This is a genomic window from Streptomyces sp. NPDC029152, from assembly GCF_055564355.1.
This window is the reverse complement of the sequence record NZ_JBVHWR010000021.1, coordinates 47386-103665: the sequence shown is the minus strand read 5'-3', so window position 1 is coordinate 103665 and position 56280 is coordinate 47386. Positions and strand designations below refer to the sequence as shown.

General features: G+C 72.5%; 51 protein-coding genes and 1 pseudogene (1 of these 52 only partly in view). 10 read left to right on the top strand and 42 right to left on the bottom strand.

Annotated elements, in window-relative coordinates:
• The 11 genes from cimA to ACZ4V6_RS31385 form a co-directional block, all read right to left on the bottom strand.
• On the bottom strand, positions 1-943 hold the 5' portion of the coding sequence (gene cimA, locus ACZ4V6_RS31435; RefSeq protein WP_467833969.1) for a citramalate synthase. Its footprint begins 662 nt before the window's first position; the window shows 943 of its 1605 coding nt (coding positions 1-943); the start codon lies at positions 941-943; its stop codon lies beyond the left edge, outside the window.
• Positions 944-1252: 309 nt separating this feature from the next.
• Positions 1253-1861, bottom strand: coding sequence for a TetR/AcrR family transcriptional regulator (locus ACZ4V6_RS31430; RefSeq protein ID WP_467833968.1), 609 nt, complete (start codon positions 1859-1861; stop codon positions 1253-1255).
• 11 nt (positions 1862-1872) lie between these two features.
• Positions 1873-2892: an agmatine deiminase family protein gene (locus ACZ4V6_RS31425; RefSeq protein ID WP_467833966.1), complete on the bottom strand. Its 1020-nt coding sequence runs from the start codon at positions 2890-2892 to the stop codon at positions 1873-1875.
• 35 nt (positions 2893-2927) lie between these two features.
• Positions 2928-4640 carry an urease subunit alpha gene (locus ACZ4V6_RS31420; protein WP_467833964.1) on the bottom strand — a complete coding sequence of 571 codons (1713 nt, stop codon included), beginning with the start codon at positions 4638-4640 and terminating at the stop codon, positions 2928-2930.
• Positions 4637-5341, bottom strand: a complete 705-nt coding sequence (gene ureA, locus ACZ4V6_RS31415) for an urease subunit gamma (RefSeq protein WP_467833963.1) — start codon at positions 5339-5341, stop codon at positions 4637-4639. The genes ACZ4V6_RS31420 and ureA overlap by 4 nt, the downstream gene beginning before the upstream one ends.
• Positions 5342-5604: 263 nt before the next feature.
• Positions 5605-6693 (bottom strand): branched-chain amino acid aminotransferase, encoded by a 1089-nt coding sequence (locus ACZ4V6_RS31410; protein WP_467833961.1) that lies wholly within the window; start codon positions 6691-6693, stop codon positions 5605-5607.
• 261 nt (positions 6694-6954) lie between these two features.
• Complete coding sequence (locus tag ACZ4V6_RS31405; RefSeq protein WP_467833960.1) at positions 6955-8007, bottom strand: 3-isopropylmalate dehydrogenase; 1053 nt, start codon at positions 8005-8007, stop codon at positions 6955-6957.
• 88 nt (positions 8008-8095) lie between these two features.
• Complete coding sequence (locus ACZ4V6_RS31400; RefSeq protein ID WP_077799388.1) at positions 8096-8227, bottom strand: hypothetical protein; 132 nt, start codon at positions 8225-8227, stop codon at positions 8096-8098.
• 264 nt (positions 8228-8491) lie between these two features.
• Positions 8492-9028: a GNAT family N-acetyltransferase gene (locus tag ACZ4V6_RS31395; RefSeq protein WP_467833958.1), complete on the bottom strand. Its 537-nt coding sequence runs from the start codon at positions 9026-9028 to the stop codon at positions 8492-8494.
• 82 nt (positions 9029-9110) lie between these two features.
• On the bottom strand, positions 9111-10742 hold the full coding sequence (pruA, locus tag ACZ4V6_RS31390; protein ID WP_467833957.1) for an L-glutamate gamma-semialdehyde dehydrogenase: 1632 nt from the start codon (positions 10740-10742) through the stop codon (positions 9111-9113).
• 62 nt (positions 10743-10804) lie between these two features.
• The gene (locus ACZ4V6_RS31385; RefSeq protein ID WP_467833955.1) at positions 10805-11731 is read right to left on the bottom strand and encodes a proline dehydrogenase family protein; all 927 of its coding nucleotides are present in this window, start codon (positions 11729-11731) and stop codon (positions 10805-10807) included.
• Between the two features lie 164 nt (positions 11732-11895).
• Between ACZ4V6_RS31385 and ACZ4V6_RS31380 the strand changes: the two genes are divergently transcribed.
• The gene (locus tag ACZ4V6_RS31380) at positions 11896-13158 is read left to right on the top strand and encodes a PucR family transcriptional regulator (RefSeq protein ID WP_467833953.1); all 1263 of its coding nucleotides are present in this window, start codon (positions 11896-11898) and stop codon (positions 13156-13158) included.
• Here the strand turns inward: ACZ4V6_RS31380 and ACZ4V6_RS31375 are convergent.
• Entirely contained in the window at positions 13139-13729 is a 591-nt protein-coding gene (locus tag ACZ4V6_RS31375; RefSeq protein WP_239763125.1) for a TetR/AcrR family transcriptional regulator, read from the bottom strand. The two genes, ACZ4V6_RS31380 and ACZ4V6_RS31375, sit on opposite strands and share 20 nt — an antisense overlap.
• Before the next feature lie 83 nt (positions 13730-13812).
• Here ACZ4V6_RS31375 and ACZ4V6_RS31370 point away from each other — a divergent pair, with 83 nt between their 5' ends.
• A complete protein-coding gene (locus ACZ4V6_RS31370) occupies positions 13813-15360 on the top strand; it encodes an MFS transporter (RefSeq protein ID WP_467833951.1) in 1548 nt (515 codons plus the stop codon).
• Positions 15361-15368: 8 nt separating this feature from the next.
• Here the strand turns inward: ACZ4V6_RS31370 and serA are convergent, their stop codons facing one another.
• From serA to ACZ4V6_RS31340, 6 genes are all read right to left on the bottom strand, one after another.
• Positions 15369-16958 (bottom strand): phosphoglycerate dehydrogenase, encoded by a 1590-nt coding sequence (gene serA / locus ACZ4V6_RS31365; protein ID WP_467833950.1) that lies wholly within the window; start codon positions 16956-16958, stop codon positions 15369-15371.
• 268 nt (positions 16959-17226) lie between these two features.
• Positions 17227-18225: a ketol-acid reductoisomerase gene (ilvC, locus tag ACZ4V6_RS31360; RefSeq protein WP_467833948.1), complete on the bottom strand. Its 999-nt coding sequence runs from the start codon at positions 18223-18225 to the stop codon at positions 17227-17229.
• Positions 18226-18343: 118 nt separating this feature from the next.
• Positions 18344-18868 carry an acetolactate synthase small subunit gene (gene ilvN / locus ACZ4V6_RS31355; protein WP_467833947.1) on the bottom strand — a complete coding sequence of 175 codons (525 nt, stop codon included), beginning with the start codon at positions 18866-18868 and terminating at the stop codon, positions 18344-18346.
• A gap of 32 nt (positions 18869-18900) precedes the next feature.
• A complete protein-coding gene (locus ACZ4V6_RS31350) occupies positions 18901-20745 on the bottom strand; it encodes an acetolactate synthase large subunit (protein ID WP_467833945.1) in 1845 nt (614 codons plus the stop codon).
• 242 nt (positions 20746-20987) lie between these two features.
• Entirely contained in the window at positions 20988-24065 is a 3078-nt protein-coding gene (locus ACZ4V6_RS31345) for a putative bifunctional diguanylate cyclase/phosphodiesterase (protein WP_467833943.1), read from the bottom strand.
• Positions 24066-24442: 377 nt separating this feature from the next.
• On the bottom strand, positions 24443-25384 hold the full coding sequence (locus ACZ4V6_RS31340; protein ID WP_467833942.1) for a 2-hydroxyacid dehydrogenase: 942 nt from the start codon (positions 25382-25384) through the stop codon (positions 24443-24445).
• Between the two features lie 75 nt (positions 25385-25459).
• Here ACZ4V6_RS31340 and ACZ4V6_RS31335 point away from each other — a divergent pair, with 75 nt between their 5' ends.
• Together ACZ4V6_RS31335 and ACZ4V6_RS31330 are read left to right on the top strand one after the other, a co-directional pair.
• A complete protein-coding gene (locus tag ACZ4V6_RS31335) occupies positions 25460-26458 on the top strand; it encodes an aldo/keto reductase (protein WP_467833941.1) in 999 nt (332 codons plus the stop codon).
• A gap of 57 nt (positions 26459-26515) precedes the next feature.
• Entirely contained in the window at positions 26516-27715 is a 1200-nt protein-coding gene (locus ACZ4V6_RS31330) for a PQQ-dependent sugar dehydrogenase (RefSeq protein WP_467833940.1), read from the top strand.
• Positions 27716-27725: 10 nt separating this feature from the next.
• Here ACZ4V6_RS31330 and ACZ4V6_RS31325 read toward each other — a convergent pair whose 3' ends face one another.
• From ACZ4V6_RS31325 to ACZ4V6_RS31300, 6 genes are all read right to left on the bottom strand, one after another.
• Positions 27726-27932, bottom strand: coding sequence for a DUF6191 domain-containing protein (locus ACZ4V6_RS31325; RefSeq protein ID WP_467833938.1), 207 nt, complete (start codon positions 27930-27932; stop codon positions 27726-27728).
• Between the two features lie 37 nt (positions 27933-27969).
• Positions 27970-31089, bottom strand: a complete 3120-nt coding sequence (locus tag ACZ4V6_RS31320) for a helix-turn-helix transcriptional regulator (protein ID WP_467833937.1) — start codon at positions 31087-31089, stop codon at positions 27970-27972.
• Positions 31090-31193: 104 nt separating this feature from the next.
• Entirely contained in the window at positions 31194-31379 is a 186-nt protein-coding gene (locus ACZ4V6_RS31315) for a hypothetical protein (RefSeq protein WP_467833935.1), read from the bottom strand.
• A gap of 194 nt (positions 31380-31573) precedes the next feature.
• Complete coding sequence (locus ACZ4V6_RS31310; RefSeq protein WP_467833934.1) at positions 31574-32161, bottom strand: hypothetical protein; 588 nt, start codon at positions 32159-32161, stop codon at positions 31574-31576.
• Between the two features lie 35 nt (positions 32162-32196).
• Positions 32197-32772: a GNAT family N-acetyltransferase gene (locus ACZ4V6_RS31305; protein ID WP_467833932.1), complete on the bottom strand. Its 576-nt coding sequence runs from the start codon at positions 32770-32772 to the stop codon at positions 32197-32199.
• Complete coding sequence (locus ACZ4V6_RS31300; RefSeq protein ID WP_467833930.1) at positions 32750-34996, bottom strand: MMPL family transporter; 2247 nt, start codon at positions 34994-34996, stop codon at positions 32750-32752. Before ACZ4V6_RS31300 ends, ACZ4V6_RS31305 begins: the two co-directional genes overlap by 23 nt.
• A gap of 250 nt (positions 34997-35246) precedes the next feature.
• On the opposite strand from ACZ4V6_RS31300, the gene ACZ4V6_RS31295 reads away from it, so the two are divergent.
• Positions 35247-36014 carry an SAM-dependent methyltransferase gene (locus ACZ4V6_RS31295; protein WP_467833929.1) on the top strand — a complete coding sequence of 256 codons (768 nt, stop codon included), beginning with the start codon at positions 35247-35249 and terminating at the stop codon, positions 36012-36014.
• Positions 36015-36107: 93 nt separating this feature from the next.
• Here ACZ4V6_RS31295 and gatB read toward each other — a convergent pair whose 3' ends face one another.
• The 6 genes from gatB to ACZ4V6_RS31265 all read right to left on the bottom strand — a co-directional run bounded on the left by gatB (position 36108) and on the right by ACZ4V6_RS31265 (position 40669).
• Positions 36108-37619 (bottom strand): Asp-tRNA(Asn)/Glu-tRNA(Gln) amidotransferase subunit GatB, encoded by a 1512-nt coding sequence (gatB, locus tag ACZ4V6_RS31290; protein ID WP_467833927.1) that lies wholly within the window; start codon positions 37617-37619, stop codon positions 36108-36110.
• 15 nt (positions 37620-37634) lie between these two features.
• Positions 37635-37874: a hypothetical protein gene (locus tag ACZ4V6_RS31285; RefSeq protein ID WP_043504295.1), complete on the bottom strand. Its 240-nt coding sequence runs from the start codon at positions 37872-37874 to the stop codon at positions 37635-37637.
• Entirely contained in the window at positions 37871-39364 is a 1494-nt protein-coding gene (gatA, locus tag ACZ4V6_RS31280; RefSeq protein ID WP_467833925.1) for an Asp-tRNA(Asn)/Glu-tRNA(Gln) amidotransferase subunit GatA, read from the bottom strand. The genes ACZ4V6_RS31285 and gatA overlap by 4 nt, the downstream gene beginning before the upstream one ends.
• A 5-nt stretch (positions 39365-39369) precedes the next feature.
• Positions 39370-39666 (bottom strand): Asp-tRNA(Asn)/Glu-tRNA(Gln) amidotransferase subunit GatC, encoded by a 297-nt coding sequence (gene gatC / locus ACZ4V6_RS31275; RefSeq protein ID WP_003973500.1) that lies wholly within the window; start codon positions 39664-39666, stop codon positions 39370-39372.
• Between the two features lie 81 nt (positions 39667-39747).
• A complete protein-coding gene (locus ACZ4V6_RS31270; RefSeq protein WP_467833924.1) occupies positions 39748-40266 on the bottom strand; it encodes a cupin domain-containing protein in 519 nt (172 codons plus the stop codon).
• Positions 40267-40297: 31 nt separating this feature from the next.
• Entirely contained in the window at positions 40298-40669 is a 372-nt protein-coding gene (locus tag ACZ4V6_RS31265) for a DUF4267 domain-containing protein (protein ID WP_467833922.1), read from the bottom strand.
• 85 nt (positions 40670-40754) lie between these two features.
• Between ACZ4V6_RS31265 and ACZ4V6_RS31260 the strand changes: the two genes are divergently transcribed.
• Positions 40755-41345 carry a TetR/AcrR family transcriptional regulator gene (locus ACZ4V6_RS31260; RefSeq protein WP_467833920.1) on the top strand — a complete coding sequence of 197 codons (591 nt, stop codon included), beginning with the start codon at positions 40755-40757 and terminating at the stop codon, positions 41343-41345.
• Positions 41346-41439: 94 nt separating this feature from the next.
• Here the strand turns inward: ACZ4V6_RS31260 and ACZ4V6_RS31255 are convergent, their stop codons facing one another.
• From ACZ4V6_RS31255 to ACZ4V6_RS31235, 5 genes are all read right to left on the bottom strand, one after another.
• Complete coding sequence (locus tag ACZ4V6_RS31255) at positions 41440-43659, bottom strand: putative bifunctional diguanylate cyclase/phosphodiesterase (protein WP_467833918.1); 2220 nt, start codon at positions 43657-43659, stop codon at positions 41440-41442.
• A 270-nt stretch (positions 43660-43929) separates the two neighbouring features.
• Positions 43930-46125, bottom strand: coding sequence for an NAD-dependent DNA ligase LigA (gene ligA / locus ACZ4V6_RS31250; protein ID WP_467833916.1), 2196 nt, complete (start codon positions 46123-46125; stop codon positions 43930-43932).
• Between the two features lie 15 nt (positions 46126-46140).
• The gene (locus ACZ4V6_RS31245) at positions 46141-47154 is read right to left on the bottom strand and encodes a methionine synthase (protein WP_467833914.1); all 1014 of its coding nucleotides are present in this window, start codon (positions 47152-47154) and stop codon (positions 46141-46143) included.
• A 20-nt stretch (positions 47155-47174) separates the two neighbouring features.
• Positions 47175-47864 (bottom strand): SDR family oxidoreductase, encoded by a 690-nt coding sequence (locus ACZ4V6_RS31240; RefSeq protein WP_467833913.1) that lies wholly within the window; start codon positions 47862-47864, stop codon positions 47175-47177.
• Between the two features lie 27 nt (positions 47865-47891).
• On the bottom strand, positions 47892-48431 hold the full coding sequence (locus ACZ4V6_RS31235) for an LOG family protein (protein ID WP_467833912.1): 540 nt from the start codon (positions 48429-48431) through the stop codon (positions 47892-47894).
• An 89-nt stretch (positions 48432-48520) separates the two neighbouring features.
• On the opposite strand from ACZ4V6_RS31235, the gene ACZ4V6_RS31230 reads away from it, so the two are divergent.
• Together ACZ4V6_RS31230 and ACZ4V6_RS31225 are read left to right on the top strand one after the other, a co-directional pair.
• Complete coding sequence (locus ACZ4V6_RS31230; RefSeq protein ID WP_467833910.1) at positions 48521-48844, top strand: DUF427 domain-containing protein; 324 nt, start codon at positions 48521-48523, stop codon at positions 48842-48844.
• Between the two features lie 37 nt (positions 48845-48881).
• A complete protein-coding gene (locus ACZ4V6_RS31225; protein ID WP_467833909.1) occupies positions 48882-49661 on the top strand; it encodes an alpha/beta fold hydrolase in 780 nt (259 codons plus the stop codon).
• A 7-nt stretch (positions 49662-49668) separates the two neighbouring features.
• On the opposite strand, the gene mnmA is transcribed toward ACZ4V6_RS31225, so the two are convergent.
• Entirely contained in the window at positions 49669-50799 is a 1131-nt protein-coding gene (gene mnmA, locus ACZ4V6_RS31220) for a tRNA 2-thiouridine(34) synthase MnmA (RefSeq protein WP_467833907.1), read from the bottom strand.
• Positions 50800-50859: 60 nt separating this feature from the next.
• Between mnmA and ACZ4V6_RS31215 the strand changes: the two genes are divergently transcribed.
• Positions 50860-51561 (top strand): N-acetylmuramoyl-L-alanine amidase, encoded by a 702-nt coding sequence (locus tag ACZ4V6_RS31215; protein WP_467833905.1) that lies wholly within the window; start codon positions 50860-50862, stop codon positions 51559-51561.
• A 28-nt stretch (positions 51562-51589) separates the two neighbouring features.
• Here ACZ4V6_RS31215 and ACZ4V6_RS31210 read toward each other — a convergent pair whose 3' ends face one another.
• The 3 genes from ACZ4V6_RS31210 to ACZ4V6_RS31200 all read right to left on the bottom strand — a co-directional run bounded on the left by ACZ4V6_RS31210 (position 51590) and on the right by ACZ4V6_RS31200 (position 53341).
• On the bottom strand, positions 51590-52753 hold the full coding sequence (locus tag ACZ4V6_RS31210; protein WP_467833903.1) for a cysteine desulfurase family protein: 1164 nt from the start codon (positions 52751-52753) through the stop codon (positions 51590-51592).
• Between the two features lie 95 nt (positions 52754-52848).
• Positions 52849-53115: a DUF4190 domain-containing protein gene (locus tag ACZ4V6_RS31205; protein ID WP_467833901.1), complete on the bottom strand. Its 267-nt coding sequence runs from the start codon at positions 53113-53115 to the stop codon at positions 52849-52851.
• Positions 53116-53173: 58 nt separating this feature from the next.
• Positions 53174-53341, bottom strand: a complete 168-nt coding sequence (locus tag ACZ4V6_RS31200; RefSeq protein ID WP_467833899.1) for a hypothetical protein — start codon at positions 53339-53341, stop codon at positions 53174-53176.
• A gap of 115 nt (positions 53342-53456) precedes the next feature.
• On the opposite strand from ACZ4V6_RS31200, the gene ACZ4V6_RS31195 reads away from it, so the two are divergent.
• On the top strand, positions 53457-54131 hold the full coding sequence (locus ACZ4V6_RS31195; protein WP_467833897.1) for a TetR family transcriptional regulator: 675 nt from the start codon (positions 53457-53459) through the stop codon (positions 54129-54131).
• A 55-nt stretch (positions 54132-54186) separates the two neighbouring features.
• On the opposite strand, the gene ACZ4V6_RS31190 is transcribed toward ACZ4V6_RS31195, so the two are convergent.
• The 3 genes and pseudogenes from ACZ4V6_RS31190 to ACZ4V6_RS31180 form a co-directional block, all read right to left on the bottom strand.
• Positions 54187-55047 carry a thioesterase family protein gene (locus tag ACZ4V6_RS31190; RefSeq protein WP_467833895.1) on the bottom strand — a complete coding sequence of 287 codons (861 nt, stop codon included), beginning with the start codon at positions 55045-55047 and terminating at the stop codon, positions 54187-54189.
• Positions 55048-55110: 63 nt separating this feature from the next.
• Positions 55111-55770 (bottom strand): trimeric intracellular cation channel family protein, encoded by a 660-nt coding sequence (locus ACZ4V6_RS31185; protein WP_467833894.1) that lies wholly within the window; start codon positions 55768-55770, stop codon positions 55111-55113.
• 70 nt (positions 55771-55840) lie between these two features.
• Positions 55841-56280: pseudogene (locus tag ACZ4V6_RS31180) on the bottom strand (hypothetical protein); the annotation flags it as partial.

The following is a 56280-nucleotide window of genomic DNA, read 5'->3' as shown; positions in this document are numbered from 1 at the left end:
TGATCGCGGAGGCGTGCAGGCCGGCCTTGTGCGCGAAGGCGGAGACGCCGACGTAGGGCTGGTGGGTGGAGGGGGTGAGGTTGACGACCTCGGCGATGGCGTGGGAGGTCCGCGTCATCTCGCGCAGCCGGCCCTCGGGCAGCACCTTCTTGCCGTACTTCAGCTCGAGGGCGGCCACGACCGGGAACAGGTTGGCGTTGCCGACGCGCTCGCCGTAGCCGTTGGCCGTGCACTGGACGTGGGTCGCGCCCGCGTCGACGGCCGCGAGGGTGTTGGCGACCGCGCACCCGGTGTCGTCCTGGGCGTGGATGCCGAGCCGGGCGCCGGTGTCGGCCAGCACCGTGGCGACCACGGCCTGGATCTGCGCCGGGAGCATGCCGCCGTTGGTGTCGCACAGGACGACGACGTCGGCGCCCGCCTCACGGGCGGCGCGGACGACGGCCTTCGCGTACGCGGGGTTGGCGCGGTAGCCGTCGAAGAAGTGCTCGCAGTCCACGAAGACCCGGCGGCCCTGGGCCTTCAGGTGCGAGACCGTGTCCGCGACCATGGCCAGGTTCTCGTCGAGCGTGGTGCGCAGCGCCAGTTCGACGTGCCGGTCGTGGGACTTGGCGACCAGCGTGATCACCTGGGCGCCGGACTCCAGCAGCGCCCTGACCTGCGGGTCCTCGGCGGCGGTCGTTCCGGCGCGGCGGGTGGAGCCGAAGGCGACCAGCTGGGCGTGCCGGAAGTCGATCTCCTGCTGGGCGCGGGCGAAGAACTCGGTGTCGCGCGGATTCGCTCCGGGCCAGCCGCCCTCGATGAAGCCCACACCGAAGTCGTCCAGGTGCCGTGCGATGGCCAGCTTGTCCGCGACCGTGAGGTTGATGCCCTCGCGCTGCGCGCCGTCGCGCAGGGTGGTGTCGAAGACGTGGAACGAATCGTCGAGTTCGCTGGGTGCGGTCATGATCTGAAGGCTCCTGTAGGGGATCTCGGTCAACCGGAATGACCGGCTCCACCGTCCACCTATGATCCCTCGCGCTCTCTTCCCGGCTTGAGGTGGGCCGGGAAAACGAAAAACCCCTCGCGGGTGCGAGAGGTCTGCGCGCGGGTCGAGGACGACGGTGTCCACCCGTACCTGGTCGTACGTGGTGGTCACTGCGGACCGGCGCGCCTGTTGCCAATAATCATGGCGAACGAGAGCACGGGGGAAGTCTGGCACAGTCCGTCCCCCTTCTCACCGTCCGTCTCAGGATGCGAGCGGAGCGCGTCCGCGTCAGGGCTCCGCGTAGAGGCCCTCGGTGAGGAACTCCCCCACGTGTCCGAGGACTCGCGCGCGGTCCGTCCCGCGCAGGCCGATCGCGACGTGGATGGCGAAGCCGTCGAGGAGGGCGCGCAGGCGGGTCGCGAAGCGGTCGGGATCGACACGGCGGAACTCGCCGCGCGAGACGCCCTCGGCGAGCAGGGCGACGAGGTCGCGGTGCCAGGCGCCCTCGATGGCGGCCTGCCGGTCGCGGGCGTCGCCGTCGGCGTTCTGCGAGTGGTTCCACACCTCCAGCCACAGCGTCCAGTGCGGGTCGCGGTGGCCGTCGGGCACGTACAGGTCGACGTAGGCGCCGAGGCGTTCGCGGGCCGTTCCGGGCCGCGTGAGCAGACGGGCGCGCTCCGCGCCGAGACGGCCCTCGCTCCACTCCAGGGTGCGCAGCAGCAGTTCGTCCTTGGAGCGGAAGTAGTACAGGAGATGACCGCTGCTCATGCCGACCTCGCGGCCGAGCGCCGCCATGGTGAGCTTCTCCAGACCGCGCTCGGCGATCATCTCCATGGCGGCGGCGAGGACCTCCTCGCGCGGCGGCGCGTTCTTGCGCGCCCTGGCCGCACCGGCCATCCCGGCTCCTCTCAGGTCCTCGGCTGCTGCTGCGTGATGCAGTGGATGCCTCCACCGTTCGCGAAGATCGTACGGGCGTCCACCGGCGTCACCGTGCGCTCGGGGAACAGCCGCCGGAAGATGCCCGCGGCGACCTCGTCGTTCGGGTCGTCGAAGGCGCACAGGACGACGCCGTCGTTGCACAGGTAGTGGTTGATGTACGAGTAGTCGACCCAGTCGCCCTCCTCGTCCTGCAGGACGGTCGGGGCGGGGACCTCGACGACCTCCAGGCGGCGGCCCTCGGCGTCGGTCTGGCCGCGCAGGATCTCCAGGTACGTCTGCGAGCGGGCGTGGTCCGGGTGGGCGGGGTCGCGCTGGCTGTGCACGACGACGGTGCCCGGCCGCGCGAAGGCCGCGACGATGTCGACGTGGCCCTGCGTGCCGTACGTGCCGTAGTCGCCGGTCAGGCCGTGCGGGAGCCAGATCGCCTTGCTGGTGCCGAGCTTGGCGTGGATCTCCGCCTCGACCTGCTCGCGGGTCCAGCCGGGGTTGCGGCCCGCGCCGAGCTGCACGGTGTCGGTCAGCAGGACCGTGCCCTCGCCGTCGACGTGGATCGCGCCGCCCTCGTTGACGAGCGTGCTGCTCAGCACGGGGACCCCGGCGAGGTCCGCGACGTGGCGGGCGATCTCGGAGTCGTGCTCCCAGCGGGCCCAGTCCTGGGCGCCCCAGCCGTTGAACACCCAGTCCACGGCGGCCAGCCGGCCCTCCTCGTCCTTCACGAAGGTCGGGCCGATGTCCCGCATCCACGCGTCGTCCAGCGCGCGTTCCACCAGGTCGACGTCCGGGCCGAGCAGTTCGCGCGCGGTGTCGCCCTGACCGGGGCCGTGCACCATCGTCACCGGTTCGAAGCGGCGCACGGCACGGGCGACGGACGCCCAGGCGGCGCGGGCGTCCGCCAGCCCGGTGTCGTCGCCGAACGTCGGGTTGGGGCCGGGCCAGGCCATCCAGGTGCGCTCGTGCGGGGCCCACTCGGGGGGCATGCGGAAGGTCATGGAGGTGTCCCAGGAGGTCGGAGGAGCCAGGGGGGTCAGAGGAAGTACAGGCGGTTGAGGGAGACGGACTCGGCCGGTCCGGAACGGACGGGGTCGCCGTCGAGGGTGACCAGGCCGGTGCGCTGGTCGACGTCGACCTGCCCGGTACGGGAGTTCAGGCGCAGGTCGGCGGGGCCGATGCCGCGGGTGCCGCGCACGGCGACCCTGCGCCGGCGGGTCGGCATGGTGTCGTGGCCCTGGTCGAGGGCGGCCCGGGCGACGAAGGCCACCGAGATGTCGGCCGGTGTGGCGCCGTGCGCTCCGAACTGCGGACCGAGCACGAGGGGTTCGCAGGTGTCGGTGGCCGCGTTCGGGTCGCCGGTCACGCCGTAGGCCGGGAAGCCGGACTTGAGGACCAGCTGCGGCTTGGCGCCGAAGTACTCCGGGCGCCACAGCACGATGTCGGCGAGCTTGCCGACCTCGATCGAGCCGACCTCGTGGGCGAGGCCGTGGGCGATGGCGGGGTTGATGGTCAGCTTGGCGATGTAGCGCAGGACGCGCTCGTTGTCGTTGTCGTCGTCGGGGGCGCCGAACTCGGCCTTCATCTTGCCGGCCATGGCGAAGGTGCGGCGGACCGTCTCACCGGCCCGGCCCATGCCCTGCGCGTCGGAGGAGGTGATGCCGATGGCGCCCAGGTCGTGCAGCACGTCCTCGGCGCCCATGGTCCCGGCGCGGATGCGGTCGCGGGCCATGGCGGCGTCGCCCGGCAGGTCGGTCTTCAGGTCGTGGACGGAGACGATCATGCCGTAATGCTCGGCGACCGCGTCCCGGCCGAAGGGCAGGGTGGGGTTGGTGGAGGAGCCGATGACGTTGGGGACGCCGGCCATCTTCAGCACGTTGGGGACGTGTCCGCCGCCGCAGCCCTCGATGTGGAAGGCGTGGATGGTGCGGCCCTCCAGGACGCGGAGGGTGTCCTCCACGGAGAGGCACTCGTTGAGGCCGTCGCTGTGCAGGGCGACCTGGACGTCGTGCTCCTCGGCGACGCGCAGTGCGGTGTCCAGGGCGCGGGTGTGGGCGCCCATGTCCTCGTGCACCTTGAAGCCGCTCGCCCCGCCCTCGGCCAGGGCCTCGACGAGCGGCGCCTCGTGGGAGGAGGACCCCCGGCCCAGGAAGCCGATGTTGACCGGCCAGGCGTCGAACGCGCCGAACGCGTGCCTCAGCGCCCAGGGCGAGTTGACGCCGACGCCCCAGACCGGGCCGAACTCCTGGCCGATGATCGTCGTCACGCCGGACGCGAGCGACGCCTCCATGATGCGCGGGGAGAGCAGGTGGACGTGGGTGTCGACGGCTCCGGCGGTGGCGATGAGCCCCTCGCCGGACACGATGGACGTGCCCGTGCCGACCACGACGTCGACGCCGTCGAGGGTGTCGGGGTTGCCGGCCCGGCCGATGGCGCAGATCCGGCCCTCGCGGATGCCGACGGAGACCTTGCGGATGCCCTGCACGGCGTCGATCACGACGACGTTGCTGATGACGACGTCGCAGGTCTCGCGGACGGCGGCGGCCTTGAGGTGCAGTCCGTCGCGGGCGGTCTTGCCGAAGCCGGCGAGGAACTCGTCGCCGTACTTCTGGGCGTCGGACTCGACGCGGACGGTCAGCCCCGAGTCCCCGAGGCGGACGCGGTCGCCGGCGCGGGGACCGTGGGTGGCGGCGTACTCGTACGGGGTGAGGCGGCGGGCCTCGGCGGGGTGGCCTCCTGGGCGGCTCATCGCTCGACCTCCTGATCAGGTGTTTCCGTGACGCCGAGGTAGCCGCAGGCGGCGGCCCGGCGCAGGGCCTCCTCCTTCGCGCCCGGCGCGTCCAGCGGACCGTCGACCAGACCGGCGAACCCGATCGCGACGCGTCGCCCGCCGATGGGCACCAGGCCGACCTCGGCGCTCTCCCCCGGTCCGAAGCGGACGGACGACCCGGCGGGCACGGCCAGGCGCATGCCGTAGGCCCGCTCGCGGTCGAACTCCAGGCGCGGGTTGGCCTCGAAGAAGTGGAAGTGGGAGGTGACGGAGACCGGGACGCCGGCGGTGTTGGTGACGGTCAGCCGCACCTCCGCCTCGGGGTCGGAGTGCGGCGGGCCGGGCAGCAGCGCGCCCGGACCGTCGTCCCCCGTGGTGCCGCCGATGGGGTCGGAGACGACCGCGAGCCGGGAGCCGTCGTCGAAGACCGCCTCCACGTGCACCTCGGTGACCACGTCGGCGACGCCGGGCAGCACGTCGTCGGGGCCGAGCACGGACCGGGCGCGCTCGACGGCCTCCGCGAGGCGCGCACCGTCGCGGGCGGCCTCGCAGACGGTGTCCGCGATCAGGGCCGTCGCCTCCGGGACGTTCAGCCGGAGCCCTCTGGCCCGGCGGGCACGGGCCAGTTCGGCGGCCCCGAAGAGCAGCAGCCGGTCACGTTCCGTGGGTGTCAGTCTCACGACGCGGCACCTCCTTGCCTTCCTTGCGTTAGAGCATCACTCTAAACAGTGAATGCGCGGAAGGGAAAGGTGAGCGGACGAACCGGACTGACACCGCATTGAACGCCGCTCTAACCTTCGGACGGACGCCGGGGAGGACCGGCCGCCGGCCCCCGGCCCGGGAACGGGCCGCCGGCCCCCGGCCCGGGAACGCGAAGGGCGGCCCCGGTGTCCGCGTCCGCGGATCCCGGGGCCGCCCTGTCGACGACCGGAGGGGGCGAGCCCTAGCCGAGCCGGTGCATCCAGCCGTGGGCGTCCTCGGTGACGCCGCGCTGGATGCCGAGCAGGGCCTCGCGCAGGCGCAGCGTGGCCGGGCCGGGGGTGCCGTCGCCGTGGGTCCAGGCGTCGCCCTTGGTCTTGACGTGGCCGATGGGCGTGACGACGGCGGCGGTGCCGCAGGCGAAGACCTCGGTCAGCGCGCCGGACTTGGCGTCCTCGCGCCACTGCTCCAGGGTCACGACGCCCTCCTCGGCGGTGTAGCCGAGGTCGCGGGCGACCTGGAGGAGGGAGTCGCGGGTGATGCCCTCCAGGATCGACCCGGTCAGCTCCGGGGTGACGATGCGGTCGCCGTAGACGAAGGCGATGTTCATGCTGCCGCTCTCCTCGACCTTGGTGCGGGTCACCGCGTCGAGGTAGACGACCTGGTCGCAGCCGTGCGCGGCGGCCTCGGCCTGGGGCAGCAGGGAGGCCGCGTAGTTGCCGCCGGTCTTGGCGTCGCCGGTGCCGCCGGGGACGGCTCGGACGTGGTCCTCGGAGACCCAGATGGTGACCGGCTTCACGCCGCCGGCGAAGTAGGCGCCGGAGGGGGAGGCGATCAGCATGAAGAGGTACTCGTTGGCCGGGTGCACGCCGAGCCCGGTCTCCGAGGCGAACATGAACGGGCGCAGGTAGAGGGACTCCTCGCCGCCGTGCGGCGGCACCCAGTCGGCGTCCTGGGTGAGCAGCGCGTCCAGCGCCGCGATGAACAGCTCCTCGGGCAGCTCGGCCATGGCCATGCGGCGGGCGGAGTTGCGGAAGCGGCGGGCGTTGGCCTCGGGGCGGAAGAGCGCGACCGAGCCGTCCGGCTGGCGGTAGGCCTTCAGTCCCTCGAAGATCTCCTGACCGTAGTGGAGGACGTGCGAGGACGGGTCGAGGGAGATCGGCCCGTACGGGACGAGCTGCGCATCGTGCCAGCCCCTGCCCTCCGTCCACTTGATCGTCACCATGTGATCGGTGAAGTGGCGGCCGAACCCCGGGTTGGCCAGGATCGCCTCGCGCTCGGTGGCGGAGAGCGGGCTGGCGGAGGGCTTGAGCTCGATCGTGGGCGTCGTCATGGGTTGATGTCCTTCACCGGTTGTCGTGACGGGCCGCGCTCACGCCCGCACGGCCGGTGGCCGGTGGTAGGACGTCCGAGCATTCCCTCATGCCGCGGCTCCGCGTCCGATTATCGCGCGCGGGTCCGCGTCGGCTGAAACGGGGTGAATGCGGCCCTGGGGTCGATGGTCGCACCCGGCGGGGACAGGTGAAAGCCGCCGGGCGCCTTGTTTTCCGGACCCGGCGGCTTCGAAAGGTTGTGTTTCGAGTGCGCGGCCCGGTCAGCCGGCTACTCGTACGGCGAGCGCGTCGCCGATCTCGGAGGTGCTGCGGGCGGGCTTGCCGACACGCTCGCCGAGATCGGCGGCGACGGCTTCCTCGATCCGCGTCGCCTCGGCCTCGTGGCCGAGGTGGCGCAGCAGCAGGGCGACGGACAGGACCGTGGCGGTCGGGTCGGCCTTGCCCTGGCCGGCGATGTCGGGCGCGGAACCGTGGACCGGCTCGAACATCGAGGGGAATTCGCCGGACGGGTTGATGTTCCCGCTCGCGGCGACGCCGATGCCGCCGGAGACGGCCGCGGCGAGGTCGGTGATGATGTCGCCGAACAGGTTGTCGGTGACGATCACGTCGAAGCGCTCGGGCTGCGTGACGAGGTAGATCGTCGCCGCGTCCACGTGCATGTACTCGGTGGTGACCTCGGGGAACTCCTCGGCCACCCTGTTGAAGACGTCGGTCCACAGGTGACCGGCGAAGGTCAGCACGTTGTTCTTGTGGATCAGCGCCAGCTTCTTGCGCGGACGGGCCTGGGCGCGGGCGAAGGCGTCGCGGACCACGCGCTCGACACCGAAGGCCGTGTTGACGGAGACCTCGGTGGCGACCTCGTGCTCGGTGCCCTTGCGGATGGTGCCGCCGTTGCCGGTGTACGGGCCCTCGGTGCCCTCGCGGACCACGACGAAGTCGATCTCCGGCTGGCCGGCGAGCGGGGTGGCCACACCGGGGAGGAGCTTCGACGGACGGAGGTTCACGTGGTGGTCGAAGGCGAAGCGGAGCTTGAGCAGGAAGCCGCGCTCCAGCACGCCGGACGGCACCGACGGGTCGCCGATCGCGCCGAGCAGGATGGCGTCGTGCTGCTTCAGGGCGTCGAGGTCGGCGTCGGTGAGGGTCTCACCGGTGGCGTGGTAGCGCCGGGCGCCGAAGTCGAACTCCTTGGTCTCCAGCTTCACATCCTGCGGGAGGACGGCGGAGAGGACCTTGAGACCTTCGGCCACGACCTCCTGGCCGATGCCGTCACCGGGGATCACTGCGAGCTTGAGGATGCGAGAGCTTGCCGACATGCACGGCACCCTACTCTCCGTCCCACGGGATGACATGCGGCGTCCGGCATGCGGACACCGTCGGTGCCACCCCGGGGCACGGCCGTCCTCAGTGGCCGGTGGATCCGCCGTTGTCCCGGCGGTCGAGGGCGCGCTGGAGGGCGGCGGCGGCGTTCTTGCGATCGGAGTCGCTGGTACGGGAGGTGTGGCGGACTCGGCGGCGGACGGTCGTCTCGGCCATGGGGAATCGACTCCTTCGACACGGATGCGGAGTGCGGAAAGGGGGTTGCGAGACGCCGGAAGGGGCGGGGAGCGGCGGGCCGCAGGGATTGCCTGCGCGGGGCCCGGCTCACGACCGCCGTTCGCTCGATGGAGCGGGACGTTCGGCTCCTACAAAGCTAAGGGAGCCCGGAGCATCTGTCTGCACAATTACTCGGACTTCCTACTATCTGAGACGGCGCCGTCGGCCACACACCGACGACACGTCCGTGACCTGGGCGAACGCCTACAGTACGTCGCCGTCCCGCCAGTCGAAGAGGAGTCCGGCGGCACCGGACCGCGCCGCGGTGGCGGGCCACACGTAGGTCGATCCCTCCTCCTCGGCGAGCCGGACCGCCCCCTCGGGGCCGAGCGCGTGGATCGGCCCGGGCCAGACCCGCCAGCCCCGGGCCGTGTAGAGAAGGGCGCCGTCGTCGCTCGCCGAGAGTGCGCCGAGGTCGTAGGCCCGGTCGACGACCTCCTCCAGGGCGCCCATGACCAGGCTCCCGAGGCCGGTGCGCCGCACGTCCCGGCGCACGGCCACCGCCTCGACGTAACCGGTGCGCAGCCAGCGGCCCCGCAGCCGTACCCGCCGCATGACGACCGATCCGTGTGCGGCGAGCCCCTGTGCGTCGTGGACCAGGGCGTGCACGCCGCCGAGCGCGTGGTCCCAGTCGTCGTCACCGAAGTCGCCGTCGAAGGCGTCGTGCAGCAGCTCGTGGACGGCGCGCAGCTCGTGCGGGGCGAGTTCGGCCGTGTGGGCGGTGCGGAGGCGGTCGGTCATGGGGGCCATTGTCACGGGCGGACGGGGCCGGGCACGCGGAACGGGCCAGGTCCGAAGACCTGGCCCGTTCCGTGGTGGGACGTCAGCCCATGTGCGGGTAGGTGTAGTCGGTCGGCGCGACCAGCGTCTCCTTGATGGCGCGGGTCAGCGTCCAGCGCATCAGGTTCTGCGGGGCGCCGGCCTTGTCGTTGGTGCCGGAGGCACGGCCGCCGCCGAAGGGCTGCTGGCCGACGACGGCGCCGGTCGACTTGTCGTTGATGTAGAAGTTGCCGGCCGCGTAGCGCAGCTTCTCCATCGTGTACGCCGCCGCCGCGCGGTCGTTGGCGATGACCGAACCGGTGAGGGCGTAGTCGGAGACGGACTCCATCTGGGTCAGCATCTCGTCGTACTTGTCGTCCTCGTAGACGTACACGGCGAGGATCGGGCCGAAGTACTCGGTGCGGAACACCTCGTTCTCCGGGTCGGTGCACTCGATGACGGTCGGGCGGACGAAGTAGCCGACCGAGTCGTCGTAGGAGCCGCCGGCGACGATCGTGCAGGCGTCGTCCTCCTTGGCGCGGTCGATGGCGGCCTTGTTCTTGGCGAAGGACCGCTCGTCGATGACGGCGCCGATGAAGTTCGACAGGTCGGTGACGTCACCCATGGTGAGGTAGTCGACCTCGGCGGCGAACTCCTCCTTGAACCCGTCGTTCCAGATGGACGCCGGGATGTACGCGCGGGAGGTGGCGCTGCACTTCTGACCCTGGTACTCGAAGGCACCGCGGGTCAGGGCGGTCTTCAGCACGGCGCGGTCGGCGCTCGGGTGGGCGACCAGGAAGTCCTTGCCGCCGGTCTCGCCGACCAGGCGCGGGTAGGTGCGGTACTTCTCGATGTTGTTGCCGACCGTCTTCCACAGGTGCTGGAAGGTCTTGGTCGAGCCGGTGAAGTGGATGCCGGCCAGGTCGCGGTGGTTCAGGGCGACCTCGGAGACCTCCAGGCCGTCGCCGGTGACCAGGTTGATGACGCCCTTGGGCAGTCCGGCCTCCTCCAGCAGCTCCATGAGCAGCACGGCGGCGTGGGTCTGCGTCGGGGACGGCTTCCAGACCACCACGTTGCCCATCAGGGCCGGGGCGGTGGGCAGGTTGGCCGCGATCGCGCTGAAGTTGAACGGCGTGATCGCGTAGACGAAGCCCTCCAGCGGGCGGTGGTCCAGGCGGTTCCACACGCCCGGCGAGTTGGCCGGGGGCTGCTCGGCGAGGATGTTGCGCGCGTAGTGGACGTTGAAGCGCCAGAAGTCGACCAGCTCGCAGGGGCTGTCGATCTCGGCCTGCTGGGCCGTCTTGGACTGGCCGAGCATGGTGGAGGCGGCGATGGTCTCGCGCCACGGGCCGGACAGCAGCTCGGCGGCGCGCAGGATGATCGCCGCGCGGTCGTCGAAGGCCATCGCGCGCCACGCCGGGGCGGCGGCCAGGGCGGCGTCGATCGCGTCCTGGGCGTCCTGCCGGGTGGCGTTCGCGTACGTGCCCAGGCGGGCCTTGTGGTTGTGCGGCTGCACGACGTCGAAGCGCTCGCCGCCGCCCATCCGCTTGACGCCGCCGATGGTGCAGGGCAGGTCGATCGGGTTGTCGGCCAGCTCCTTGAGCTTGGCCTCCAGGCGGGCGCGCTCGGGCGAGCCGGGGGCGTAGCCGTGCACCGGCTCGTTGACGGGGGTGGGGACCTGGGTCACAGCGTCCATGGGTTACGGGACTCCTTGACGTGAGCGGTTTCGAGCTGTGGTGCGGGCTCAGCCCTCGGTACTCAGCCCTTGCTGACCATCGAGCGGACGAAGAAGCGCAGGTTCGCCGGCTTCTCCGCCAGACGGCGCATGAAGTAGCCGTACCAGTCGGTGCCGTAGGCGGTGTAGACGCGCATGCGGTGGCCCTCGGCGGCCAGTCGCAGGTGCTCCTCGCTCCGGATGCCGTACAGCATCTGGAACTCGTACTCGTCGAGCTTGCGGCCGGCGGACCGGGCCAGCTCCTGCGCGATGGAGATCAGGCGGGGGTCGTGGGACCCGATCATCGGGTAGCCCTCGCCCTCCATCAGCGTGCGCAGGATCCGGACGTACGCCTTGTCGATCTCGTGCTTCTGCTGGTAGGCGACCTCTGCGGGCTCCTTGTAGGCGCCCTTCACCAACCGTACGCGACTGCCGCTGTCGGCGAGGCGGCGCGCGTCGGCCTCGGTGCGGAAGAGGTAGGCCTGGATGACGCAGCCGGTCTGCGGGACGTCCTTGCGGAGCTCCTCGTGGATGGCGAACATCGAGTCGAGGGTGGTGTGGTCCTCGGCGTCCAGGGTGACCGTGGTGCCGATCTCGGCGGCGGCCTCGACGACCGGGCGGACGTTCTTCAGGGCCAGCTCGTGGCCGCCGTCCAGCGCCTGGCCGAACATCGACAGCTTCACCGACATCTCGGCGCGGGTGCCGAGGTCCAGCGGCTTGAGCCGGTCGATCAGCTCCAGGTAGGCGTCGCGGGCGGCCTCGGCCTGGGCGGGGTTCGTGATGTCCTCGCCGACGACGTCCATCGTCAGCTCCAGGCCCTTGCCGGTGAGGTCCTGGATGATCGGCACGATCTCGTCGACCGTCTCGCCGGGGATGAACCGGTCGACGACCGGCTTGGTCACCGGCGCGGCCGAGACCAGACGTCGCATCTTGTCGCTGCGCGACGCGGCGAGAATCACGGGACCCAGCACGGGGCACCTCCACTTACCAAGCAACACAAGGCCGATACCCGATGTTTCGGGAACGGCACGGAGAACCACCGTGAAATTTAAGGACCTCCCCGATCGTCGGCCATCGACAGCTGTCACGCATCCGCGCCACGGTTCTCAGACAGATGTATGAAGCATCGGTGCGAATGCGGCAGAATGCCCGGGTGACGACGTCGGATTCCAGAGGTGCGGCAGGCTCCGGTCGCTCCCGGGGCGACTACCAGGAGCTGGTCGACGAGGTCTCCGAGCTGCTGGGCGCGCCGGCGACCCTGGAGAACCGCGACTTCGAGCTGATCGCCTTCGGCGCGTACGACAGCGAGGGGGAGCTGGACCCCTCCGCGCTGGATCCGGTGCGCACCCGCTCGATCCTCACCCGCCGTTCGACGGCGGCCGTCCGGGCGTGGTTCGAGGGCTTCGGCATCACCCGGGCGGCCGGCCCGGTCCGCATCCCGTCGGCCCCGGAGGCGGGGGTGTACCGGGGGCGGATCTGTCTGCCGGTGCGGCACCGGGGTGTCGTCCTCGGGTACGTCTGGCTCCTGGACACCGATCCGGGCCCGACGGAGCGGCAGCTCGCGGCGGCCATGGAGGTGACGGCCCGGATCGGCGCGCTGCTCGCGGACGAGGCACAGCACGGCGCCGACCTCAGCCGGGAGCTGCGGGCCGTCCTGACCGCCGAGCGCGACTGGCAGCGGGACATGGCCGTGGCCGAACTGCGCACCGCCCTCGGCTCCCGCGCGGACACCCCGCACACGGTGGTGTGCATGGCCCCCTGGCCGTCCGCCGACCCCGAGGACGCGCCCTCGGTGCGGACGGTGCCGGGGGCGACGGCACTGTGCACGGTGCCGTGGAGCGGGGCGGCCGCCCCCGGGTCCGGGACGGCCCTGTCACTGGCGCTGCTGGTCCGGCTGCGCTCGACGGACGTGCTGACCCCGGCGACGTCGGCGGCGGGGCGGCTGCTGGAGCGGGCCCGCGGGACGGCGGGGGCCGTTGCTGCGGCGGAGGTCGCGGCGGGCGTCGCCGCCCCGCGCACCGGGCTGGGTGACCTGGCGGACGCCTGGTGGGAGGCGTCGGCGGCGGCCCGCGCGGCGCTCGCCGAGACGCGGTTCGGTCCGGTCGCCGAGTGGGCGTCCATCGGCCCGTTCCGCCTGCTGGCCGCGCTGCCCCCGCGGGCCGCGCAGGACCCCGTCGTGCGGGCGCTGCTCTCCCCCGCCCACCACGAGCTGGCCCGCACCGCCGAGGTGTACCTCGACCGCGCGGGACAGGCCGGCCGCACCGCCGCCGAGCTGGGCATCCACCGGCAGACGCTGTACTACCGGCTCTCCCGCGTGGAGCAGCTCACGGGCCTGGACCTGGACGACGGCGAGGACCGGCTGCTGCTGCACATGGCGCTCAAGGCCTACCGGCTGTAGCGGCCTCGATCACCTGGCGGAGCCCCTCGGTGAGGCGTCCGGCCTCGGGCGCGCTCTTCGGATCGAAGGTCCACTGCGCGATGAGGCCGGTCATCAGGGTGACGTAGAACGCGCCCAGGGTGTCCGTCGTCTCGTCCGTCACGTCCTCCTCCCTGCCGCCCATGAGCAGGGGGATGATGCCGCGTCCGGCCTCGCGCTGGGCGCGGCCGAGGTGGTCGCGCAGCTCGGGCATCCGGTCGCCCATGACCAGCACTTCCATGCTGAGGCGCCAGACGGAGCCGGGCTCCCGCATGGTGCCGATGATGTTGGACCACACCTGCTGGAACCGCTCGACCGAGCCCGGTTCGGTGCCGTCCAGAGCCGGCCCCTCCCCTTCGAAGGCGCCCCCCATCCCCTCGATCAGCGCGATGTACGCCTGCGCGAGCAGGACGTCCTTCGACCCGTAGTGGTAGCCGATGGACGCCAGGTTGGTCCCCGACTCCTTGACGATGTCCCGCGCGGTCGTGCGCGCGAACCCCTTCTCCAGCAGGCAGCGCTTGGCGCCCTCGAGCAGATCCTCACGGTGTCCCATGGCGCCACCTTACCCGCCCTCCCATACGCACGTCTTAAACAATGTTCTAGACAGACGTATAAGACGTGCGTACAGTCACCGCCATGACAACGAACCCGCCCCGCGCCGGGCGCCGTGAGTGGACGGCGCTCGCCGTCCTGATGCTGCCGCTGCTCCTGGTCTCGATGGACGTCTCGGTCCTGTACTTCGCGATCCCCTCGATCAGCGCCGATCTGGAACCGAGCGGCACGCAGCAGCTGTGGATCTTCGACATCTACGGCTTCGTCCTGGCCGGCCTGCTGATGACGATGGGGTCGCTGGGCGACCGCATCGGGCGGCGCAGGCTGCTGCTGATCGGCGCGGCGGCCTTCGGCGCGGCCTCTCTGGTGGCCGCCTACGCACACAGCGCCGAGACCCTCATCGCGGCCCGCGCGGTCCTCGGCATCGGCGGCGCGACCCTGATGCCGTCGACGATGGCGCTGATCCGCACGATGTTCTCCGACTCCTCGCAGCGGGCGAAGGCGGTCGGGCTGTGGTCCGGGGTGATGACGGCGGGCATCGCGCTCGGCTCGGTGATGAGCGGCGTGCTGGTCGAGTACTTCTGGTGGGGCTCGGTCTTCCTGGTCAACCTGCCCGCGATGGCCCTGCTCCTGGTCCTCGGCCCGGTGCTGCTGCCGGAGTCGCGCAGCCCCCGCGCCGGCCGCTTCGACCTGCTGAGCGTGCCGCTGTCGATGGCCGCGGTCCTGCCCGTGATCTACGGCCTGAAGGAGATCCCGACCGAGGGCTGGAACGTGAAGTACGTGATGTCGGTGACCGTCGGCCTGCTCTTCGCGGCACTGTTCGTGCACCGCCAGCGCACCGCCGCGTCCCCGCTGATCTCACCGCACCTGTTCCGCACCCGCGGCTTCACCCCGGCCGTCGTCCTCAACCTGGTGTCGGCCTTCGGGATGATGGGCTCCTCCTACTACACCACCCAGTACCTCCAGTCGGTGCTGGACAAGAGCGCGCTGGAGGCCGCGCTGTGGGCCCTGCTGCCGTCGGTGCCGATCGGTCTCGCCGCGCCGCTCGCCATGCGGCTGGTCCAGCGGGGCGTGGATCGGGCGTATGTCGTCGCCGGCGGATTCGTGGTCGCTGCGGCCGGGTACGGCCTGCTGGCCCTCTCCGGCACCGACTCCCTGTGGCTGCTGCTGGGTGCGTGCGCGGTCATGGCGAGCGGCATCGTCGCGGTGATGTCCCAGCTCGCCGACCTGGCCCTCAGCTCCGCACCGGTCGAGAAGGCAGGCGCGGCGTCCTCCCTGATGGAGACCGGAACAGAGTTCGGCGGCGCCCTGAGCCTGGCCGTCCTCGGCTCGATCGGCACGGCCGTGTACCACCGCGAGATGCCGGCGGCGGCGCCGGACGCGGCCCGGGAGACTTTGGGCGGCGCGCTGGCCGTCGCGCGTGACCTTCCCGGGACCGCGGGAGAAGCGCTGGCGACGGCGGCGCGGGCGGCGTTCACCCACGGGATGCAGGGCGCGGCCGTCGCGGGCGCGGTACTGCTGCTGGTGGCGGCCGTCCCCGCCGCGCGAGCACTGCGCGGGATCCGGGTGCGCGAGGAGGCGGAGACGACGAACGCCGGACAGGCCGACTCGCTCAGCCCGTCCGGCGTTTGAGGAAGATGTCAGACCAGGTTCACCGACCGGGCCGAGGCCGCGCCGATCTCCGCCGCGACCTCGGTGAGCACCCCGGAGGGCACCGTGTCGTCGACGGTCAGCACCGCGAGGGCCTCGCCGCCGACGGTCGCACGGGCGACCTGCATGCCGGCGATGTTCAGGCCCGCCTCGCCGATGATCCGGCCGACGGTGCCGACGACGCCCGGACGGTCCTCGTAGCGCAGCACCACCATGTGGTCGGCGAGGGCGAGGTCGACGTCGTACTCGCCGATGGCGACGATCTTCTGCACGTGCTTCGGGCCGGCCAGCGTGCCGGAGACCGACACCTCCTGGCCGTCGGAGAGGGTGCCGCGCACGGTGACCACGTTGCGGTGGTCGGCCGACTCGGAGCTGGTGGTCAGGCGGACCTCGACGCCGCGCTCCTGGGCGAAGAGCGGGGCGTTGACGTAGGACACGGTCTCGTCGACGACGTCCTCGAAGACACCCTTGAGGGCGGAGAGCTCCAGCACCTTCACGTCGTGCTGGGTGATCTCGCCGTAGACCTCGACGTCGAGGCGGACGGCGACCTCGCCGGCGAGTGCGGTGAAGATGCGGCCGAGGCGCTCGGCGAGCGGCAGACCCGGCTTGACGTCCTCGGCGATGACACCGCCCTGGACGTTGACCGCGTCGGGGACCAGCTCACCGGCGAGGGCGAGGCGCACCGACTTGGCGACGGCGATGCCGGCCTTCTCCTGGGCCTCGTCGGTGGAGGCACCGAGGTGCGGGGTGCACACGACCTGGTCGAACTCGAACAGCGGCGAGTCGGTGCAGGGCTCCTTGGCGTACACGTCCAGGCCGGCGCCGGCGACGCGGCCCTCCTTGAGCGCGGAGTACAGCGCCTGCTCGTCCACGATGCCGCCGCGCGCGGCGTTGACGATGCGGACGCTCGGCTTGACCTTGCGCAGCGCCTCGTCGCCGATCAGGCCGAGGGTCTCGGGGGTCTTGGGCAGGTGGACGGTGATGAAGTCGGAGACCTCGAGGAGCTCGTCCAGCGACAGGACCTTGACGCCCATCTGCGCGGCCCGCGCGGGCTGCACGTAGGGGTCGTAGGCGACGACCTTCATGCCGAACGCCGACATGCGCTGCGCGACGAGGGCGCCGATGCGGCCGAGGCCGACGACGCCGAGGGTCTTCTCGGCCAGCTCGACGCCGGTGTACTTGCTGCGCTTCCACTCGCCGTTCTTCAGCGCGGCGTTGGCCTGCGGGATGTTGCGGGCGGTGGCGATGAGCAGACCGCAGGCCAGCTCGGCGGCGGTCACGATGTTGGAGGTCGGGGCGTTCACGACCATCACGCCGGCCTTGGTGGCGGCGGAGACGTCGACGTTGTCCAGGCCGACGCCGGCTCGTGCGACGACCTTGAGCTTCTTGGCGGCGGCGATGGCCTCGGCATCGACCTTGGTGGCGGAACGGACCAGGATCGCGTCCACGTCGGCGATGGCGGGGAGCAGTTCGGCCCGGTCCGCGCCGTTGCAGTGGCGGATCTCGAAGTCGGGGCCGAGCGCGTCCACGGTCGCGGGCGACAGCTCTTCAGCGATGAGTACGACGGGTTTCGAGCTCACGTGAGTCCTCACAGGTCCAATGCGGACGGCCGTCCCGACGGCCGCAGGCGGTGGAGGGTTGAGTGGCCGCGTGGAAGACGCACGACGCTGTGAGCCTGACGCGTATGTTGTGCAGCAGTCTAGTGGCGTGGCGGGGGTCGTCCTGCGCCTCCGCGGAAGGATCACCCGTCCGGGGCTGGACGGGATGGACAACGCCGTACGTACGACGTTACCGCGGGTTCGCCGAAGGGGCCGGAGCACAGTGCTCCGGCCCCTTCGGCCGTGAGGCCTACGCCTCCTCGTCGACCCAGCTCATGAGCTTGCGCAGCTCCTTGCCGGTGGTCTCCAGCAGGTGCTCGGAGTCCTGCTGCTTGTACTCGTTGTACTTCTTCAGACCGCCGTGGTACTCGTCCATCCAGTTCTTGGCGAACGTGCCGTCCTGGATCTCGGCGAGGACCTTCTTCATCTCGGCCTTGGTGGCGTCGGTGATGATGCGCGGGCCGGTGACGTAGTCGCCCCACTCGGCGGTCTCGGAGATCGACCAGCGCATCTTCTCCAGGCCGCCCTCGTACATGAGGTCCACGATCAGCTTCAGCTCGTGCAGGCACTCGAAGTAGGCGATCTCCGGCTGGTAGCCCGCCTCGGTCAGGGTCTCGAAGCCGGCCTTGACCAGGGCCGCGGTGCCACCGCAGAGGACGGCCTGCTCACCGAACAGGTCGGTCTCGGTCTCCTCGGTGAAGGTCGTCTTGATGACGCCGGCGCGGGTGCCGCCGATGCCCTTCGCGTACGACAGGGCCAGCGCGAAGGCGTTGCCGGTCGCGTCCTGCTCGACGGCGGCGATGCAGGGGACGCCGCGGCCCTCCTCGTACTGACGGCGCACCAGGTGGCCCGGGCCCTTCGGGGCGACCATGCAGACGTCCACGCCGGCCGGGGGCTTGATGAAGCCGTAGCGGATGTTCAGGCCGTGGCCGAAGAACAGGGCGTCGCCGTCCTTCAGGTTGTCCTTGATGTCCTTCTCGTAGACCTCGGCCTGGATCGGGTCCGGGACCAGGATCATGATGACGTCCGCCTCGGCGGCGGCCTCGGACGGGCTCACCACGCGCAGGCCCTGCTCCTCGGCCTTGGCCTTGGACTTGGAGCCCTCGTGCAGACCGACGCGCACGTCGACACCGGAGTCGCGCAGCGACAGGGCGTGGGCGTGGCCCTGGCTGCCGTACCCGATGACCGCGACCTTGCGGCCCTGGATGATGGACAGGTCGGCGTCGGCGTCGTAGAACAGCTCGGCCACTGGGTTCTCTCCTTGAGTGCAGGTGTTGCGTCCCACCGTATGCCGGTGGGGGGAAGGGAAGTCTCGGGATCTCGGAATGCGGGCGGCCGGACGTGGCGCCGACCGCCCGTTTCCGTCGTTATGCGGACCGGTCGAGTGCGCGCAGCGAGCGGTCGGTGATCGAACGGGCGCCGCGGCCGATGGCGATCGTGCCGGACTGGACGAGTTCCTTGATGCCGTACGGTTCCAGCATCTTGAGCATGGCGGACAGCTTGTCGCTGCTGCCGGTGGCCTCGATGGTGACGGCCTCCGGGGAGACGTCGACCGTCTTGGCGCGGAAGAGCTGGACGATCTCGACGATCTGGGAGCGCGTCTCGTTGTCGGAGCGCACCTTCACCAGAACGAGTTCACGCTGCACGGCCTGGGAGGGCTCCAGCTCGACGATCTTGAGCACGTTGACCAGCTTGTTGAGCTGCTTGGTGACCTGCTCCAGCGGGAACTCCTCGACGCTCACCACGATGGTGATGCGGGAGATGTCGGGGTGCTCGGTGACACCGACGGCGAGCGAGTCGATGTTGAAGCCGCGGCGGGAGAACAGGGCGGCGATCCGGGCGAGGATGCCGGGCGTGTTCTCCACCAGGACGGAGAGCGTGTGCTTGGACATGTTCTGCTTCCTCTGCTTGGTCCTGACGGCTCTCAGTCGTCTTCGCCGTCGCCGAAGTCGGGGCGGACGTCCCGGGCGGCCATGATCTCGTCGTTGGAGGTGCCGGCGGCGACCATCGGCCAGACCATCGCGTCCTCGTGGACGATGAAGTCGACGACGACGGGGCGGTCGTTGATGGAGTTGGCCTCCTCGATGACCTTGTCGAGGTCGGCGGGGTCCTCGCAGCGGATGGCGTAGCAGCCCATGGCCTCCGACAGCTTCACGAAGTCGGGGACGCGGGTGCCGCGGGCGTCCGGGTTGACGTCCTCGGGGCCGGAGTGCAGCACCGTGTTGGAGTACCGCTGGTTGTAGAACAGGGTCTGCCACTGGCGGACCATCCCGAGGGCGCCGTTGTTGATGACGGCGACCTTGATCGGGATGTTGTTCAGGGCGCAGGTGGTGAGCTCCTGGTTGGTCATCTGGAAGCAGCCGTCGCCGTCGATCGCCCACACGGTCCGGTCGGGCATGCCGGCCTTGGCTCCCATGGCGGCCGGGACGGCGTAGCCCATGGTCCCGGCGCCGCCGGAGTTCAGCCAGGTGGCGGGCTGCTCGTACTGGACGAAGTGCGCGGCCCACATCTGGTGCTGGCCGACACCGGCCGCGAAGATCGTGCCCTCGGGCGCGAGCTGCCCGATGCGCTCGATGACCGCCTGCGGGGAGAGCGAACCGTCCCCGGGCTGGTCGTAGCCCAGGGGGTAGGTCTCGCGCCAGCGGCTGAGGTCCTTCCACCAGGCGGTGTAGTCGCCGCGGTTGCCCTCGGCGTGCTCCTTCTGGACGGCCTGGACGAGGTCGGCGATGACCTCGCGGGCGTCACCGACGATCGGCACGTCGGCCTCGCGGTTCTTGCCGATCTCCGCCGGGTCGATGTCGGCGTGGACGATCTTGGCGTACGGGGCGAAGCTGTCCAGCTTGCCGGTGACGCGGTCGTCGAAGCGGGCTCCGAGGGCGACGATCAGGTCGGCCTTCTGCAGCGCGGTGACGGCGGTGACCGCACCGTGCATGCCCGGCATCCCCACGTGCAGCGGGTGGCTGTCGGGGAACGCGCCGAGCGCCATCAGGGTGGTGGTGACGGGCGCTCCGGTGAGTTCGGCGAGCACCTTCAGCTCGGCGGTGGCCCGGGCCTTGAGGACGCCGCCGCCGACGTAGAGCACCGGGCGCTTCGCGGCGGTGATCAGCTTGGCCGCCTCGCGGATCTGCTTGGCGTGCGGCTTGGTGACCGGGCGGTAGCCGGGCAGGTCCGTGGCCGGCGGCCAGGAGAAGGTCGTCTGCGCCTGCAGCACGTCCTTCGGGATGTCGACCAGGACCGGGCCGGGGCGGCCGGTCGAGGCGATGTGGAACGCCTCCGCGATCGTCTTCGGGATGTCCTCGGCCTTGGTGACCAGGAAGCTGTGCTTGGTGATCGGCATCGTGATGCCGACGATGTCCGCCTCCTGGAAGGCGTCCGTGCCGATCGCCTTGGTGACGACCTGGCCGGTGATCGCGACCAGCGGCACCGAGTCCATGTTCGCGTCGGCGATCGGCGTCACCAGGTTGGTGGCGCCGGGCCCCGAGGTCGCCATGCAGACGCCGACCTTGCCGGTCGCCTGGGCGTAACCGGTGGCCGCGTGGCCCGCGCCCTGCTCGTGACGGACGAGCACGTGGCGCACCCGGCTGGAGTCCATCATCGGGTCGTACGCGGGGAGGATCGTGCCCCCGGGAATGCCGAATACGGTGTCGACCCCGACCTCCTCAAGCGAGCGGATGAGGGACTTCGCACCCGTGACGTGCTCGGGGGCGGACTGTCCTCCGGATCGGGGCCGCGGCTGCGGGTGATGGGCCCCGGTGGCCTGCTCGGTCATCGGCATTCTCTTCTCGATGCTGAGGGTTTTTGCGAGGGTTGGGCGATCTGCGGCTGTTGCTCGGCAGGTGCCTGTGCAACAAAAAACCCCTCGTGCCATAAGGCAAGCGAGGGGAGCGCGCCGGGTGTGGGTCGCTGGGGTCCGGGTCGGTCCGGACGTCACCAGCTTCAGCCGACGCGCTGTCCAAGTACGAGAATTCGGGTGCGCATGGCACTGACCCTCCCTCCGGCACGCACCCACTGTCAAGTGGGTGGGACGGGCGTCTCATTATGTGAGCGGAGGGCCGTGCCGCCTCCCAGGACGGCCGGCAGGCCGGAGCCGACGCCGCCGGCGACCTGGCCGGCGGGAGCGTTGCCGACGCCCGCGCCGACGGCGTACACCCCGGCGCCGCCGCCCGCGAACGCCGGTTCGGCCGGTCCGTGCGGCACCGGGTAGTGGCCGATTCCGAGCGTCCTGCGCAGCCTGTGCTCGTCCAGCGGTCCGGAGAAGGCCATGCCCTGCCCGTGCGTGCAGCCCATCGCGCGCAGGGCGACGATCTGCTCGGGCAGGTCCACGCCGTCGGCCACGGACGTGAGTCCGAGGTCGGTCGCGATGCGCAGCAGCCCACTGGTGATCTTGTGCAGCCGCGCGGACTCCACCACGCCCTCGACCAGGCTCCGGTCGAGCTTGAGGACGTCGACGGGGAGCCGTCTGAGGGCGGTGATCGCCGCGTGGCCGCTGCCGAAGCCGTCGAGCGTGATCCGGACGCCGACCCGCCGGAGGGCGTTCAGCCGGCGCTCCAGCTCGTCCAGGCCGACCCGGGGGTCGGTGTCGGACAGCTCGATCACCAGGGAGCCCGGCGGCAGCCCGTGCCGGGTCAGCAGGGCCTCCACGGTGCCCAGCGGCATGGAGCGGTCGAGCAGCCGCCGGGCGCCGATCCGCACGGCCACCGGCACCGACAGGCCGGCCGCCGCCCGCTCCGCGGCCTGCTCGACGGCCTCCTGGAGCACCCAGCGGTCCAGCTCGGCGGTCTTGTCCCCGTCCTCGGCCACCCGCAGGAACTCGGCCGGGGTGAACAGCACGCCCTGGGACGAGCGCCAGCGCGCCTGGGCGCACACGGACGTGATCCGGCCGTCCGTCAGGGACACCACCGGCTGGTGGAGCAGCGCGAACTCGCCGTCGTGCAGCGCGGCCCGCAGCCGGCCCGCCAGCTCGGCCTTGCGCACGACGTCCTGCTGCATCTGCGGTCGGTACAGCTCGACGCGGCCCTTGCCGCCCGCCTTGGCGCGGTACATGGCGAGGTCGGCGTTGCGCAGCAGCTCGCCCGCGCCGAGACCCGGTTCGGCGAACGCGACGCCGATGGAGGCGTTGACGCGGACGTCGTTGCCGTCGATGAGGTAGGGCTGCGAGAGGGTGGACCTGAGGCGGTCGGCGAGCTCCAGGATGTGCCTCTCGCGTGCGGCCCGGTCGCGGGTGCCGTCCCCGGCGATCAGGGCCGCGAACTCGTCGCCGCCCAGCCGGGAGGCGGTGTCCCCCTTGCGGACGGCCTCCTGGAGCCTGCGGGCGGCCTGGACGAGGAGTTCGTCCCCGGCCTGGTGCCCGATGGTGTCGTTGACCGCCTTGAAGCCGTCGAGGTCGATGAAGAGCACCGCCGTCCCGCGCAGGGCGGCGCCCCGGTCGGAGGCGCGGCGGCCGGACAGGGCCTGCTGGACGCGCCGGGTGAACAGGGCGCGGTTGGGCAGGTCGGTGAGCGGGTCGTGCTCGGCGTTGTGCTGGAGCTGCGCCTGGAGGCGCACCCTCTCGGTCACGTCCCGGCTGTTGAAGATGAGGCCCCCGTGGTGCCGGTTGACGGTCGACTCGACGTTGAGCCAGCCGCCGCCCCCGGACCGGAAGCGGCACTCGATGCGCGTGGTGGGCTCCTCGACCGGGTCCGCGGCGAGGAAGCGGCGCACCTCGTGCACCACGCAGCCGAGGTCCTCCGGGTGGATGATGCCCGCCAGTTCACTGCCGACGAGGTCCTCCGCCGGGCGGCCGTAGACCCCGGCGGCGGCCGGGGAGACGTAGCGGAGGATGCCGTTGGGCGCGGCGATCATGATGACGTCGCTGGAACCCTGCACCAGGGAGCGGAAGTGGTTCTCCTTCTGGGCCAGTTCCTGGGTGAGGGTGATGTTGTCCAGCAGCATGATGCCCTGGCGCACGACGAGCGCGAGCACCACCGTGCCGCAGGTCAGGAGCACCACGCGGTCGACGCTGCGGCCGTTGAGGACGTTGTAGAGGATGCCCAGGGTGCAGACCGCGGCGGCGAGGTAGGGGGTGAGCGCGGCCAGGGAGCCGGCGATCGGCCGGGCGGCCGGGTAGCGGCTCGGCTCGTCACCCGGCGCGGACGCGGGCGGGGAGGCCGGCGCCGGACGACGGTCCGCGGCGCGCCGGCCGGGCACGTGCTCGTGGACCACGCGCGTGTGTCCGCCGGGCCCGTCCTCGCCCTGCGGCCGTCCCCGCCACGACGCGGCCCAGGGGGCGTACGCGAGCAGCAGCGAACCCGCGAACCAGCCGGCGTCGAGCAACTGGCCGGAGCGGTAGCTGTTGTGCATCAGCGGCGAGGTGAACAGCGCGTCGCACATCACCGTCAGGGCGAGCGCGCCGATGGCGGTGTTGACCGTGGACCGTCCCACGGGCGAGCGCCTGAAGTGCAGCGCGAGCACCATGCTGATCAGGGCGATGTCGAGCAGCGGATACGCCACCGAGAGCGCGGCGTGCGCCACGCTGGAGCCGCCCTCGGCCTTGGCCGCCTGGGCGAGGGCCAGGCTCCAGGCCAGGGTCAGCAGCGAACCGCCGATCAGCCAGGCGTCCAGGCCGAGGCAGATCCAGCCCGCCTTGGTCACCGGGCGTTTGGCCAGCACCAGCAGCCCCACGATGGCGGGCGGCGCGAAGCACAGGAAGAACAGGTCGGCATAGCTGGGACTGGGCACCGGCTGCCGCAGGACGACCTCGTACCACCCCCAGACCAGATTGCCCAGGGCCGCCATCGCCGAGGAGAGGGCGAACAGGAGCCAGGCGGGCCGGTAGCGGACCCGGGGGCCGCGGGCGTAGAGGAAGCAGGAGACGGCGGCGGCGCCGGCGGCGGCGCTCAGCCCGAAGTCGCCCATGATCGTGGCGAGGTGCTCGGAACCCCAGCCGAGCGCGGAACCGACGGCGTACCCCGCGCAGACCACGGTCAGGGCGAGTTGGCGGACGAGGGCCGGCCTGCCGACGGCCGGCGCCGGCGCGGGCGGCAGCGGTCCGGACGCGGGCGGCGTCCGCGGCGCTCCGTCCAGGGTGGACACGGGCGTGGGCGGACTCACCGGGGCCTCCCGGTCCGCGCCGCCGTGTCCCACGGGCCCGCGTGCGCCGCGTGCGCCTGCCTTCCGCGGCCGCTCTGGCGCCGCTGGTGATGACCGTGCCGACCGGGCCGGCCCCGCCTGTGCGCGGCCGTGCGCCAGGGTCGCCGGCGGCGGCTCCGCCGCGTCGGGTCGTTCGTCCATAGGCCGTGCATCGCCCGTCGCCCCCCTCACAGTCTGAGTCGTCCGTCCCCGGCGCCGAACGGTGCGCGGCGCGTCCCCTGTCGGACGATACACCAGTCTCGTCACTCAGGGACATAGCTTCTCTACTCTCCGTGACGACCAGGGAATATGCGGGTACCCACCGCGCCCGGGGGGTTGCGGAGGGTACCTGAAACGGATTACCCGCCCGTCGTCAGGATCACGTTGCGCAGCGGCTCCCGGTTCACGAACCGGGTCAGCTGGTCCGTCAGCAGCCGCTTGGCGCGCGGCAGGAAGGCGGACGTCGGTCCGCCGGCGTGCGGGCTGACGAGCACTCCCGGAGCCTGCCACAGGGGGTGGCCCGGCGGCAGCGGTTCGGGGTCGGTGACGTCGAGGGCGGCGGTGAGGCGCCCGCTCTCCAGTTCGGCGAGCAGGGCCTTGGTGTCGACGACGGGGCCGCGCGCCACGTTGACGAGCAGGGCGCCGTCCTTCATCCGGGCCAGGAAGTCCGCGTTCACGAGACCGCGGGTCGCCTCGGTGAGCGGTGTGGAGAGGATGACGACGTCCGCCTCCGGGAGGAGGGCGGGCAGTTCGGTGAGCGGGCGCACCGGACCGCGCGCCGTGGTGCGGGCGGAGCGCGCGACGCGCGCCACCCGCGCGACCTCGAACGGCACGAGCCGGTCCTCGATGGCGGCGCCGATCGACCCGTATCCGACGATGAGCACGGTCCGGTCGGCGAGCGCCGGCCGGAAGCCGCCGAGCCACTCGCCGCGGTCCTGCGCCCGCACGAAGTCGGGGACACCGCGCAGCGACGCCAGGACGAGGGTCAGGGTCAGCTCGGCGGTGCTGGCCTCGTGCACTCCGCGCGCGTTGCACAGCCGTACGCCCGCGGGCAGGTGGCCGAGTCCCGGCTCCACGTGGTCGATGCCGGCGGAGAGCGTCTGGACGACCTGGACGGACCGCATGCGCGGCAGCGGGCGGGTCCCGACGCCGCTGGGCTTCATGTAGGGGACGACGTAGTACGCGCAGTCGGCCGGGTCGGCGGGGAAGTCCTCCTCGCCGTTCCAGTAACGGTAGGCGGGGCCCTCGGGAAGCCCTTCGATCTCGTCCGGCGGGATGGGCAGCCACACGTCAGCAGTCATGTCAGGAGGCTATGTCAGGGCCGTGGGAGGGCAGAGGTTAGGTTGGGTGGCCTGACGAGGGAGGGTCACGACCAGGTGGAGCGCAGGACGATCGGCGCGACGGCACTCGCGGTGGGGGCCGTCGGACTGGGGTGCATGCCGATGAACTGGGCGTACAGCGCGTCGCGGCAGCGGGGCGACGAGTCGGCCAGGGCGGTGCACCGGGCCCTCGATCTGGGCGTCTCCCTGCTGGACACGGCGGACATGTACGGCCCGTTCACCAACGAGCTGCTGCTGGGGCGGGTGTTGAAGGGGCGGCGCTCGGACGCGTTCGTGTCGACGAAGGTCGGACTGCTCGTCGGCGACCAGCACATCGTGGCCAACGGCCGTCCCGGCTACGTGAGGCGCGCCTGCGACGCCTCCCTGCGCCGGCTGCAGACGGACGTCATCGACCTCTACCAGCTGCACCGCGCCGATCCGGAGGTGCCCGTCGAGGAGACCTGGGGCGCGATGGCGGAGCTGGTGCGGGCCGGGAAGGTACGGGCGCTCGGGCTCTGCGCGGTCGGTGCCCGGTCGGCCCGGCGGCCGGGGGCGCGGCTGCACGACGCGACGGTGCGGCAACTGGAGCGGGTGCAGCAGGTCTTCCCGGTGAGCGCCGTGCAGGCCGAGCTGTCGGTGTGGTCGCCGGAGGCGCTGCGGACGCTGCTGCCGTGGTGCGAGAGCAGGGGCGTCGGCTTCCTCGCCGCGATGCCGCTCGGCAACGGCTTCCTGACCGGCACGCTGACCCCCGGGCAGGGCTTCGAACCGGAGGACCTGCGCGCCCGCCATCCCCGTTTCACCGCCGAGATGATGGCCGCCAACCAGCCGATCGTGGCCGGTCTGCGCCGGATCGCGGCCCGGCACGGCGACGACGTCACGCCGGCGCAGGTGGCCCTGGCCTGGGTGCTGGCGCAGGGGCGGCACGTGGTGCCGGTGCCGGGCACCAAGCGGGAGCGCTGGGTGACGCAGAACGCGGGGGCGGCCGCGCTGCGGCTGACCGGGCCCGACCTGGCGGAGATCCGCGACCTGCCGGCGGCGCAGGGCTCGTGGGACTGAGGCGGTTCGCCGGGCCCGGGATCCGGCGACCGGTCCCCCGGAGGGGCCCGGCGGTGTATGACAGGGAGAACCCGCCGCTTCGAAGGGACCTTGATCGTGCGACGTCGATCCGTGACGGCCGTGCTGGCCGCCGCCCTCCTGCTGACGGCCGGCTGCTCCTCCGACGGCGGTGAACCGCCGGGCGCGGACAGGGGCGCCCCCGCGAGCCGTACGGCGGCGGGGTCGTCGTCCCCCGGCCCGGCCGCCGGGGAGACACCGCCCGCGAAGGGCTCCGTGAAGGTGGTCCGCACCGTCGCCACGGGGCTGAAGAGCCCGTGGGGTCTGGCTCCGCTGCCGGACGGCGGACTGCTGGTCTCCTCGCGCGACGGGGCCACGATCACGCGGGTCGACGAGAAGAGCGGCCGGACGACGGAGCTCGGCGAGGTGCCCGGGGTGTCCCCGGCCGGGGAGGGCGGCCTCCTGGGCATCGCCCTCTCCCCCGACTACGCGTCGGACCACATGGTCTACGCGTACTTCACCTCGGCCTCGGACAACCGCATCGTGCGCATGCTCTACGACGCGAGGAAGCCGCCGGGGGAGCAGCTGGGCGCCCCGGACACGGTGTTCAAGGGCATTCCCAAGGGCGTCGTCCACAACGGCGGCCGGATCGCCTTCGGGCCGGACGGGATGCTGTACGCGGGCACGGGCGAGAGCGGTGAGCGGGGCCTGTCGCAGGACAAGGAGTCCCTCGGCGGCAAGATCCTGCGCATGACCCCGGAGGGCGAGCCGGCGCCCGGCAACCCGTTCCCGGACTCCACGGTGTACTCGTACGGGCACCGCAACGTGCAGGGGCTGGCCTGGGATGCGGAGCAGCGGCTGTTCGCCTCGGAGTTCGGCCAGGACACCTGGGACGAGCTGAACGCGATCAGGCCCGGGGGCGACTACGGCTGGCCGCGGGCGGAGGGCAGGTCCGACGACTCCGCCTTCCTGAACCCGGTCGCCCAGTGGAGCACCGACGAGGCCTCGCCCAGCGGCATCGCCTACGCCGGGGGCTGCGTCTGGATGGCGGGCCTGCGCGGCGAGCGGCTGTGGCGCGTCCCGCTGGAGGGCACGCGGACCTCGGCCGACCCGCAGGCGTTCCTGGAGGGCGAGTACGGCCGGCTGCGCACGGTGGCCGCGGCGGGCGGCGACAGGCTGTGGCTCGTCACGAGCGACACGGACGGCCGGGGCGACGTGAAGGACGGGGACGACCGGATCCTGGAGCTGGAGGTGTCGTAGGCGGCGTCCGTCACCCGTCCTCGGCGGGCTCCTCCGGCCCGGTCTCCGGCTTCCCCGGACTCGCCGGGTGGACGACGACCCTGCCCGACGCGAGGTCTATCGGGCCGCGGCCCGGATCACCGTCGCCGACGTCCTCCCGGGTCAGTTCCAGCCGGTTCCGCTCGTCGCGGGTGTGCTTGCGGCCGGGGGCGAACAGCTCCTCGAAAGCGTTGAACACGCGGGCTCCCTCGATCGGCGTCCTTCCAGCGTAGGCCTCAGCCGGCCGGACGGGTCGCGAGCGTCCCGTCCGGGAACAGCGCCATCCGGTGCGCCAGGGCCGCCGCTTCGCCGCGGCCTGATACGCCGAGCTTGGCCAGGATGTTGGAGACGTGGACGCTGGCGGTCTTGGGCGAGATGAAGAGCTCCTCGGCTATCTGGCGGTTGGTGCGGCCGTCGGCGACCAGGCGCAGGACGTCGCGTTCCCGGCTGGTGAGACCGAGTGCGCCGGCCGGGTCGGCGGGGACGGTGGCCGGTCCGGCGGCACGGCCGAGGACGAGTCCGGCGCGCTGGGCGAGCAGGGCGACGGCGTCGCCGAGGGGGCGGGCGCCGAGGTGGCCGGCGACGGTGCGGGCGAGGTGGAGCAGTTCCGTGGCGCGGGCCCGCCCGTCGTCGCCGCCGGCGGCCAGCAGGGCGCCGGCCAGCCGGTGACGGACGCGGGCGAGCTCGTAGGGCCGCTCCAGGCGCTCGAACGCGGTGACGGTCTCCGACCAGGCCCGCACGGTGTCGCAGCCCCGGGCCCGGTCGAGTTCGGCGCGGACCCACCGCTCGTGGGCGAGCCAGACCGGGACGCCCGTGGTGAGCGACTTGGCGGCCCCGGCGAGGCGTTCGAGGGCCTCGGCGCGGCCCTCCTCGGCGGCCGGCAGGCTGCGGGCGTCGGCCTCGGCCTCGGCGGCGGCCAGCAGCAGGGGCCAGCCGTAACGCTGGGTGCCGGGCGGGAAGCCGGCCGCCAGGGCCCGGTCGAGTTCGGCGCGGGCGTCCGGGACGCGGCCCTCGGCGGCGGCGATGCCGATGGCGAGGGTGGCCAGCGGCAGCCGGTACTGGGGCACGGGGTCGAGCGCGCCGTACACGGAGCGGGCCTCGGCGAGCAGCCGGGCGGCCTCGGCCGTCTCACCGCGGGCGAGCGCGACGACGGCACGCTTGATGCAGGCGCCGCCGCGCGGTGCGGGGCCCCGGCCCGGGGCCCCGGCGGTGGCGGCGGCCTCGAGCGCCTCGTCCCAGCGGCCCAGGGAGACGAGGGACTCGGCGAGGTTGCCCCACACCCAGGCCTCGGACTCCAGCAGGCCGGTCCGGCGGGTGAGGTCGATGCCCTCGCGCAGGATGCCGACCGCCTCCTCGGAGCGGCCGATGCTCTCCAGGACCGAGGGCAGGTTGACGTGGCTGCGGGCGACCACGACGGACTGTCCCTGCGCCACGACCCGGTCCCGGACCTGGTACATCTCGGCGAGCCCCGCGTCGATGTGACCGGCGTCGACCATCAGACCGCCGAGGGTGAGCCGGGCGTTGAGCTCGATGTCGGCGGCGCCCACCATCCGCGCGTACTCCACGGCGCGCTCCGCGGCGGTCACGGCCTCCGGGCCGGGGCAGTGGAGCATCGACCAGTTGGCCGACATGGCCAGCACCTCGGCGTGCACCTGGGAGGGCGGCAGGCCGCGGACCAGTTCCTGGGCGATGCCGAGTTCCCGCCAGCCGTCGCCGCGGCCCTGGGCCTGGACCAGCAGGGAGCGCTGCGTCCAGAACCAGGCGGCGCGCTGCGGGTCCCGTCCGTTCGGCCGGGCGTCGGAGCCGGGTTCCTGCTCCTCCTCCAGCAGGCGCAGCGCCCGCTTGGTGATCTTCAGGGCCCGCTCGCGCTCCCCGCACAGCCGTCCGGCCACGGCGGCCTCGGCCATCAGGTCCAGGTAGCGCAGGGGCGCGGTCTGCGGGTGGCAGCCGCAGGGCGGATAGACCTCGGTGTAGTCGACGGGGCGCAGGGTGGCGCGTACGTCGTCGGGGGCGGAGTCCCACAGTTCCATGGCCCTCTCCAGCAGCCGGAGCTGCTCGGAGTAGGCGTGGCGGCGGCGGGCCTCCACGGAGGCGTCCAGTACGGCGGGCAGGGCCTTGGCCGGATCGTGGGCGTGGTACCAGTAGCTGGCCAGGCGCATCACGCGCTCGGCGGCGGGCACCAGCGTCGGATCGGCGTCCAGGGCCTCGGCGTAGCGTCGGTTGAGGCGGGAGCGCTCGCCGGGGAGCAGGTCGTCGGCGACGGCCTCGCGGACCAGGGAGTGGCGGAAGCGGTAGCCGTCGCCGTCGGGCGCGGGGAGCAGGAGGTTGGCGTTGACGCCGGCCCGCAGTGCCTCGATGAGGTCGTCCTCGGCGAGGGAGGCGACGGCGGCGAGCAGCCGGTACTCGACGGTGGAGCCGCCCTCGGCGACGATCCGGGCGACGCGCTGCGCGCTCTCCGGCAGGGCTTCGACGCGGACCAGGAGCAGGTCGCGCAGGGAGTCGGTGAGGCCGGTGCGGCAGCCCGCGTGGGCGGCGACGGCGAGCTCCTCGACGAAGAAGGCGTTGCCGTCGGAGCGTTCGAAGATCTCGTCGACCTGGAGCGGGTCGGGTTCGTGGGCGAGAATGCCGGCGATCTGGCGGCCGACCTCCTCACGGGTGAAGCGGCCGAGTTCGATGCGGCGGACGGTGCGCAGGCGGTCGAGTTCGGCGAGCAGGGGGCGCAGCGGGTGGCGGCGGTGGATGTCGTCGGAGCGGTAGGTGGCCAGGACGACGAGGCGGCCGGTGCGCAGGGTGCGGAAGAGGTAGGCGAGCAGGTGGCGGGTGGAGGCGTCGGCCCAGTGCAGGTCCTCCAGGACGAGGACGACGGTGTGCCGGGCGGCGACGCGCTCCAGCAGGCGGGCGGTGAGCTCGAAGAGGCGGGCCATGCTCTCCTCGTCGTGCCGGCCGCCGCCGGGGCCGGCGGCGGTCTCGCACAGTTCGGGCAGCAGCCGGGCCAGTTCCTCCTCCTGTCCGGCGGCAGCGGCGGCCAGTTCCCCGGGCAGTTCGCGGCGCAGGGCGCGCAGCGCGGTGGAGAGGGGGGCGAAGGGCAGTCCGTCGGCGCCGATCTCGACGCAGCCGCCGAGCGCGACGACGGCGCCCTGCCGGCGTGCGGCGCCGGCGAACTCCTCGACGAGGCGGGTCTTGCCGACGCCCGCCTCGCCGCCGAGCAGCAGCGCCTGCGGCTCTCCCCCGGCGCCGGACGTCCGGGAGGCGCCCCCGCCGGCGGCGCGGGCGAGTAAGTCGTGCAACGTGTCCAGTTCGCCTGCGCGGCCGACGAACACGGGACTGACGGACCTGGTCTCCACGTGCCCGAGCATCGCACGCGGGTCCGGCGGCAGGTCACCGGTTTTCGGGAGGAGGGCGGCGGGCGGCACGACGGCGGGGAGGGAGGCCGTACGGCCTCCCTCCCCTGTTCCCCCGTTCACGCCGGCCGGGCGAGCCGGTGCCGGCGGAACCGGAACGTATGGCTCTCCGCCGGCGCGGCTTCGCCGCGGGCGTCCCGACGGGCGGCGCGGTGGGCGCGGACGGCCTCGCGGGCCAGCCTGGCCTGGTCGGCGCGGCGGATCAGTTCGACGGTGCGGAGCTGCTGGATCTCGTACTCGTACACGGTGTGTCCCTCGGTGAGAAGCCGGTTTCGGATTCGCTCGCTGCGATGCCTCAACCTTCGTCTCCCAGGGGGGCCGGCCACATCGGGTGAGTTCCGCATCTTCGGCGCCCCGTCGGGGCCTTAGACACGGCTGAGGGGTCTTAGGGCGCGCGCCGGGGGCGCGCTGATGCCCTAAGACCCCTCGAGGAGCCCGGTCAGCCGGCGGACGGCAGCCCCAGCAGGACGTCCGTGTACTTGAGGACGGCCAGGAGCAGCCCGATGACGCCGAGCGCGACGCCCGCCCAGGCGACCGACTTGATCCACGGCGCCTGCGGCCTGCCGGGGGCGCCGAAGGCGGGCCGGGCCAGCACGACGACGCCGACGATCAGCGCGACCAGGGCGAACAGGCCGCCCCACAGCGCGGTGGCGTGCCAGGCGTTGCCGTAGCCCTTCTCGATCAGCGTGGCGACGTCGGAGGACGACGAGGTCTCCAGCTGGCCGACCAGCGACTCGCGGGCGGAGGCCACAGTGCCGACCCAGCTGCCGGTCAGCGAGACGACGCCCAGCCCGGCGGAGACGACGGCACCGGCGCCCTGGCCGACGCCGGTGGGGCCGTCCTTCCCGACGGCACCGGCCTCGGCGTCGGTCCCGGCGTCGGTCCCGGACGCGTCCGCCGCGGTGGCGTCGGCCGCGGTGGCGTCACCGTCCGCGGCCGTGTTCTCGGCGGCCCCGGTCTTCGCCACCTCGTCCGCCTTGTCCTGGTCGGTCCTGCCGGCGGTCTCGTCCACTGTCTTCGTTCCCATGCCTCGCACCGTACGGACGCTCTCTGAGAGGTCCCTTAATGATCGTCGTGAGCGCCGCGCGCGCGTGCCGCACGCCACTCGGGCGCCAGTACCGCCCACACCTCCGTGTCCTGGCGGACGCCCCGGTAGGGGAAGGTCTCGCGCAGCACGCCCTCCCGCATCATGCCGAGTCGCCGGGCGACGTCGACACTGGGGGTGTTCGCGGACGACGCGTGCCACTCCACGCGGTGCATGCCGCGTTCCTCGAAGGCCCAGTCGATCAGGACGCGGGCGCCGCGGGTGACCAGGCCCCGGCCCGTTCCGGCGGGCTCCAGCCAGCAGCCGATCTCGCAGACGCCGGTGGCCGCGTCGAAGACGCGGAAGAGCAGCCCGCCGACGAGCGTGCCGTCCAGCCACAGCCCGTGCAGGAAGCCGCTGTCGGCGGCGTGCCGGTCGGCGTAGGACTGGAGCAGCTCCCGGGCGGAGTCGACGTCGGTGGCCTTCGCGCCGAAGGGGATGTGCCGGGTGATGAAGTCCCTGCCCCGGTCCAGGTGGGCCAGGAACTCCTCGGCGTGCCACGTCTCCAGGGGGCGCAGTTCGGCTCCGTCGTCACCCAGTGATATCGCGTACATCGCGCTGCCGTTCCTCCTTCGCCAGGACGTCCGCCACCTCGGCGTCCGCCGCCGCGGCCAGCCTCTCATGGGCGGCACGGCACTCGGGCGGCTCGATGCTGAGGCGGGGCAGCCAGGCTTCCAGCCGGCGCGGCAGCCACCAGTTGGCCCGGCCGAGCAGGTGCATCAGCGCGGGCACCAGGAGCGTGCGGAGCACGAAGGCGTCCAGGGCGACGGCGGCGGCGAGGGCGATGCCGAACATGGCGATCACCCGGTCGCCGCTGAGCACGAAGGCGAGGAACACCGAGATCATGATGACCGCGGCGGAGTTGATCACCCGGCTGGTCTCGGCGAGGCCGACGCGGACGGCACGGCGGTTGTCGCCGGTCTCCAGCCACTCCTCGTACATGCGGCTGACCAGGAAGACCTGGTAGTCCATGGAGAGCCCGAACAGCACCGAGACCATGATCACGGGCAGGAAGGGCTCGATCGGGCCGGCACTGCCGAGGCGGAGCAGCTCGCTCCCCCAGCCCCACTGGAAGATCGCCACGACGACGCCGAAGGCGGCGGCCACGGCGGCGACGTTCATGGCCGCGGCCTTGAGGGGGATGGCGACGGAGCGGAAGGCCAGCAGGAGCAGCAGGCAGCCGAGACCGACGACGACGCCGACGAAGAGGGGCAGCTTGCCGACGATGACGTCGGCGAAGTCGTCGTAGCCGGCCGTCACGCCGCCCACGTGGACGTCGAGCGCGGTGCCGGACTCGGTGCGCGGCAGCACCTCGGAGCGCAGCCGCTCGACCAGGTCGCTGGTCTGCCGGGACTGCGGCGCGGACTCGGGTATGACGGTGAGGTACGCGGCGTCGCCGCCGGAGTTGTACGTCACCGGTGTGACCGAGGAGACGCCCTCGGTGGTGCGCAGGGTGGCGTCGAGGTTGTCCAGTGCGAGGCGGTCCTCGGCGCCGCGGACCTCGGTGACCAGGGTGAGCGGGCCGTTGACGCCGGGGCCGAAGCCGTCGGCGAGCAGGTCGTAGGCCTGGCGGGTGGTCGTGCCCCGGGGGTCGTTGCCCTGGTCGGAGGTGCCCAGGCGCAGGCCGAGAGTGGGCAGGGCGAGGACGGTGACGACGACGAGGGCGAGGGCGCCGAGCAGCTTGGGCCGGCGCTCGACGAAGGCCGACCAGCGGGCGGCGAACCCGGTGGGCATCTCCGGCTCGGGTCCGTGCTCGGCGAGCCGGCGCCGCTCGCGCCGGCTCAGGGCGCGCGGGCCGATGTACGACAGCAGGGCAGGCAGCAGGGTGACGGAGGCCGCGACGGTGAGGATCACGGTCAGCGAGGCGGCGAGGGCGACCCCGTTGAGGAAGCTGAGCCGGAGGATCAGCATGCCCAGGAGGGCGATGCAGACGGTGGCACCCGCGAAGACGACAGCTCGTCCGGTGGTTGCGACGGCGTCGGCGGCGGCCTCGGTGACGGACAGGCCCCGCTTCAGTCCGCGCCGGTGCCGGGTGACGATGAACAGCGCGTAGTCGATGCCCACGCCGAGGCCGATGAGGGTGCCCAGCATGGGCGCGAAGTCGGCGACGGTCATGGCGTGGCCGAGGAGGGTGATGCCGGCGTAGGCGGTGCCGACGGAGACCAGCGCGGTGGCGATGGGCAGCAGGGCCGCGGCGACGGAGCCGAAGGCGAGGAAGAGGACGACCGCGGCCACGGCCACGCCGACGGCCTCGGCGAGGTGCCCGTCGCCGGTCTCGGTGAGCGCTATGGCGCTGCCGCCCAGTTCGACCCGGAGCCCGTCGGTCTCGGCCGCCTCGGCCGTGTCGACCACGGCCCGCGCCTGGGCCACGTCGATGTCCTGGGAGGCGGCTGCGAAGGTGACGGTCGCGTAGGCGGTGTCGGCGTTCTCGCTGATCCGGTGCGAGTCGGGGTCGTCGTACGGATTGGTGACCTCGGCCACCCCGGGCAGCTCGGCGACGCGGTCCAGGGTGCGGGTCATGGTCTGCTCGACGTCGGCGGCGCGGACGGTGCCGGTCGTGGTGTGCCAGACGATCGTGTCGCTGTCGCCGCCGAGGCCGGGGAAGCCGGATTCGAGCAGCCGGTAGGCGCGGTCGGAGCCGGTGCCGGGGATCCCGTAGTCGTTGGAGTACGCGGAGCCGACGACCGTAGCGGCCGTGGCCACGCCGCCGAGGACGAGCAGCCAGAGCAGGACGGCGGTGAGGCGACGTCGAACACACCAGCGTGCGAGGGCTGCCACGAACGTGCTCCCAGGGTGTCTGATTGTTGATCTTTGTCCGGGAACAGTCGTTCATGGTGTGAACAGCCCGCAAAGAACACATGAGCAAGGTGAGAACACTCTTGCAGCCATACGTGATCATTTGCGGACTTAGTGGCCTTATTCACAAGACCGGGAGACGCCCCGCCGGGCGGTCAGGTGACCTCCGCGGAGCCACGCGGCCGGAAATGCGGGTGCGCGCCGCACCGTTCACCGGTATGCATGGCTGTCCATGACCGACCTCACGCATCCCGCCTGTCCGCGCAGCAACCGCTACGACCCGCGCTGGATCATCGAGCACCAGATGGGCCCGCATCCGCTGTGGCTGCTGGAATGGCTGGCCCCGGCCCTCGGCCTCGACGGCCTGCCGCCCGGCGCCCGGGTCCTGGACCTGGGCTGCGGGCGGGCGCTCACCTCGGTCTTCCTGGCCCGGGAGTACGACCTCCAGGTCACCGCCGCCGACCTGTGGATCCGGCCCGACGAGAACGCGCGGCGCATCGCCGGGGCGGGCGTCGCGGACCGGGTGCTGGCGGTGCACGCCGAGGCGCACGACCTGCCCTTCGGCGAGGGCACGTTCGACGCGGTCGTCAGCATCGACGCCTACCAGTACTTCGGCACCGCCGACCTCTACCTGCCCACGCTCACCCGGCTGCTGAAGCCCGGGGGACGGATCGGCGTCGTCGTACCGGCGCTGCGGGAGGAGCTGGAGGGCGTGGAGCCTCCGGAGCACCTGAAGCCGCACTGGGACCCGGGCTTCTGGTCGTTCCACTCCCCCGCATGGTGGCGACGGCACTGGACGCGCAGCGGCGCCGTGGAGGTCGAGGCCGCCGACTGGCAGCCGGACGGCTGGCGGGACTGGCTGCGGTGGAGCGAGGTGTGCGCCGAGGAGAGCCCGAGCGAGTTCATGGCGGGGATGGCGCGCGACTCGGTGGAGCTGCTGCGCGCCGACCAGGGGCGCGTGCTCGGCTTCGCCCGGGTGGTGGGGCGCCGCACGGCGTGACGCGCCGCGCCCCTCGGCGTGGCACACCCGGCACGGCACACCGAGGGGGATGCATCGTGACCGATGCATCCCCCGGAGCGGTGAGAGCCGGCGTCAGCCCTCGACGCCCAGCTTCTGGAGGATCAGCTCCTTGACGCGGGCCGCGTCCGCCTGACCCCGGGTCGCCTTCATGACCGCGCCGACCAGGGCGCCGGCCGCGGCCACCTTGCCGCCGCGGATCTTGTCGGCCACGCCCGGGTTGCCGGCGATGGCCTCGTCGACGGCGGCGGTCAGCGCGCCCTCGTCGGAGACGACCTTCAGGCCGCGCTTGTCGACGACCTCGTCCGGCGTGCCCTCACCGGCGAGAACGCCCTCGATGACCTGGCGGGCCAGCTTGTCGTTCAGGTCGCCCTTCGTGACCAGCTCGGCGACCCGGGCCACCTGCTGCGGCGTGATCGCCAGCTCGTCCAGCGGCTTCTGGGACTCGTTGGCGCTGCGGGCCAGCTCGCCCATCCACCACTTGCGGGCGGAGGCCGCGTCGGCGCCGGCGTCGATCGTGGCGACGATCAGGTCCAGCGCGCCGGCGTTGAGGATGGCCTGCATGTCGGTGCCGGAGACGCCCCACTCCTCGCGGAGCCGGTTGCGGCGCACCAGCGGCAGTTCGGGCAGGGCGGACCGGATCTCCTCGACCCACTCGCGGGACGGGGCGACCGGCACCAGGTCGGGCTCCGGGAAGTACCGGTAGTCCTCGGCCTCCTCCTTCACGCGGCCCGAGGTCGTGGACCCGGTGTCCTCGTGGAAGTGGCGGGTCTCCTGGATGATCGTGCCGCCGCCGCTCAGGACCGCGGCGTGCCGCTGGATCTCGAAGCGGGCCGCGCGCTCCACGGACCGCAGCGAGTTCACGTTCTTGGTCTCGGAGCGGGTGCCGAACTTCTCGGTGCCGTGCGGACGCAGCGACAGGTTCACGTCGCAGCGCATCTGGCCCATCTCCATCCGGGCCTCGGACACGCCGAGCGCGCGGATGACCTCGCGCAGCTCGCGGACGTACGCCCGCGCGACCTCCGGCGCACGCTCCCCCGCGCCCTCGATCGGCTTGGTGACGATCTCGATGAGCGGGATGCCGGCGCGGTTGTAGTCCAGCAGGGAGTGGGACGCGCCGTGGATGCGGCCGGTGGCACCGCCGACGTGCGTCGACTTGCCGGTGTCCTCCTCCATGTGGGCGCGCTCGATCTGGACGCGGAAGGTCTCGCCGTCCTCCAGCTGCACGTCGAGGTAGCCGTCGAAGGCGATCGGCTCGTCGTACTGGGAGGTCTGGAAGTTCTTCGGCATGTCCGGATAGAAGTAGTTCTTCCGGGCGAAGCGGCACCACTCGGCGATCTCGCAGTTCAGCGCGAGGCCGATCTTGATCGCGGACTCGACTCCGGTCGCGTTGACGACCGGGAGCGCGCCGGGCATGCCGAGGCAGACCGGGCAGGTCTGGGTGTTCGGGTCGGCGCCGAGCGCGGTCGAACAGCCGCAGAACATCTTGGTCTTGGTGCCGAGTTCGACATGGACCTCGAGGCCCATGACGGGGTCGTACGACGCCAGCGCGTCCTCGTACGACACCAGGTCGGTCGTGGTGGTCACGGTGAAACTTCCCTCTCAGCCCAGCAGGACGTCGTCGTCGCCCAGCCGCTTCAGCTCGCGGTAGAGGATGGCGAGGCCGGTGACGATGGCGGCGGCGGACACGGCGGCGTCGACCAGACGGAGCGTGTCGCTCTCGGCGCGGGCGAGCTTCGCCTGCTTGGCGACGCTGAACGCGCCGAACGCGGTGGTGGCCATGGACAGGTACAGGCCGTTCTTGGACTTCTTGAAGCCCTTGGCCTTCGACAGCTTGCTCACAGCGACGGAGCCTCCTCCAGCAGCGGGTGTCCCCACTTTTCCACGAAGGCGGCCTCGACGGTCGCTCCGACCTTGTAGAGCCGGTCGTCCTTCATGGCGGGGGCGATGATCTGCAGGCCCACCGGCAGGTTGTCCTCGGGGGCGAGGCCGCAGGGCAGCGACATGGCCGCGTTGCCCGCCAGGTTGGTGGGGATGGTGCACAGGTCGGCCAGGTACATCGCCATCGGGTCGTCGGCGCGCTCGCCGATCGCGAAGGCGGTGGTCGGGGTCGTCGGGGAGACGATCACGTCGACCTGTTCGAAGGCCTTCTCGAAGTCCCGCGTGATGAGGGTGCGGACCTTCTGGGCGCTGCCGTAGTACGCGTCGTAGTAGCCGGAGCTCAGGGCGTACGTGCCGAGCATGATGCGGCGCTTGACCTCGGGGCCGAAGCCGGCCTCGCGGGTCAGGGAGGTGACCTCCTCCGCGGAGTGCGTGCCGTCGTCGCCGGTCCGCAGGCCGTAGCGCAGGCCGTCGAAGCGGGCGAGGTTGGAGGAGCACTCCGAGGGGGCGATCAGGTAGTACGCCGACAGGGCGAGGTCGAAGGACGGGCAGTCCAGCTCGACGATCTCGGCGCCCAGTTCCCTCAGCAGCTCGACGGACTCGTCGAAGCGCTGGATGACGCCGGCCTGGTAGCCCTCGCCGCGGAACTGCTTGACGACGCCGACGCGCATGCCCTCGACGCTGCCGTTGCGGGCGGCCTCGACGACCGGCGGGACCGGGGCGTCGATGGAGGTGGAGTCCATCGGGTCGTGCCCGGCGATCACCTCGTGCAGCAGGGCCGCGTCCAGGACCGTGCGGGCACAGGGGCCGCCCTGGTCGAGGGAGGAGGAGAAGGCCACCATGCCGTAGCGGGAGACGCCGCCGTACGTCGGCTTGACGCCGACCGTGCCGGTGACGGCCGCGGGCTGGCGGATGGAGCCGCCGGTGTCGGTGCCGATGGCGAGCGGGGCCTGGAAGGCGGCCAGGGCCGCGGAGGAGCCGCCGCCGGAGCCGCCGGGGATCCTGGTGAGGTCCCAGGGGTTGCCGGTGGGACCGTAGGCGCTGTTCTCGGTGCTGGACCCCATGGCGAACTCGTCCATGTTGGTCTTGCCGAGGATGACGACGTCGGCGGCCTTCAGGCGCTTGGTGACGGTCGCGTCGTACGGCGGGATCCAGCCCTCGAGGATCTTCGAACCGACCGTCGTGGGCACGCCCTCGGTGGTGAAGATGTCCTTGAGCGCGAGCGGGACGCCGGCCAGCGGGCCGAGCTTCTCGCCGCGCTCGCGCTTGGCGTCCACGGCACGGGCCTGGGCGAGGGCGCCCTCGCGGTCGACGTGCAGGAAGGCGTGCACCTTCTCGTCGACGGCCTCGATGCGGGCCAGGTGCGCCTCGGTGACCTCGACCGCGGTCAGCTCGCCGGAGGCGATCTTCGCGGCGATCTCGGCCGCGGTGAGCTTGATGATGTCGCTCATGGCGGTTACTCCTCCCCCAGGATCTGCGGCACCTTGAAACGCTGCTGCTCCTGGGCCGGGGCGCCGGAGAGCGCCTGCTCGGGCGTGAGCGACGGACGGACCTCGTCCGGCCGCATGACGTTCGTCAGCGGGAGCGGGTGAGAGGTCGGCGGTACGTCTTGGTCGGCGACCTCGCTGACGCGGGCGACCGCGCCGATGATGTCGTCCAGCTGTCCCGCGAAGTGCTCGAGCTCTTCGGGCTTCAGCTCCAGACGCGCCAGCCGGGCGAGGTGGGCGACCTCCTCGCGCGTGATGCCAGGCATGCAGCGTTCCTCTGGGGTGAGTGCGTGTGTTTCGGGCCGATCGGTTCGGGCCCAATCCTATGGGGCCGGGCCGCGTGGCCGTTAAACGGTTTCCCCCGGCGCCGCCGGCCGGCGGCGCGCGTCCCAGGCCCGGCTGCTCAGGAAGTGGTTGTCGTAGAGGTCCTGGACGTCGAGGAGGCTCTCCGGCGGGACCTCGCCGAGGCGGACGCGCTGCAGGTGGCGGAAGTACTCGAAGCGCTCGACGCCCGGCGTGAGGACGATGAGCAGGTCGGCGTCGGCCCCGGGCACGGCGGCGAACGCGTGCGGCCTGCCGGGCGGGACGACGACGAGGTCGCCGGGGCCCGCGGTGACGACCTCGTCGCCCGAGAGGATGTCGGCGGCGCCGTCGAGCAGGAAGAACATCTCGGCGGAGTTGTCGTGCCAGTGCGGCTCGGCGCCGTCGGCGCCCGCCGTGAGGGTGACGCGCTGGGTGGACAGGGCGCCGCCGGTCGCGCTGCTGTCGGCCAGCAGGCGCACGGTGGTGGGGGCGCGGCCGACGACCTCGGCCCCGGCCTCGCGGACGATCACGGTCTCGTCGAACTCCGGAACGAACAGCGACATCTTCGGACTCCCTCGTGACGGTGGGACGCGCTCAGACCGCGAAGAGCAGGGCGGCGCTGATCAGGACGACGACGGCGGTGGCGAAGTGGATCCCGAAGGCCACGGCCTTCGTACCCCCGTGACGCAGCACTATGAGCGTGTCGCCGAGCGGCACGAGGGCCACGCACAGCATGAACCACGCCTCGGCACCGGCGCCCGCGAAGGCCAGCAGCGCCAGACCCACCAGACCGAGGGTGCCGTCCCGCAGGCCCTTGACCGTCAGGTACGCACCGGCGTCACCGCCCGGATCGGCCGGGGCGCCGTAGCCGGTGGCGGCGGAGGCGGGCCGGAACAGGAAGCGGTAGCCGAGGAACACGCAGAACAGGTCGAGCACGACGGCCAGGATGTACGCGGTGACGGTCACGGCTTCTCCTTGCTAGCAATGCTAGGGACAAGAGTGAAGCTAGCAGAGCAGCGACAGAATGACTAGCGTTGCTAGAATCCTGACCATGACGATCCGGACGCGCCGGGAGCGCGAACGAGCGGAACGCGAGCGGCTGATCGTGACGGCCGCGCAGGAACTGGCCGAGGCGGAGGGCTGGGACGCGGTCACCACCCGTCGGCTGGCCGCCGAGATCGAGTACAGCCAGCCGGTCCTGTACAGCCACTTCAAGGGCAAGGACGCGATCAGGGCGGCGGTCGCGGTGCGGGGCTGCGAGGAGTTCACCGTCGCCCTGCGGACGTCGGCCGCGGCGGCCGGCGGCGCGCGCGAGACGCTGGCGGCGGTCGGGGAGGCGTACACGGCGTTCGGGCGGCGGCGGCCCGCGCTCTACGACGCGATGTTCACTCTCCCGGTGGACCTGCCGTTCGCCACGCCCGCGGCCCCGGCGGCCCTCCGGGAGGCGTTCGGCGAGCTGCTGAGGGCCGTGGAGCCGTTCGCGGCGAAGGGCGACGAGCCGGCGCTGCTCACCGAGACGTACTGGGCCTGCCTGCACGGGCTGGTGACCCTGACGCGCGGCGGCCGGCTGCCGGAGGAGGCCCACGAACGCCGGCTGGCCCTGCTGGTCGGGCACTTCGCGGCCCGGGGCACCGCGGGCTGAACCGGAAGGTGCCGCGGCCGGTGGAGGACCGCCGGTGGACGCCGGGGGCGGGGAGGGGGCGCCCCCCGGCGGGGTGCCTCGAGGACGGGCCGGGTCACTCGTCGGCCGCCGCCGCGGGCAGCGCCGCGGCGGGGCGGACCCAGCCGCGTGAACCCCGGGCGCGCAGCCACGCGGTCATCTCCTCGGGCGGCATCGCCGCCGCCACCAGCCAGCCCTGTACGGCGTCGCACCCCAGGTCGCGCAGCCGCTCCCAGGTCTCGTCGTCCTCGACGCCCTCGGCGACGACCAGCAGGCCCAGGGAGTGGGCGAGGTCGACGGTGCAGCGCACGATCTCGGCGTCCTCGGTGTCGACGGCCAGCCGGGCCACGAACGAGCGGTCGATCTTGAGCTCGCTGACCGGGAGCCGGCGCAGGTGCACCAGGGAGGAGTAACCGGTGCCGAAGTCGTCCAGGGACATCTTCACGCCGTGCGCGGTCAGTCCGGCGAGGGTGTCGGCGGCGCGCTGCGGGTCCTCCAGCAGGACGTGTTCCGTGATCTCCAGCTGGAGCGCCCCCGCCGGGACGCCGTGCCGGGCCAGCCGCGCGGCGACCGAGCCGGCGAAGCCGGGGGTGTGCACGTCGCGCGGGGAGACGTTGACCGCGACCGGCACGAACAGGCCCTGGGCCCGCCACCGGGCGACCTGTCCGAGCGCCGTCTCCAGCACGTACTCCGTCAGGTGGGGCATCAGGCCGGAGGACTCCGCGATGGCGATGAACTCGTCGGGCGGCACGCTGCCGCGCTCGGGGTGCACCCAGCGGACCAGTGCCTCCAGGCCGGCCACCTGCCCGTCGAAGCGGACCTTGGGCTGGTAGTGCAGCCGGACCTCGTGGGCGTCCAGGGCCCGGCGCAGGTCGCCCAGCAGCCCCAGCCGGTCCGGGGTGTTGGAGTCGCGCTTGGACTCGTAGACCTCCACGCCGGTGCGGTCCCGCTTCGCCTGGTACATCGCCACGTCCGCCCGGCGCAGCAGCCCTTCGGCGTCCAGGGCGTGGTCGGGGAAGACGGCGACCCCGGCGCTGGCCTCCAGGACCAGGGTGAGCCCGTCCAGGTCGAGGGGGGAGCTGAGCGCTGCGACGAGCCCCCGGGCGAGGCGGGTCGCCGAGGTGGTGGAGTCGGCGACCGGCAGCAGGACGACGAACTCGTCACCGCCCAGCCGCGCGGCCTCCGCCCCGCGCGGCAGTGCCAGCCGCAGCCGGTCGGCGGTCTGCAACAGCAGCCGGTCACCGGCGAGATGTCCGAGGGTGTCGTTGACCGACCGGAAACGGTCGAGGTCGATCAGCATCAGGGCGGCGCGGGCGCCGACCCGTTCGGCGTCGTCCAGCGCGGTCCAGGTCCGCTCCAGCAGCCACTGTCGGTTGGGCAGTCCGGTCAGCGGGTCGCGCAACTGCTCCTCCGCCCGGGCCCGGGCGATCCACAGCGTGGAGTCGAGGGCGATCAGCGGGATGGAGAACAGCGGCAGCAGCAGCGGCTTGGCGACGGCGACCACGCAGACCAGCGGCGCGATGCCGAGCAGCGCCACGGCCACCAGACCGTGTCTGACCAGGGTGGTGCGGGCGACGGTGGCCAGTCCCGCGCGCGGGGTGTGCAGGTACCACAGCAGGACGCGGGTGACGGCGAGGTGGGCGACGGCGACGAGCACCACCTTGGGAACCGCGTACACCCCCCACGTGTTCGGGTCCCAGGGCTGTTCGACGGACGGTACGGAGCCGCAGACGCCCAGCAGCAGGGCGCCCGCGGCGATGCCGAGGATGTCCACCGCGCCGTGCAGGACGCCCTGCCGCCAGCGGCCCCGGCGGGCTATGCCGACCAGGACGACGACGGTGAGGCTGACCAGGCCGGCCGGGACCCAGCCGTAGAGCAGCAGGACGGCGAGGGTGAGGGCGGCGCCCGAACCGGTGCCGCCCCCCCAGCGGGAGCGGCCGAGCATGACCAGATGCCCGACGACGATGCCGGTCAGCACGGCGAGGGACCAGCCGGCGGTGCCGGACGGGAAGAGGGCGCGGCCCTCGGCGAACGCCCCGTGGAAGCCGGCGCCCAGGACCAGCCCGGCCACGGTCACGACCGCCGCGGGCAACACGGCCCGCGGCCCGTGCCGTTCGGTGCCGGCGCCGGACAGCCCGGGCGCGCCGGCGGCCGGCCGCGCGGCGCCCGGGGCGTCCGCCGCGGGGTGCCGTGCGCCACCACCGCGCTGCCCGGGCCACCGGCCCGCGTGCCACGTCCCCACCAGGCGACGCGGGCGCAGCCGTGAGCCCGCGGCGGCGCTCTCGGTCGGTTCCATTCCCGTCCCTCTCACAGCCGGCGGTGCCCACGCCACGCAGCCCTGCGCCCGACAACCCTCGACGGCTCCGCGTCGGAGAACCCTTCCCCCTGTTCCTTGGGGCAGGGGGATGCCCCCGACCGCGGCTGGGCACGGCAGGTGCACCCCTCAACAGTAGGCCGCGGAAGGCTTCCAGGGGCACCGGTCGTCGACGGTTGCCCGAATGCGACCCGGCCACCCGTATGCATCTGGTATGCGCCGATCGGGTGGCCTTCAACCGCTATTCCTCGGCTATTCCTCGGCCGAAAGCGCGGCGTCGGCCGCCGCCTCGGGTCCTTCCTCGAGCAGGACGGTGAACCCGCCCTCGTCCAGGACCGGCACCTTGAGTTGCATCGCCTTGTCGTACTTGGACCCGGGGTTGTCGCCCACCACCACGAACGACGTCTTCTTGGACACCGATCCGGTCACCTTGGCGCCCCGGCTCTGCAGGGCGTCCTTGGCCCCGTCGCGCGTGAAGTTCTCCAGGGTGCCGGTGACGACGACGGTGAGTCCTTCGAGCGGGCGCGGCCCCTCGTCCTCGCCGGTCGACCGCTCCTCCAGCGGAACCCCGGCCGCCTTCCACTTGCGGACGATCTCGCGGTGCCAGTCCTCGGCGAACCACTCCTTGAGGGAGGCGGCGATGACGGGGCCGACACCGTCGGTGTTCGCCAGCTCCTCCTCGGTGGCCTGCTCGATGCGGTCGACGGAACGGAACTGGCGGGCCAGCTCCTGGGCGGCGACGGGGCCGACGTGCCGGATGGAGAGCCCGTTGAGGAAGCGGGCGAGCGGGCGGCTCTTGGCCTCCTCGATGTTCCGCAGCAGCGCGAGGGTGTTCTTCTTCGGCTCGCCCTTCTGGTTGGCGAAGACCGTGACGACCTTCTCCTCGCCGGTCTTGGGGTCGCGCTTGGGCAGCCCGCTGTCCGGGTCGAGGACGTACGCCTTGATGGGCAGCAGCTTCTCGACGGTGAGGTCGAAGAGGTCGCCCTCGTCGACCAGCGGCGGGTCGGCCGGCTCCAGCGGCCGGGTGAGCGCGGCCGCGACGACGCCGCCGAAGTGCTCGATGTCCAGGCACTCCCGGCCGGCGAGGTAGGCGACGCGTTCCCTCAACTGGGCCGGGCAGGTCCGGGCGTTGGGGCACCGGAGGTCGATGTCGCCCTCCTTCATGGCCTTCAGCGGCGTCCCGCACTCGGGGCACGCGGCCGGCATGACGAACTCCCGCTCGCTGCCGTCCCTGAGGTCGGCGACCGGCCCGAGGATCTCGGGGATCACGTCACCCGCCTTGCGCAGCACCACCGTGTCGCCGATGAGGACGCCCTTGGCCTTGACGACCTCCTGGTTGTGCAGGGTGGCGAACTCCACCTCGCTGCCTGCCACGGTGACCGGCTCGACCTGCGCGTACGGCGTGACGCGGCCGGTGCGTCCGACGCCCACCTTGATGTCGACGAGCCTGGTGTTGACCTCCTCGGGCGCGTACTTGTAGGCGATGGCCCAGCGCGGGGCGCGCGCGGTCGAACCGAGGCGTCCCTGGAGGCGGATCTCGTCGAGCTTGACGACGACGCCGTCGATCTCGTGCGCCACGGAGTGCCGGTTCTCGCCGTAGTACGCGATGAACTCCCGCACGCCGCCCAGGTCGTCGACCACCCTGTTGTGCGGGGAGGTGGGCAGGCCCCAGGACGCCAGGAGGTCGTACGCCTGGGAGAGGCGGGTCATGCCCGTGTAGCCCTCCAGGGCGCCGATGCCGTGGACGACCATGTGCAGCGGGCGGGAGGCGGTGACGCGCGGGTCCTTCTGGCGCAGTGAACCGGCCGCCGCGTTGCGCGGGTTGGCGAAGGGCTTGTCGCCGGCCTCGACCAGCCGGGCGTTGAGCCCCTGGAACTTCTCCATCGGGAAGTAGACCTCGCCGCGGATCTCCACGAGGTCGGGTACCTCGTCGCCCGTGAGGCGCTCGGGGATCTCGGCGATGGTGCGGACGTTGGGCGTGATGTCCTCGCCGGTGCGGCCGTCGCCGCGGGTGGCCGCGCGGACCAGCCGGCCGCGCTCGTAGGTGAGGTTGACGGCCAGTCCGTCGACCTTCAGCTCGCACAGGAAGTGGTACTCCTGCTCGCCCAGCTCCTTGGCGATGCGCTCGGTCCAGGCGGCGAGTTCGTCGTCGTTGAAGGTGTTGTCCAGCGAGAGCATGCGCGAGCGGTGCTCGACGGCCGTGAACTCCGTCTCGTAGGAACCGGCGACCTTCTGGGTCGGCGAGTCCGGGGTGCGCAGCTCCGGGTGCTCCTCCTCCAGCGCCTCCAGGGAACGCAGCAGCCGGTCGAAGTCCGCGTCGCTGATGACGGGGGCGTCCTTCACGTAGTACCGGAAGCGGTGTTCCTCGATCTGCTCAGCGAGCCGCACGTGCTTCTCGCGCGCCTCCGCGGGCACGTTCGTCGTCTCCGCCTGCTTGTCGCCGGCCACCGTGTCGTCCTCCCGTTACTCTGGGTTGTCCGCGAGGGATCTCGCCGCCCGGACGCAGTGGGCGAGCGCGCGGCGGGCGTACTCGGGGGACGCGCCCGCGAGTCCGCACGACGGTGTCACCGTGACCGCCTCCGCGAGAAGTCCCGGATGCAGCCCCAGCCTGCGCCACAGCGTCCTGACACCCATGACGCTACCGGCAGGGTCCGACAACGGGCCGTCCGTCCCCGGTACGACACCGGCCAGCAGCCGGGTACCGCCCTCCACCGCCTCGCCGATCGCGTCGTCGTCACGTTCGGTGAGGAGGGAGAAGTCGAAGGAGATCCCCGCGACGCCGGCCCGGCGCAGCAGGGCGAACGGGACGTCGGGCGCGCAGGAGTGGACCACGACGGGACCGTCGCCGTGCACCCCGACGGTGTTCCTCAGGGTCGCCTCCACGACCTGCCGGTCCACGGCCCGGTGCGTGCGGTAGCCGCTGGCGGTGCGCACCCGGCCGCGCAGCACGGCGGTGAGGGAGGGTTCGTCGAGCTGGAGCACGAGCGTCGCGCCGGGCACGCGGCGCCGGACCTCGGCGAGGTGCAGGCGCAGTCCCTCGGCGAGGGAGGCGGCGAGGTCGCGGGTGGCGCCGGCGTCGGACAGGACGGCCTCGCCGTTGCGCAGTTCCAGGGCGGCGGCCAGCGTCCAGGGGCCGACGGCCTGGACCTTCAGCGGCCCCTCGTAACCCTGGGTGAACTCCTCCAGCGCGTCGAGGTCCTCCCCCAGCCAGGCCCGGGCCCGCCTGGTGTCGCGACCCGGGCGGTCGCCGAGCCGCCAGCCGCTGGGCTCCACGCGCGCGTACAGCTCGACGAGCATTCCGGCACTGCGGCCGATCATGTCGGCGCCGGGGCCGCGGGCGGGCAGCTCGGGCAGGAAGGGGAAGTCCTCGAAGGAGCCGGTGGCGGTCTTGACGGCCTCGCGCGCGTCGTCCCCCGGGAGGGAGCCGACGCCGGTGGCGGGGCCGAAACGCGGGCTGGTCTGGCTGTTGTCGCTCACCCGGCCAGCCTAAGCCGCCGTCACCGTCCCGGGCGCACCGTCAGGTCGTTGACCTCCGCGTCCCTGGGCAGGTCCAGGGCCATGACGATCGTCGTGGCGACCGACTCGGGGTCGATCCACCGCGAGGGGTCGTACTCCTTGCCCTCCTGCCGGTGGACCTTGGCCTGCATGGGGCTGGCGGTGCGGCCGGGGTAGACGGAGGTGACGCGGACGCCGTTCGCGTGCTCCTCCTGGCGCAGGGAGTCGGCCAGGGCCTTCAGGCCGTGCTTGGAGGCGGCGTACGCGGACCAGCCGGCGTGGGCGTTGAGTCCGGAGCCGGAGTTGACGAAGAGGACGTGGCCCTGGGCGACGCGGAGCTGGGGCAGGAAGAGGCGGGTCAGCTCCGCGGGGGCGACGAGGTTGACGTTGAGCTGGTGGCGCCAGGTCTTCGGGGTGAGGTCGCCGACGGGACCGAGGTCGACCACGCCCGCGATGTGCAGCAGGGAGTCCACGCGGTCGGGCAGCGTCTGGTGCGAGAAGGCCCAGGAGAGCTTGTCCGGGTCCGTCAGGTCGCCGACCAGCGTCTTCGCTCCGGGGAAGGCGGCCGCCAGTTCCTTGGCGCGGCCCGCGTCGCGCGCGTGCAGCACGACCTCGTCGCCGCGCTCGTGCAGGCGGCGGGTCACGGCCGCGCCGATGCCGGAGCCCGCTCCGGTGATCACATGTGTAGCCATGCCCGCCATGCTCGCATCACCGGCGCCTCACCCGATGCCCTGGCCCTCCTCCAGGTAGGCGAGCGCGCCGACCGGCTCCTCGGCGAAGAACACCAGCTCGGCCAGGGGGCGCGGCAGGAAGCCCTCGTCCTCCATGCGGCGGAACTGCTCCCTGAGGCCGTCGTAGAAGCCCGCCGTGTTGAGCAGGACGACCGGCTTGTCGGTGTGCCCGTGCTTCTTCAGCTCCAGGATCTCCGTCGCCTCGTCCAGGGTGCCGGTACCGCCCACCATGATGACCACGGCGTCGGCCTTCTCCAGCAGCAGCCGCTTGCGCTCGGCGAGGTCCTTGGCGATCACCATCTCGTCGGCGCCCTCGCGCGCCTTGGCCGCCAGGAAGTCCACGGAGACGCCGAGGAGCCTGCCTCCGGCCTCGTGCACACCGTCGGCGACCACCTTCATCAGCCCGGTGTCCGACCCGCCCCACACGAGCGTGTGGCCGCCCTTGCCGAGCAGGGTGCCGAACTCCTTCGCGGGGCGCGTGTAGCGCTCGTCGAGGTCGGCGGCGGAGAGGAAGACGCAGATGTTCATGGGGCCACGGTACGTTCCCGCCCCGCCGGGAAGAACTCGGCCTCCGGTCGTGCTGTCATCAGGAGAGCCGGCCATCGAGGAGGACGATCGTGACCAAGGGACACCGCATCACCGTCGAGCCGAGCGACCGGCACGTGCGCGTCGTGCGGGACGGGCAGGTGCTGGCGGAGAGCGACGAGGCACTGGTGCTGCGGGAGACGGGCCTCCCGGAGCGGTACTACATCCCGCCCCGGGACGTGCGCCTCGACCTGCTGACCCCGTCCGGCACCCACACGCACTGCCCCTTCAAGGGCGACGCGTCCTACTGGTCCCTGCCGGACGCGCCGGACCTCGTCTGGGCCTACCCGGACCCGAAGCCGGAGGTGGCGCAGATCAAGGACCACCTGTGTTTCTACGACGTCGAGGTGTCCTGAACGTTTAATCGCGCGCCGTGGGGCAGTCTGCACAAACATGGACAAGAAGACCCTTTCGCGCGACGGCACGCGCATCGCCTACGGACGCACCGGGCAGGGACCGGCCGTCGTCCTGGTCAGCGGTGCGATGTCCACGGGTGCCACGATGGCGCCCCTGGCCGCGGAGCTGTCGGACCGTTTCGACGTCACCGTGTACGACCGCCGGGGCCGCGGCGAGAGCGGTGACACGGAGCCCTACGCGGTGGAGCGCGAGGTCGAGGACCTGGCGGCGCTGATCGAGGCGGTCGGCGGCGAGGCGTCGCTGTACGGGGTCTCGTCGGGCGGCGCGCTGGTGCTGCGGGCGGCGGCGAGCGGACTGCCGCTGCGCCGGATCGCCGTGTACGAGGTGCCCTACGCCATGGACGACGAGGCCGCGCGGGCCCGCGCGGAGTACACCGGGCGACTGGCCGCGGCGCTCGGGCAGGGGCGGCGCGGGGACGCGGTGGAGCTGTTCCTGCGCCTCACCGGCCTGGGCGAGGAGGTGATCCGGGGCGCCCGCCAGTCGCCGATGTGGGCCGGCATGGAGACGATCGCGCCGAGCCTCGCCCACGACGACGCCGTGATGGGCGACGCCCGGGTGCCGCGGGAGCTGCTGGCGGAGATCACCGTTCCCGTGCTGGCCCTGGCGGGCGACGCGGGCGCCGCGTGGATGCGCGAGGCGGCGCGGGCCGTCGCCGACGCCGTGCCCGAGGGGACCTACCGGGCCCTGGCGGGCCAGAGCCACATGGTGGAGCCGGGCGTGCTGGCGCCGGTGCTGGCGGAGTTCCTCGCGTCGTGAGGACGGTTCAGGCCACGCCCGCCGTCGCGCGCGTCGTCGACGCGATCGTCGCCGAGCCCACCACGCGCGTGCCGTCGTACAGCACGATCGCCTGGCCGGGGGCGACTCCGCGCACCGGCTCGGTGAACGACACCTCCAGCGTGCCGTCGGCCAGCTCGGCCTGTACCTCGGTCTCGCCGCCGTGGGCGCGCAGCTGGGCGGTGTAGGTGCCGGGGCCGGTGGGGGCGGCGCCGCACCAGCGGGGCTTGATCGCGGTGAGCGCGGTGACGTCCAGCGCCTCGGCCGGACCCACCGTGACGGTGTTGTCCACCGGCGAGATGTCGAGGACGTAGCGGGGCTTGCCGTCGGGCGCCGGCGTGCCGATCCGCAGGCCCTTGCGCTGGCCGATGGTGAAGCCGTAGGCGCCCTCGTGGGTGCCGAGCCGGTTGCCGGCCTCGTCGACGATGTCGCCCTCCGCCCGGCCCAGCCGGTTCGCGAGGAAGCCCTGGGTGTCGCCGTCGGCGATGAAGCAGATGTCGTGCGAGTCGGGCTTCTTGGCGACGGCCAGTCCCCTGCGCTCGGCCTCCGCGCGGATCTCGTCCTTCGTGGTGAGCGTGTCGCCGAGCGGGAACATGGCGTGGGCGAGCTGCCGGTCGTCCAGCACGCCGAGGACGTAGGACTGGTCCTTGGCCATGTCGGAGGCGCGGTGCAGCTCGCGGGTGCCGTCCTCGCGGGTGATCACCTTGGCGTAGTGGCCGGTGCAGACCGCGTCGAAGCCGAGCGCGAGGGCCTTGTCCAGGAGCGCGGCGAACTTGATCTTCTCGTTGCAGCGCAGGCACGGGTTCGGGGTGCGGCCGGCCTCGTACTCGGCGACGAAGTCCTCGACCACGTCCTCGCGGAAGCGGTCGGCGAGGTCCCACACGTAGAAGGGGATGCCGATGACGTCCGCGGCGCGGCGGGCGTCCCGGGAGTCCTCGATGGTGCAGCAGCCCCGGGCGCCCGTGCGGAAGGACTGCGGGTTGGCGGAGAGGGCCAGGTGGACGCCGGTCACGTCGTGCCCCGCCTCGGCCGCGCGGGCGGCGGCGACGGCGGAGTCGACTCCGCCCGACATGGCGGCGAGGACGCGGAGGGGACGGGTGCGCTGCGGGGTGTCAGTCATAACCCCTCCAGGGTACGGGGACGCGGGAACCGGAGCGCGCGCGTATGCGTTGAAGATCGCATGGGGGCGAAGAGCGGGTCCGTGGGCGGATCCAGGGACGCGGACCGGCACCTCGGGCGCCGGGCGCTGATCGTCGGCGGCACGGCGGCGGCCCTGGGCACGGCGGTGCTGGCCCGCGAGGAGCTGGCGCGGCTGTGGTGGCGCACGCCGGGTGTGGAGAAGCCCCGCGAGGAGGGCGCCGTCGACTACGCGGGCGCCCGGTGGGTGGCCGCGTCGGACGCCAACTGGCGGCGCGCGGACCGGCCCGACGACTTCGGCATCGACATGGTGGTCGTCCATGTGACGCAGGGCAGCTTCGCGAGCGCGGTGAAGGCGTTCCAGGACCCGGGGCACAAGGCGGCCACGCACTACATCGTGGGCCAGGACGGGCACGTCACGCAGATGATCCGCGAGCTGGACGTGGCCTACCACGCGGGCAACCGGGACTACAACGAGCGCAGCGTCGGCATCGAGCACGAGGGCTTCGTGGACCGGCCGCGGGACTTCACGGACGCGATGTACGCCGCCTCGGCCCGGCTGACCGCCGGCATCTGCGCGCGGTACGGGATACCCGTGGACCGCGAGCACGTCATCGGCCACGTGGAGGTGCCGGGCACCGACCACACCGATCCGGGGCCGCACTGGGACTGGGACCGGTACATGGAGCTGGTCCGGCGGGCGGCGACGGGCGGCCCGTCCCCCGGCGCCTCGAGGAGCGCCTGACCCGTACGCCTGCCCCCTTGCCCGATCCCTACGTCAGCCCGGCCGCCCGCGCGCGTTCCACCGCCGGGCCGATCGCCTTGGCGAGCGCCTCGACGTCGGCCTCCGTGGAGGTGTGGCCGAGGGAGAAGCGCAGGGTGCCGCGGGCGAGGTCCGGGTCGGTGCCGGTGGCCAGCAGGACGTGGCTGGGCTGGGCGACGCCGGCGGTGCAGGCGGAGCCGGTGGAGCACTCGATGCCCTGGGCGTCGAGCAGCAGGAGCAGGGAGTCGCCCTCGCAGCCGGGGAAGGTGAAGTGCGCGTTGGCCGGCAGCCGGTCCACCGGGTCGCCGCCGAGGACGGCGTCCGGGACGGCCGTGCGGACCGCGTCGATCAGGTCGTCGCGCAGGGCGCCGATCTCGCGGGCGAACCACTCGCGCTGCTCGGTGGCCAGGCGCCCGGCGACCGCGAAGGAGGCGACGGCGGGCACGTCGAGGGTGCCGGAGCGGACGTGGCGTTCCTGGCCTCCGCCGTGCAGGACGGGCACGGGGGTGTGCTCGCGGCCCAGCAGCAGCGCGCCGATGCCGTAGGGGCCGCCGATCTTGTGGCCGGAAACCGTCATCGCGGCGAGCCCGGAGGCGGCGAAGTCGACCGGGAGCTGGCCGACGGCCTGGACCGCGTCGGCGTGCAGCGGAACGTCGAACTCGGCGGCGGCGTCGGCGAGTTGGCGGACCGGCATGATCGTGCCGATCTCGTTGTTGGCCCACATGACGGTGGCGAGGGCGACGTCGCCGGGGTCGCGGGCGATGGCCTCGCGCAGCGCCTCGGGATGGACGCGGCCGTAGGCGTCGACCGGCAGGTACTCGACGGTCGCGCCCTCGTGCTCGCCGAGCCAGTGCACGGCGTCGAGGACGGCGTGGTGCTCGACGGGGCTGGCCAGGACCCGGGTGCGGGCCGGGTCGGCGTCGCGGCGGGCCCAGTACAGGCCCTTGACGGCGAGGTTGTCGGCCTCGGTGCCGCCGGAGGTGTAGACGACCTCGCTGGGACGGGCGCCGAGGGCGTCGGCGAGGGTCTCGCGGGCCTCCTCGACGGTGCGCCGTGCGCGGCGGCCGGACGCGTGGAGGGAGGAGGCGTTGCCGGTGGCGCCCACGTGCGCGGTGAGTGCCTCGACCGCCTCGGGGAGCATCGGGGTGGTCGCGGCGTGGTCGAGGTAAGCCATGGTGGGGCCGATTCTACGGGGCGGCCCCGCCCGCTCTCGGATCAAGGCCGGTCTCTTCGGCGAACCGGGACCGGGCCGTGCGGGGGGAGGGTGGCTCACAGACTCCACGACATCGTGCCGTCCGCGGACATGAACGCCACCAGGACCAGCAGGTCGGCGACGCCCAGTCCGAGGCCCAGCAGGGCCCGGCCGCGGCGGGCGGTGCCCCGCCACAGGGCGACGCCGGCCAGCACGATGGCGAGGGGGCCCAGGAAGACGTTGAGGACGAGGAGTCCGAGGAGGCCGAGGACGAAGGACGCGACGGCCATGCCGTCGGTGTCCCGGATACCGGTCCGGCGGGTGGCCGGTGCGGTGAGCTGCACGGTGTTCTCCTTACGGTGCGTCGGTGGACCGGACGGCGCGTCGGTGCGCCGACGGCGGTCAGTGGGCGGAGGTGCTCCGGCGGCGGCCGTGCCGCTCGCGGATCGCGAAGACGCCGAGCCAGACGGCGATGACCAGGCCGACGGCGACGGAGAAGGTGAGCGGCGCGTGGGCGACGGTGCCCAGGACGGCGCCGAGGAGCAGGAGCGCGACGACGAGAAACAGCATGGAGCGGATCCCCCAACCTTCGGTGAACGGTTGTAGTTACAGTTGTTCACTGACTTCCCAGTCTAGCGCGCCCCATGGCTTTCCAATTCCGGAGAACAGTTGTTAACTACATGGTATGAGTCACACCCTCGGCGTCCGGCAGGCCCAGAAGCAGAAGACCCGTCAGGCGCTCCTGGACGCGGCGCTCGCGCTGCTGGAGGAGCAGAGCCTGAGCAGCCTGGGCCTGCGCGAGGTCACCCGTGCCGTCGGCGTCGCCCCGACCGCCTTCTACCGGCACTTCCGCTCCACCGCCGACCTCGGCGTGGCACTGGTGGAGGAGGCGCTGGGCAGTCTGCACCCGATGATCCGAAGGACGGTGTCGCCCGCGGAGGACAGCGGCGAACGGATCGACCGCGCCGTCGAGCTGATCGCGGGCCATGTGGCCGCGCACCCCGCCCACGTCCGGTTCATCGCCCGGGAGCGGCACGGCGGGGTGCAGCCGGTGCGGGAGGCCATACGCGACCAGCTGGCCCGGTTCGCCGAGGAGGTGCAGGCCGAGCTGGCCGAGGACCCGCAGTCGGCGGGCTGGCACGAGGACGACCTGCTGATGCTCGCGGGCCTCTACGTCGACCAGATGCTGAACACGGCCTCGCTGTTCCTGGAGACGCTGCAGGCCCCGGAGGAGGAGCGCCGGCGCGTCGCCGCCGTCGCGACCCGCCGCATGCGGCTGATCAGCATCGGCCGCGAGCACTGGCTGGACCGACCGGGCGGGGAGACGCGGCACCGCGCACCGGGACGCCGGGACCCGTGAGTCCCGGCGTCCCGGTGCGCGGCGGCAGGAGGGGCGGACACCCCGGCGGGGCGCGTCAGCCGAGCCGGACCCGGGCCAGCTGACGGGACTGGGCCACCAGGCGGTCGGCGCTGTCCCAGACCTCGGCGTCCTCCTCCAGGAAGCCGCCGGCGAGGTTGCGGGTGGTGATGGAGACGCGCAGCGGGCCCGGGGCCGGGCGGCAGCGCACGTGCACGGTCAGCTCGACCGTCGGCACCCAGCCCTTCAGCCCGAGCTCGAAGGCGGTCGGGGGCAGCGCGTCCACCGCGAGGAGCAGCGAGAGGGGATCGGCGTCGCGGCCGTCGGCGAGCCCGAACCAGGCCCGCATCTCCCCCTTGCCCGAGGGCCGGCCGAGGGCCCAGCCCAGGGTGGCGGGGTCCAGCTTGAGCATCAGCCGGTCGGCGATGGCGGAGCTGCCCTCCACGGGGGCGGGGCCGTCCTCCGGGCCGAAGCACTGGTCCATGGGCGGGATCGCGGGCGGCTTCGCCGACGTGCGGACGTCGTCGGGCAGCGCTCCGAGGTCGCCGTAGGAGGCGAGGACACGGATGCGCTCGACCTCGTTGCCCTCGTCGTCGTACTGGAACAGGGACGCCTGGCCGGTGGAGAGCGTACGGCCGGCGCGGACCGTCTCCGTGCGGACGACCGCCGGACCCGGCCGGGACGCGGTGAGGTAGTGCGCCGAGATCGTGAAGGGGTCCGGGTGCGGCAGGGCGTCCCCGAGGGCGCGGCCCAGGACGGCCAGCAGGTAGCCGCCGTTGACGGCACTGATGATCGTCCAGCCGGCGGAGAGGTCGATGTCGTAGACGCCGGGTGCGCGCCGGGTGACGCCGGTGTCCCGGTCGAACTCGCTGTCGCCGATGGTGGCCCGCAGGGCCGGTGCGGAGGCTGCTTCTGACATGGCCGCACAGTACAACAGGAAACTACTAAGCGGTAGCTTTCCACTTTCGCCGGGACAGGGGCCTCACTCCCCCTCGACGACCGTCGACCGCCGGTTCCAGGCGCGCGGCGCCCGCCAGTGGAAGCGCATCGCCAGCAGGCGCAGCACGAAGGCGGTGACCACCGCGAGGCCGCTGGTGAACGGGCCCAGCGCCTCGAAGCGGATGCACACGGCGACCATGGCGGCGCCGACGATGGCCGGGACGGCGTACAGGTCGCGGTCCCAGCGCAGCAGCGAGGGCACCTCGTTGGCCAGCACGTCGCGCAGCACACCGCCGCCCACGGCGGTGGCCAGGCCCAGACAGGCGGAGGCCGTCAGGCCGAGCCCGTAGTCGTACGCCTTGGTCGTGCCGGCGACACAGAACAGGCCGAGGCCGGCCGCGTCGAAGACGTTGACGCCGGTCTGGAGGCGTTCGACGTGCGGGTGGAGGAAGAAGACCAGCACGGTGGCGAGCAGCGGGGTCAGGAAGTACCCGAGGTCCGTGAACGCCGCGGGCGGCACCGCCCCGATGACCAGGTCCCGGAACAGCCCGCCGCCCAGCGCGGTGACCTCGGCGAGAACGGCTATGCCGAACACGTCGAAGTTCTTGCGGACGGCCAGCAGAGCGCCCGAGATGGCGAAGACGAAGATGCCGATCAGGTCGAGCGTGTGCTGCACGGTCGGGCTGAAGAGTTGCTCGTACACCCTGCCATTCTCACCTGCCGTCGAGCCCCCGCCTTACAAACGAAGGCGGGGGCTCGACGGGTGGGCGGGGTTACTTCTTCTTGACCGGAGACCCGGCCTTCGCGCCCTTCTCGGCCGGAGACCCGGTCTTCGCGCCGGCCTCCGTCTCCGCCTCGTCCCCGGACGGTCCCGGCTCGGCGGAGTCAGCCTCGACCGGGCCGGACTCGGCCTCGACCGTGCCGGACTCGGCCTTGGCCGGACCCGCGCCGGCCTCCGCCTCCGCGCTCTCGGTCCCCGCGCTCTCCGCGCTCTCCGTCTCCGCGGCCACCGCCGCCGAGGTCTGCGCGGACTTCGCCAGGGCATCCTCCGAGACCGTCTCCGCCTCGTCCCCGGACGGTCCCGGCTCGGCGGACTCGGCCTTGGCCGTGCCGGAGTCGGCCTTGGCCGGACCCGCGCCGGCCTCCGCCTCCGCGCTCTCGGTCCCCGCGCTCTCCGCGCTCTCCGTCTCCGCGGCCACCGCCGCCGAGGTCT

Coding starts and splice junctions, on each gene's coding strand:
- ACZ4V6_RS31190 (WP_467833895.1), bottom strand. CDS start 55,047: ATGTCAGAAGCAGCCTCCGCACCGGCCCTGCGGGCCACCATCGGCGAC.
- ACZ4V6_RS31295 (WP_467833929.1), top strand. CDS start 35,247: ATGACCGACCTCACGCATCCCGCCTGTCCGCGCAGCAACCGCTACGAC.
- ACZ4V6_RS31255 (WP_467833918.1), bottom strand. CDS start 43,659: ATGGAACCGACCGAGAGCGCCGCCGCGGGCTCACGGCTGCGCCCGCGT.
- ACZ4V6_RS31305 (WP_467833932.1), bottom strand. CDS start 32,772: ATGTACGCGATATCACTGGGTGACGACGGAGCCGAACTGCGCCCCCTG.
- ACZ4V6_RS31375 (WP_239763125.1), bottom strand. CDS start 13,729: ATGGGACACCGTGAGGATCTGCTCGAGGGCGCCAAGCGCTGCCTGCTG.
- ACZ4V6_RS31195 (WP_467833897.1), top strand. CDS start 53,457: ATGAGTCACACCCTCGGCGTCCGGCAGGCCCAGAAGCAGAAGACCCGT.
- ACZ4V6_RS31260 (WP_467833920.1), top strand. CDS start 40,755: ATGACGATCCGGACGCGCCGGGAGCGCGAACGAGCGGAACGCGAGCGG.
- ACZ4V6_RS31395 (WP_467833958.1), bottom strand. CDS start 9,028: ATGACCGACCGCCTCCGCACCGCCCACACGGCCGAACTCGCCCCGCAC.
- ACZ4V6_RS31270 (WP_467833924.1), bottom strand. CDS start 40,266: ATGTCGCTGTTCGTTCCGGAGTTCGACGAGACCGTGATCGTCCGCGAG.
- ACZ4V6_RS31235 (WP_467833912.1), bottom strand. CDS start 48,431: ATGAACATCTGCGTCTTCCTCTCCGCCGCCGACCTCGACGAGCGCTAC.
- ACZ4V6_RS31225 (WP_467833909.1), top strand. CDS start 48,882: ATGGACAAGAAGACCCTTTCGCGCGACGGCACGCGCATCGCCTACGGA.
- gatA (WP_467833925.1), bottom strand. CDS start 39,364: ATGAGCGACATCATCAAGCTCACCGCGGCCGAGATCGCCGCGAAGATC.
- ACZ4V6_RS31425 (WP_467833966.1), bottom strand. CDS start 2,892: ATGACCTTCCGCATGCCCCCCGAGTGGGCCCCGCACGAGCGCACCTGG.
- pruA (WP_467833957.1), bottom strand. CDS start 10,742: ATGGACGCTGTGACCCAGGTCCCCACCCCCGTCAACGAGCCGGTGCAC.
- mnmA (WP_467833907.1), bottom strand. CDS start 50,799: ATGACTGACACCCCGCAGCGCACCCGTCCCCTCCGCGTCCTCGCCGCC.
- ACZ4V6_RS31400 (WP_077799388.1), bottom strand. CDS start 8,227: ATGGCCGAGACGACCGTCCGCCGCCGAGTCCGCCACACCTCCCGTACC.
- ACZ4V6_RS31380 (WP_467833953.1), top strand. CDS start 11,896: ATGCGGCAGAATGCCCGGGTGACGACGTCGGATTCCAGAGGTGCGGCA.
- ACZ4V6_RS31420 (WP_467833964.1), bottom strand. CDS start 4,640: ATGAGCCGCCCAGGAGGCCACCCCGCCGAGGCCCGCCGCCTCACCCCG.
- ACZ4V6_RS31310 (WP_467833934.1), bottom strand. CDS start 32,161: ATGGGAACGAAGACAGTGGACGAGACCGCCGGCAGGACCGACCAGGAC.
- ACZ4V6_RS31430 (WP_467833968.1), bottom strand. CDS start 1,861: ATGGCCGGTGCGGCCAGGGCGCGCAAGAACGCGCCGCCGCGCGAGGAG.
- ACZ4V6_RS31410 (WP_467833961.1), bottom strand. CDS start 6,693: ATGACGACGCCCACGATCGAGCTCAAGCCCTCCGCCAGCCCGCTCTCC.
- ACZ4V6_RS31405 (WP_467833960.1), bottom strand. CDS start 8,007: ATGTCGGCAAGCTCTCGCATCCTCAAGCTCGCAGTGATCCCCGGTGAC.
- ACZ4V6_RS31350 (WP_467833945.1), bottom strand. CDS start 20,745: ATGACCGAGCAGGCCACCGGGGCCCATCACCCGCAGCCGCGGCCCCGA.
- ACZ4V6_RS31330 (WP_467833940.1), top strand. CDS start 26,516: ATGACAGGGAGAACCCGCCGCTTCGAAGGGACCTTGATCGTGCGACGT.
- ilvN (WP_467833947.1), bottom strand. CDS start 18,868: ATGTCCAAGCACACGCTCTCCGTCCTGGTGGAGAACACGCCCGGCATC.
- ACZ4V6_RS31215 (WP_467833905.1), top strand. CDS start 50,860: ATGGGGGCGAAGAGCGGGTCCGTGGGCGGATCCAGGGACGCGGACCGG.
- ACZ4V6_RS31320 (WP_467833937.1), bottom strand. CDS start 31,089: ATGCTCGGGCACGTGGAGACCAGGTCCGTCAGTCCCGTGTTCGTCGGC.
- ACZ4V6_RS31370 (WP_467833951.1), top strand. CDS start 13,813: ATGACAACGAACCCGCCCCGCGCCGGGCGCCGTGAGTGGACGGCGCTC.
- ACZ4V6_RS31340 (WP_467833942.1), bottom strand. CDS start 25,384: ATGACTGCTGACGTGTGGCTGCCCATCCCGCCGGACGAGATCGAAGGG.
- gatC (WP_003973500.1), bottom strand. CDS start 39,666: ATGCCTGGCATCACGCGCGAGGAGGTCGCCCACCTCGCCCGGCTGGCG.
- ACZ4V6_RS31210 (WP_467833903.1), bottom strand. CDS start 52,753: ATGGCTTACCTCGACCACGCCGCGACCACCCCGATGCTCCCCGAGGCG.
- ACZ4V6_RS31240 (WP_467833913.1), bottom strand. CDS start 47,864: ATGGCTACACATGTGATCACCGGAGCGGGCTCCGGCATCGGCGCGGCC.
- ACZ4V6_RS31200 (WP_467833899.1), bottom strand. CDS start 53,341: ATGCTGTTTCTCGTCGTCGCGCTCCTGCTCCTCGGCGCCGTCCTGGGC.